This is a genomic window from Burkholderia sp. lig30, from assembly GCF_000687455.2.
Classification (GTDB): Bacteria; Pseudomonadota; Gammaproteobacteria; order Burkholderiales; family Burkholderiaceae; genus Burkholderia.
Window position 1 is genome coordinate 1 of the sequence record NZ_JGVW01000131.1, and the last position, 41,959, is coordinate 41,959.

Genomic DNA, 41,959 nt, shown 5'->3' on the forward strand with positions numbered 1-41,959 from the left:
CGCCGCGCGCGGCGTCGAGCAGCGTGCGTACCTCGTCGTCGCTCGTCTGATCGAAATTCTCGTAGAACTGACTGATACCGAAGAACGACAACGGGTGCAGGATCGCGACGAATGCGTCGGCGACGTCGTCGAACTTGCGCTGCACGCCGCACGGCGCAACCGGCGCCGCCGCGATCACGCGCGCCGGATGCTGCTCGCGCAACGCCTGCAGCGCGACGCGCATCGTCGCGCCGGTCGCGACGCCGTCGTCGATGACGATTGCCGTGCGACCCGCGACCGGCACCGGCGGCCACCCGCTCCGGTACAGCAACTCGCGGCGATGCAGCTCGGCGGTCTCGCGCTCGATCACCTCGGCAAGCTGCGCGTCCGTCACGCCCGTCGCCTGAATTACCGAGCGCTGCAGATACGTCGCGCCGCCGGTGGCGATCGCGCCCATCGCCAGCTCAGGCTCGAACGGCACGCCGAGCTTGCGCACCACCAGCACGTCGAGCGGCGCGCGCAGCGCCCGCGCGACCGGATACGCGACCGGCACGCCGCCACGCGGCAGCGCCAGCACGACAAGATCCGCCTGCCCCGCGTATCCCCGCAGCGCGGCGGCGAGCCGGCGGCCCGCGTCCGCGCGATCGACGAAACGATCCATGACGATCCGCCCTCCTTGCCGGCTGGCATCACCGGCGGCATCGGGAAAGCGCACGGCCGCGCTCACGCGCGAAACCGCTGCTCCTCGATCTGCTGCAGCTTGCCCACTTCCGCGACGCTGCCGAGCAGCGAGGCCAGGTAGTCGACGACGTCGTCGAGGGTGATGATGCCGGCCAGCCGCCCGGCGTCGTCGACGACCGGCACCCGGCGAATGCCGGAGCGCCGCATTTCCTCGAGCGCGACGCCGATCTCGTCGGTCTCGGACACGACGATCAGGCCGCGCGACATGATCTGCCCGGCCGTGGTCTGCTCCGGGTTCTCGCCTCGTGCCAGCACTTCGATGACGAGATCGCGATCGGTGACGAGGCCGATCGGCACCGCGTCGCCACCGCGATACTCGATCACGACGATATCGCCTACATGAGCATGGCGCATGCGATCCGCCAGTTCAAGCGCGCTGCATTCGACAGTGCAGGTCTCGACGGGGTGGGTGCTCAATCTTCCGACGTGCATGATTCGGCTCCTCTGCGGTGGACCCGGGCGGCGCGCATGCGCCGCCGCTCACGCCGCGGATACGGACGGGCAGGAAAGTGCCGGACGCCGCGCGGGCGTGTCGTGCGATCAGGTTAGGCGTCGCGGGACGCGGCCGGTTGACGTACGTCAACGCGCGACGCACGCAGCGCATGCACCGGCCATTCACCGACGAAACGGTTCGGCGGCCGGCGTGGGCGATGCGCCGGCCAGACGCCGTCAGAGCCGGCCGGCCTGGCGATACAGCCGCCAGAACGTCTGCGCGTAGGTTTGCGCCAGCTCGGGCGCACGCTGGAACACGTTGACCGTCTCGCCACGCGATTGCGCGCGCTCCGGCAACGCCGTCAGCGCGACGCTGTCGTCGACGATCGCAAAGCGCGGCACGGGCTCCGCATGGCGCGTGTCGATCGCGATGTCGACACCGCCGCTCGCCAGCGCGCCGACGCCGCTGTATTTGCCGCCGCCGGTCGCACGGTTCAGCACCACCCGCACTTCGACGCCTTGCGCGCTCGCCGCGCGCAGCGCGCCGGCCACGGCGGGCGGCAGCGATCGATACCCGGCAAGCAGCACCCGCCGGCGTGCCTGGCGGATCAGGTCGACCGTCGCGTCGACCGCGGCGTTGTCGCCGGAAAAATAGGCGCCGACCGACGCGCTGTCGGAAGGGATAGGCAAGGCGTGGGCGGTCGGCGCGCAGACGAGCGCGAGGCAAAGGCAAGCGGCGATTCTCATGGCGGCGCCATTGTAGCGATGCCGTCCTGCGTTGCAAGCGCGTGATTCCATCCCGCCATGGCGTTCTCCTGCCAGGCGCACCGGATGGTTCAGCGGCATTCCGGGCCGCACGGGCGCGCCGCTTCTTCGCCCGCCGCGCCAGCATGTTCATCCCTTCGACGAACGCCGAGAACGCCATCGCCGCGTAGATGTAGCCCTTCGGCACGTGCGAGCCGAAACCCTCGGCGACCAGCGTCATGCCGATCACGATGAGGAAGCTCAACGCCAGCATCACGACGCTCGGATTGCGGTCGATGAAACGCGCGAGCGGCTGCGCGGCGAACAGCATCGCGCTCACTGCGGCGATCACCGCGACGAACATGATCGGAACATGGTGGGTCATGCCGATCGCGGTCACGATGCTGTCGATCGAGAACACCAGGTCGAGCATCAGGATCTGGCCGACCGCCGCCCACATCGTCAGGCCGCCTGCGCCGGCCGGCGCAGCCGCTTCGTCGTCGTCGCGCGACACGTGATGGTGGATCTCGCGCGTCGCCTTCCAGACGAGGAACAGGCCGCCGGACAACAGGATCGCGTCGCGCCACGAGAACGCATGATCGAACAGCGTGAACACGGGCTCGGTCAGGCGCGCGACCCATGCGACGGTGCCGAGCAGCGCGAGCCGCATCACCAGCGCGAGACCGATGCCGAGCCGCTGCGCGCGGGCGCGCTGCGCTTCCGGCAGCTTGTTGCTGAGGATCGAGATGAAGATCAGGTTGTCGATGCCGAGCACGACTTCCATCACGACGAGCGTCAGGAGCGCCGCCCAGACGGCGGGGTCGGCGGCGAGTGCAAGCAGGTAGTCCATCAGGGGTCCGGAACGGGAATCGAAAGCGCGATGATCGCCCGGCACGGACTTCGAAAAAATCAGCGAAAATCTGACAGTCTGTTCGGTTTTTTCGAAGCATCGAAGCCATGCTCAACTTTCGCCATCTCTACTATTTCTGGGTCGTCGTGAAGGAAGGCGGCTTTGCGCGGGCCGCCGAGCGGCTCGGCATGGCCGTGCAGACGATCAGCGCGCAGGTGCGCGAGCTGGAAAAGACACTCGGGCACCAGTTGCTCAAGCCGGCCGGTCGCGGCGTCGCGATGACCGATGCGGGACAGGCGGCATTCGCGCGCGCAGAGGAAATCTTCGAGATCGGCCGGCTGATTCCCGACGAAGTGCGCGCTGCAGCGAGCCAGCCGACGGTGCGGCTTGCGGTCGGCCTGTCAGACGGCATCTCGAAGCTCGCCGCGCACGCAATCCTCGCGCCGGTGCTGGGCACCGCGTCGCTGCGCCTGCTGTGCCACGAAGGCGAGCACGAGGCCCTGCTCGCGGAGCTTGCGCTGCACCAGCTCGATCTCGTGCTGGCCGGCCAGGGCGCGCCGCACAACGCGAACCTGCGCGTGACGAGCGAGCGGCTCGTCGCGTCGCCGGTCGACTGGTATGGCCCCGCCGCGCTGGTCGGCCAGGCGGCGCGGCAGCATTTCCCGCACTGCCTCGCCGAGTTGCCGGTGCTGCTGCCCACCGCGCATTCCGCGCTGCGCGCGCGGCTCGACCGCTGGCTGGAAGCGCAACGCATCGTGCCCCGCATCGCAGGCGAATTCGAGGACAGCGCGCTGATGGCGGTATTCGCGGCGCGCGGCCTCGGCGTGTTTCCGCTGAGCGAGCTCGGCGCGAACGACGCAACGCTGCTGCGGGGACTGCGGCGGCTCGGACGCGCCGGCAACGTAACCGAGGAGATTCACGCAATCCGCTCGCGGCGCGGCGAGCATCATCCGTTGACGTCGCAGTTGCTGGCCGCGGCGCGCGGTCATGCGGGCGGCGACACGCCCGCATGACGCCGTGCAAGGCCCGGTAAGGCAGAGCAAGCCAGCGTAAGGCCGCGTAAATCCATGTAACGCCGCGTCAGGCGCCCGCGCCATCAAACGAAACTATAATAGCGCCCCGGCCATGCGCGATTGCCGCGCCCCCGCGACGGCGGCCGACGCCTGTCGCGCCGCGCGGCATCCGATCGGCCGCCGCATGCCGCGCGCTGTCCGGCGCGGCTGTCACGGGGTCGAGCCCTTTGAAAGACGCCATGCACAACCGATTTCGCCAGTTCTCCGTTCCGTGCGCGATCGCGATCGCGACCGTGCTGTCGGCGTGCTCGTCGACGCCGAAGCCGCTCTATCAGCAGGAGCAGTTCGACGCGGCGAGCAGTCCCTACGCTCACACGTTCCACTCGAAATCCGACGCGACCTGCGAAGGCGCGCGCCGCGCGCTGCTGAGCCAGGGCTACATCACGACTTCTGCGCGTCCCGATGCGATCGACGGCACCAAGAACTTCCAGCCGGACAACGATACCCACGTCGTGATCGAATTCCACGTCGTGTGCGCGGACGCCAATGGGGACGGCACGTCGAGCATCGCCTATGTCAGCGCGGTGCAGGACCGCTATGCACTGAAGAAGACCAGCACGTCGGCGAGCGTCGGCCTGAGCCTGTTCGGCTCGGTGTCGCTGCCGATCGGGTCGAGCGACGACGCGATGATCAAGATCGCGAGCGAGACGATCCCCGCCGGCGTGTTCTACGAACGCTTCTTCAATCTCGTCGATCATTTCCTGAAGGTCGATCCGGCGCGGCGCGACCGCGCGACCGTCAAGGCGGCGGAAAAGGAGCGCGTCGCGCCGCTGCCCGAGCCCGCGCCGACGCCGCAAGGCGAACCGATGAAGCTGATGACGCCTGCCGTGCCGACGCCCCCTGCGCCGCCGGTGGCGGCCGGGGTGGCACCGGCGCCCGCCACGCATGGCGCGGCAGCGGGGAGCGCCGCGTTGCCGGCAGCGGCTGCTCAGACGCCGGCCACCGCAGCAGCGGTGCATGCGGCGTCGTTGGCTCCGGCACCTGCAGTCGCGCCGAGCGTCGCGGCATCGACCGTCACGCCAGCATCGACGCCTGAAACGCCCGCCGCTGCGCCGGCAGCACACCCGGCAGCCTCCATCCCGGCTTCCGCGACCACCGCTACGCCGGGCGCGGCAACATCGTCCGCCACGCCGCTGTCGATATCCGGGCCGAACGCCACTGCGCCGGCCGCGCGTGCGGCAACCGCTCCCGCCCCGGTGCCCGCACCGGCTCCGTTGGCCGTGCCCGCGCCGGCAAAGACGTCCGTGGCTTCCGCGCCGGTCCCTTCCGACCTCGCCGCGCCGCCGGCCGCCTCCGCCCCGACAGGCGCAAGCGCCGCCGGCACGAACTGACCGGCCGTCAATCAACGGCGGGCTCCGCGTCCATATCGCCGGCATCGGGAACCTGCAGGATCGACCGCGCGATGTCCGGGTTGCGTGTGCCGAGCCATTCGTCGTACTCGTCGGGTCGGACGACGACGACCGTACGCTTCTCGTCGCCGGGCCGGTGCATCCGCGACATCACCGGATGCCCTTCGGCGCTGACGGTCAGCATCGCCATGCCGATCACCGTATCGCCGTCCCGGTTCGCGTATGCGCGCCAGATCCCCGCAACGCAAAACGGCCGCCAGCCCGCGAGACCGATGCGAAACCGGACGTGCCGGCCCGTTTCCCAATTCGGCTCGTAGATCCACCGTGCCGGAATGAGACATCGCTGGCCGTCGCGCCACGCGGCACCATACAGGCGCGACGCGCCGACCGTCTCCGCGCGCGCGTTGACCGTGGCGAGCAGCGCGGGCACAGGCCTGCCAGCGTCCCGCGCCTGTGCGCGTCGCGCGTCCTGCACGCGTTTCGGCCAGAAGCCGAACACCGCAACGACGCCGCGGCGGCCGGCCGGTTCTGCCGGTTCCGCCGTCACGATCGGCGCCGCACGGTCCGGATACACCTCCGGGTCCCACGGCGTGCGCCGCCACAGCTCGCCGAGATCGATCCTGAGTTCGCTCTGGCCCGGGTCTTCGCCCGGCGCGCGGTAGTTCGTGCACATGCCCGCTCCCGAGGAATCGAAACGTGCTGGTTCGCCAGCCGGAACCCTCTTCACACGGCGGCAGGCCGCTCATCCGGATCAGGAAATGCGATGCGGGTTCGCCTTCTTCAATTGAAGAACAGGTAGATCAGATTTCGCAAATAATCGGGTATCTCCGTGAGAATATGCTGAACGTCCATTCCCGAGCGATAAAGCAGCAACGTCAGCGGGCAGAGCCACAGCGCCGCAACCACGACTTCCCTCATTGTCTTTCCCCAGCGATTGGTCGAACTTCGACTGGCGGCAGTTCAGCGGTGACGAACGCAGCATGTTGCTCACCAGCATGGCCATTCGCATGGCCCATGGCTGCCGTCGCGGGTCCCCCGGGCGCCCTGCCGCCCTGATGCCATCTCTACCGCGATGCTCACCCTCCGCTGCATTGAACGACATCGGCTGGCGTCATGTGCCCCAATCCCGGTCCGCCGGATCGGCGCCGTCGTTCGACTTCCCCCGATCACCCGCCCGGCGCGCGAATCGTGATCGACGACGCGGCGGCAGGCGGCGATTCGTTGTGCTTTTTCTTTCACTTCGCTTAAGCCAAAGCACAACACATACCAGCGGAGCAAAACCGACGCCCGGCGCGAATCGCCGTCAATGGGCGCCTGGTTGCCCCCCGTTCGACTGCCAACGATGTTTCCGGATTGAAACAGCCGGACCGGCGCCTGGCGTGTGCGACGGAAAATGGCGCAGCACTGCAACATGCGCCGCACGACGCGTCGCGCCCCCGGCACGGCCATCGCGTGCGGCCCTGCCGCGCCGGGCGTGCCCGTCCGGCGGGTCACCGTCGGGCACGACACACCGGGGAACGTCATCGAGGCCGGCCCGATGTTCCAGATTTGAAATAAGACGATCGTCGATGGAGGCGGGAAACGACGCCACGGGCGCCTCGTCCCTGGGCATTTCCGCCTTCAAGCGCCTAGCGTTCGGCGCCGCCTGCACGCTGGCTGCGGTCATGCCGAACGTCTGGTCGTTCGGCGCTGCACTGGTGGCGCCGGGAGCCGTTGCACCGACCTTCACCCCCTCGACCAACAGCCTGGTCCAGCTGCGGACCGAGCCCTCTGTGCGCGGGCGCGTGATGGCCCTCTACACGGCCATCTTTCTGGATTGCACGCCGCTCGGCGCACCCTTCGTCGGATGGGTGGCCGACGCGTTCGGCCCGCGGTGTGCGCTCGGCGTCGGCGCGGGATCGGGCTTCGCCGCCGCAATCTTCGCGCTCGCCCATCACCGCCATCGCACTGCAAAAGCCCTGCTCCAGCGGTGATCGTCGGAGCAGGGCGACATTGCAATGGAATAAAACTCCAATATAATGGATTCATGAACGTAGATGCTCTCATTGCCAAACGCGTCCGCGACCTGCGCAAGGCTCGGGACCTCACGCTGGACGACCTGGCTGACGCGAGCGGGGTCAGCCGCTCGATGATTTCATTGATCGAGCGTCAGGAGACCAGTCCGACCGCTGTCGTGCTCAACAAGCTGGCCGACGCGCTGGGCGTCACATTGGCCGCGTTGTTTTCGACGGAGCCCCGAAGCGTGGCGGAACAGCCGCTCGCGCGCCGGTCCGAACAACAGGTCTGGAAGGACCCCGCCTCCGGTTACGTGCGCCGACACGTGTCGCCAAGCGGATTCGCGTCGCCGATCGAGCTGGTCGAGGTGATCTTCCCGCCTGGCGAAAGCGTCGCGTTCGAGAACGTGATGCGCAACATGGTGACGCATCAGCAGATCTGGGTGCTCGAAGGCGAAATGGACGTCACCGTGGGGGAAAAGACCTGGCAGCTCCAGACGGGTGACTGCCTTGCCATGGTGCTCGACCAGCGCATCGTCTTTCGTAACCCGGGTCTGGAGCCGGCGCGCTATGCCGTGGCGCTGACGACCCTTCCACCGACTTCAAGGAGAACCTGATGAGCGACCACACCATCGTGCAGTGCACCTTCGAACGCCATGCCGATGCGATCCTGGAGATCTTCAACGAGGCAATCCTGAATTCGACCGCGCTCTACGACTACAAGCCTCGCACGTCGCAGAACATGGTTGCCTGGTTCGACGCCAAGCGGGCCGGCGGCTTTCCGGTGATCGGAGTCGAGGACGGCGAAGGAACGCTGCTGGCCTTTGGAAGCTACGGCACGTTTCGGGCATGGCCGGCCTACAAGTACACGGTGGAACACTCCGTGTACGTGCACCAGGATCATCGGGGGCAAGGGCTTGGCCGCGTGGTGATGCAGGCGCTCATCGCGGCGGCCCGGCAGAACGACCTGCACGCGATGATGGGCGGAATCGACGCGACAAACGCCGGAAGCATCGCGTTGCATGAGCGGCTTGGTTTCAAGCACGTGGGCACGCTGCCCGAGGTCGGCTTCAAATTCGGTCGCTGGCTGGACCTGGCGTTCTATCAATTGCTGCTCGACACCCCCGCCCATCCGATCGACGGCTAGCGCGGCGAACCCTGATTCCGCGACGCCACGTGCGGCGCATCGCACCTGCGGCACCACGGCGCACTGATCTGACAGGAATCACCCGATGAACGCCTATCTCACCATCGCCATTCTGGCGGCAGCCGGTATCGCAGTCGTCATGCAGAACCTCTTGATGGTACGCATCACGGCGTCCGTGTCGACCGTGCTGGTCACGCTGGTGATCAACTCCGGCATGGGCCTGACGCTGCTCCTGGCCGCGCTCCTGCTGCGCAACGGCATCAACGGCGTGACGGAAGCCGTCAATGCCGTTCGCCCGTGGGCCATCCTGCCCGGTCTGCTCGGATCATTCTTCGTCTTTGCCGGGATCGTTGGCTATCAAAGGGTCGGAGCAGCGGCAACCATTGCCGTCCTGGTGGCCAGCCAGCTCATCGCCGGCATGCTCGTCGATGCATGGAAGGCCGGCGCGCTCGACGGATCGCGAATGAACGCGCATTCCTTGCTCGGCGCCGGGCTCCTCGTCGCGGGAGCCGTCCTTATCGCGCACAGGCGCATTTGAGCGCCAAAACGGAAAGGTCGGAAGGAATGCCGGGGTGCCGGGAACCGGAAGCCCCCTTGACAAGCCGTGCGCGCTGCGTATTGCATTGCACAACGCGACCCGGTATCATTCAGAATCCCACAAGCTGCGCACAATGCCGCGCGAGGCCTCCCGGCCTCGACTGTCCATGCGCCATTCCACGATTCCGTTCGCCCTCCCCTGCTGGCAGATCGACCTGCTGTCATGCCTGCGACGATCGTCGCCCCACCTGTCGAGGAGCATGTATTGGCAATTCCTGATCGGAACGATTCCGCATCCCGCGCAATCACAATCGCGTCAAAAACCGGCCGCCGCGCGCCGAAGGAAAAGGCTCAGACCCTTACACCGCCGGATACCGCATCGCCTGCACACCAGGACGAGGAGCGTCAACGCCAGATGCGCGCGTTGATCGCGCTCGGTCGCGAGCGCGGCTATCTCACCCACGCGGACATCAACGATCACCTGCCCGACAACTTTACGCAAACGGCGGCGATGGAGACCATCGTCAGCACGTTCGGCGACATGGGTGTCGCCGTGTACGAGCAGGCGCCGGACGCCGATACCCTCCTGCTGAACGACGCTTCGCAGGCCGTGGCCTCCGACGATCAGGCGGACGAGGAAGCGGAAGCTGCGCTGTCGACCGTCGATTCGGAATTCGGCCGCACGACGGATCCAGTCCGGATGTACATGCGTGAAATGGGCGCCAGCGAGCTGCTGACCCGCGCCGGCGAAATCGAGGTCGCGAAGCGCATCGAAGACGGTCTGCAGGACATGATTCAGGCGATCGCCGCGTGTCCGTCGATCGTGTCGACGATTCTTGCGGACGTGGACCGTATCGTGGCCGGCGAGCTCCGCATCGACGAACTCGTCGATGGCATCAGCGACGACGCGAACGAAAGCGACATGTCGCCGGCGTCCGACGAAGAAGATGCGGAAGCACCGGCCGCCGCCTCGGACGAGGACGACGTTGAAACCGACGCCGGGGATCTGGAGGAAGCGAATGCAGCCCGTCTCGAGCAGCTCACGAACGACAGCCTCGCGGTTTTCGCGCGCGTGCGGGCATTGTTCGAGCGGCTGCCGGATGGGCCGGTGACCGGACAGTCTCGTTCTGCCGCCGTCGTGCAGGTTCGCGCGGAGATCCAGCGCGAGCTGGCGCCGCTCCGTTTCACGGCCAAAACCATCGACCGCCTGTGCGCGATCGTGCGCGAACAGGTGACCGAGGTTCGCTCGATCGAGCGCAGCATCCTGCAGATCGCCGTCGATCGGTGCGGCATGCCGCGCGAGACGTTTGTCGAGTCGTTCCCGGGACACGAGACCGACCTTGAATGGACGAGCCGCATGGCGGCGACCTCGCAGCAGTTCGGCGCGGCGCTCGAGCGGCATCTGCCGGCCATTCAGGCCGGGCAGCAGAAGCTCATCGACATCGAGGCCAGGGTCGCGCTGCCGCTCCAGCAGCTCAAGCAGATCAACCGTCAGATGAGCGCTGCGGAATCGAAAATGCGGCAGGCCAAGCGGGAGATGATCGAGGCGAATCTTCGGCTCGTCATTTCAATCGCCAAGAAATACGTGAACCGCGGCATGCAGTTCCTCGACCTGATCCAGGAAGGCAATATCGGCCTGATGAAGGCAGTGGACAAATTCGAATACCGGCGCGGCTGGAAATTCTCGACGTACGCGACATGGTGGGTCCGCCAGGCGGTTTCGCGAGCGCTTGCCGATCAGGCGCGGACCATTCGTGTGCCGGTGCACATGATCGAGGCGATCAACAAGCTGAACCGGATTTCGCGTGAAATCCTGCAACAGACCGGCAAGGAAGCGCATCCGGCCGTGCTCGCGGAGCGCATGGAGATGTCCGAGGAAAAGGTGCGCAGCATCCTCAAGATTGCGCGGCAACCTGTTTCGCTCGAGACCCCGGTGGGCGACGATGCGGACGCGACGCTCGGCGACATGATCGAGGACGCCGCCGCGAGTTCACCGGCCGATGCAGCGATCCACGCGAACATGCGCGCAGCGATCGATGAGGCACTCGACGCGCTGTCGCCGCGCGAGGCCAAGGTCTTGCGGATGCGATACGGCCTCGATACGACCTCCGAGCACACGCTTGAAGAGGTGGGCAAGCAATTCGACGTGACCCGCGAGCGGATCCGCCAGATTGAAGGCAAGGCGATGCGCAAACTGATGCATCCCAATTGCTCGGACAAGCTGAAGCCCTTTCTCGAGCATTGAGCAGAACGGAGAATGGCGCCGCTTCGGCGCCATTCTCCCGATCCTCGGCGATTACGACTCGGCCCGCTCGCTGTCGTGGCCGAGTGCGTTCGCGGCGCGAATCTTACAGCGGCTTGATGCTCGCAGCCTGCTTGCCCTTCGGGCCCTGCTTGATTTCAAAGCTGACCTTCTGGCCTTCCTGAAGCGACTTGAAGCCGCTGCCCTGAACTTCGGAGAAGTGCGCAAACAGGTCTTCGCCGCCGTCATCCGGCGTGATGAACCCGAAACCCTTTGCATCGTTAAACCACTTGACGGTACCTGTTGCCATTTTCTGAATGTTCCCAAAAGACGAGTTATGAATGAACGACTGGCCTGTGCCAGACGTGCGGCTATCTTGTATCACAGGGGAATCGTCGCATGCAATCCAGATTTTCGGGTGGGTTCGACAACCTGTACCGTTACGCCGTGCGAGATCGGGCCTGTCGTTGAAGGGAAAACACGGGGACCGTCCGTTTTGCCGCGTATTGCACGGCACTGCGGACAAACCGATAGCCACGCACTTCGATCAGACCGACATCGTTAAAGAACGGCGCGAGACTGCCCGGCGCGCCGATGACCAGGTCCATCAGCAAGCCGCCCGGGTACTTTCACGGAGCGTGCCCGACAGCGGGAAGCCGCATGCCGAAAGAACGAAATTGCGGCAGATCGAGTGCCGCTGGCGGCACGTCGGGGGCGATCGCCGGGCGCGCCCGCCCAGCTTGCCTCAACGACGGCGAAATGGCGTGCTGCGTGCCGCGCCGGTGCTCCGCTCGTCCTTATGACGAAAATTGATCCGCCCTTTCGTCAGGTCGTAGACGGACAGCTCGAGGGTGACGCGATCGCCCGCGAGAATGCGAATGTGGTTCTTGCGCATGCGTCCGGACGCATAGGCACCAACGACGACGCCATTGTCAAGCGTGACGCGGTAACGGCTATCCGGAAGGACTTCGTCAACGATGCCGTCCAGTTCAATCAACTCTTCTTTCGCCATGCATAGCTCCTGTTCAATGGGTGGGATGGTGGCACCGACAACCCCCGCGAGGCAGTCACGGGCGCTGATCGGACATCTGCGCGGGCGGCATCGAAGCAATGACGCCAGCACGTCGGCAAGGTTGCCCCTCGATCGACCGTCGACCCTGTGCGCTGCGCGCGCTCCGTACGCGCAAATTGCCGTGCCGGTTCCTGCGAACCGCAAACGACGGGGCAAGCGACGTGGGCCGGTGCATGTGCTGCACGGCGCGACCGGGCGTAATGCCTGGGTCACGCTGGCGCATGAAAAAAGGCGTCAGCCCGACCCGAAAGGGGACCACATCGCGGTAATGCGACATGGTGGATTGGATGAATAGCAACGCTCTGGTGCCGCTTGGGCATCAGGGCGCATGAAAAGACTGCCGGATTCGCGGCGGCGAATGGGTGAACGCATTGCCTGCGTCGTCGCCGATGATGGAAGATGTTGCAGAGGCGCGTACCAAATCCGACCGTGGTTCTGTTGCCGCCTTCCGACAAGTGCACAGTATGCGCCCAATACGCGCATTTGACCAGCGAAGGTTCCTATGCCGGCGATCCGTCAGCCATCCCCCCGCAAATAGCGTGTATAGTCAGGCATCCCGTTGTGGAGAAAATTGTCGTGTCGACGCGACAACAGCGCATCTGCAACGGGGCGGACTTTAGCTCACTCACCGACAGCGACAACAATCGCCCCATACGTGCTCGCATGTGAGCCGGCCACGTCGCTCGAGGCAAACTCAAGGATTGATTTGACCACCATTACGCCGAAGGAAAATGAACCGCTTGACGTCGCGCTGCGACGCTTCCGTCGAGCCATCGAGAACACCGGCTTGCTGAAGGAACTGCGGGCACGGATGTCCTATGAGAAGCCGACTGCCGAACGCAAGCGCAAGAAAGCTGCTGCCGTTGCGCGGCAACGTCAGCGCATTCGACGGTCGAAGCTGCCGAAGAAAATGTATTGAGGCGGTTCGGCTTGCCCGTCGATGCAACCCGGGGCCACGGCGCGAAGTGGCTGCGCCCCGGGGCTGCGTCGGGCAATGGCATAAGTTGCCTGCAGCCTGCAGCAACTGCCCTCTCCAGGCTCGACGGAACCCGGCAACCGGGTTCGGGTCGAGTTCGCGACGGAAAAATCGGTTATGCGTCGGCGACCTTGATCACGATTTTGCCGAACGGGCCGCGCGCCAGATGTTCGAATGCTTGCACGGCCTCATCGAAACGATAAACGCGGTCGATGACCGGCTTGATCTCGTGCGCATCAAGGAACACGTTCATGCGCTCGAACGAACTGCGCGGCGCGACCGCGATGCCGCGGATCGTCGTCTGCCGAAAGATCACGGGCATGAGGTTCAGCGCGGTTGTCTGCCCGGCAAGAAAACCGACCTGCGCGATAACGCCTTGCACCTTCGTTGCGGCAACGGACTGATTGATACCGTTTCCGCCCGCGACATCGATCGTGATATCCGTACCCTTGCCATCCGTCAGCTCGAGTACCTTGCGCGCCCAATCCGCGTGTGTCTTGTAGTTGACGCCCTCCAGCTTATCGCTTGCGACCAGCGTCTTCACCTTGGCGAGGTTCTGATCCTTGCTCGACGTGACGATCACGCGCGCGCCGTGCGCGACGGCAATTTGCGCCGCGAAAATCGACACGCCGCCGGTCCCCTGCACGAGGACCGTCTGCCCCGGCTCGAGATGGCCGACGTCCATCAATGAATACCATGCAGTCAGCGCGGCGATTGGCAGCGTCGATGCTTCTTCGTCGCTCATCGATACGGGTGCCGGAACCGCACTCTCCTCGTGGATGGTCATGTATTCCGCAAGGCCGCCCGGAAGCGGCATGCCGAGGCAGTAGTCCGGTTCGTTGGGGCCGGGTGCGCCATCGATCCACCGCGAGTAGAGCGTCGAATTCACGCGGTCGCCGACCTTGAAACGCGTGACGCCGGCGCCGATGGCCATCACTGTGCCCGCCGCATCCGAGACGGGAATCAGCGGCTTCGGCACGAGATGCGGCTCATAGATGCCGTCGACGATCGCCTTGTCGCGAAAGTTCAGCGACACCGCGCCGACCTTCACCAGAAGCTCGCCCGGCTGCGGCACCGGCGTCATCACGTCGCCCGGTTGCAGGTTGTGCAGACCAAAATCCTTGAGAAGCCATGCTTTCATTTGAAACCTCACGTTCGCCGGATAGCGGATGCCATCACGATGAACAGTGTAATTTCGGCATTTTGGTTGAGTTAGGCGTTAAAATTCCAAACATTCGATCCCAAGATTCCAGAATCAACGATGGATGACCGTTTCGCCGGAATTCGCGAATTCGTGGCCACCGTCGATCACGGCAGCTTTACGGCGGCCGCGGAGACGCTCGGCATCACCGGGTCCGCGGTCGGAAAAAGCATTTCGCGGCTGGAGGCCCGGCTCGGCGTGCAACTGCTGCATCGGACGACGCGCCGCATCGATCGCACGACCGCGGGCGAAACGTTTCTGCAGACGTGCCGACGGATTCTCGAAGAACTCGATCAAACCGAATCCTTTCTCTCGACCGGGCACGAACAACCCATCGGCCGATTGCGCGTCGATCTCCCGACGACCTTCGGCCGCCGCCACATCGTCTCCGCGCTACTGAAGCTGACGCAGCGTTTTCCGCGCCTCGATCTCGCGATCACGTTGCAGGATCGCGCAGTGGATCTCGTCAGCGAGGGCGTTGATTTGGCTGTTCGCATCGGGCCGCTGGACGCGTATCCCGATCTGGTCGCACGCAAGCTCGGCGAGCAGCGGCTCGTGGTCTGCGCCGCGCCGGAGTATCTCGAGCGCAGGGGCGTTCCTGCGAGCCGCGAGGATCTGCTCGCGCACGATTGCCTCATCGGCTGGCGACGAAGCGTGCGTTCGGGCTGGCTGCTCGCGAACGCCGACGGTGGCGCGTCGTATTTCGACGTGCGCGTCCGGCACGAGTTGACCGATGGCGACGCGCTGCTGTGCGCCTGCACGTCGGGCTGCGGGCTTGCACAGCTCCCGGGTTGGCTCGCGAAAGACGGCTTGCGTACGGGCGCGCTGCGCGAGGTGCTGCCCGAACTGTCGACGACCATGCCGATTCACGTGATCTGGCAGAAGACACGCCATCTTCAGCCAAAGGTCAAGGTTGCCGTTGATGAGTTGGTCAAGGTTTCGAGGGCAGAGGTCGCTGTCTTTGGGCCATGAATGCGCCCGGTTCCAGTGTCTCCATGCCTGGCGATATGCGGTATCCATGCTTTACCGGCAGTGCGCGGCGTTCCACACGCGAATTCCCCCGACGTCTCTGCCCTCAACTTCCGTAACCGGCCGGCATCAGCCAGCCCCCTCATCGAAGCGCCGTCGGGCCTTTCAGCCGACGCTTGCCGTCGATGATGGCTTTTGCTTCGTCAATGGCAGCATCCAGCGCCCAGTCTTCGCGACGATAGCCCTCTTCCGCAAGGCACTGAACTGGAATCTGCATGGCAGGCTGAGCATCCGTGTCGTTCGGGATAAGCACGAAGCCTTGGAACCCGAATATCTGCATATCCGCGCCTCCGACGCCTTGTTTCGGAAGCGTTTGAACTGAATATTCAAAGCCGTTGTGCGTGTTCTCGGCGCGGGCCATGTTTGTCTCCAGCGTGGTCGTCTTTGGATCCTAGCACTAACAAACAGGGTGCGACTGCAGCGCGCGGCGGCATGCCATTTCGCGCGATCCGCGGACCACCTGTACAGGTGAATCGACCGTCAAGAGCGCAGACAACCATCGCATCCCCGGCCAAGAAGGCCGGCCGACAACTCTTGGTGCAACGGGACAGTCAAACCGGCTTGGTTTAGCTACGCCGCGACGACACTTTCCGAGTTCATCAGAACGCGGCTTCCGGATCCGGATCGATTTCGCGACGGAAAGGCTGGGAGAAACAACGGAATTTCGTGGTGCGGGGACCGGAATCTACAATTGCATTAAATCATGCACTGACATTCTCAAGGCGCACGTTTGCAGCACGCCCGCACATGCAGGTTGATCCCGGTACGGACACGTCCGTACCCTCCCGCTACACGTATTTGTCGCCGACTGTACTGCGGATCGGGTAAGTGTCGTAGACGATGATCATGCGTTCGATGCGTCCGTTGTCATCGAACTCGAACACATCGACACATTCGAACCGCACGCTGGAACCATCCGTCAGCCCCCAATCGTAGATGAAGTAACCCGTCGCGCGTCGAGCCCCCGTGGTGCTGACGCAGATGTCGATCGGCGTTATCTTGCTCTCGCCCGACGCGGCATCGACTTTCGCAAAAAACGGTGCGGGTTCCATCCAGCCGAGAAACGGCGAAAAGATCTGCGCCTCCGGCGCGAACAACGCGCAGATCGCGGCAACATCGCCGCGCTCAAGCGCCTGGAGGTAGGTGCGAATCTGCCGCGTGTATAGTGCTTCCGACGATGAGACCACCCTTCTCCTCCGATCATTCGTTGACGACTCGGCCTGTCCGAACGAACAGGCATCCGGTACCGGTACGATAGCGATGCACCGATGGCCAAACAATCGAAAAATCCTCCAGCCGGGTATGCACTGCATGCATATCCTCTTGCCGACCTCACGCGCCCGCAGCCCCCGCTGGCAGCGCTCCAGTCGTTCGTCGCGGCAGCGACGCTCGGCAGTTTAAGCAAGGCCGCGGATCATCTCTGCCGGACGCAAGGCGCAGTGAGCCGTCAGATTCAGCAACTGGAAGCGCACTATGGATGCGCACTCTTCGTGCGTCACGTGTCAGGCCTGACGCTGACGACAGAGGGTCACGCCCTGCTCGCCGTGGCGATCAACGTCCTCACCGAACTGGTTCAGCACACAAACGCTCACGCCGGCGCGTCGCCGGTTCTCACCCTCCGGTTACCGTCCACGTTCGCGATTCGATGGCTGCTCCCGCGGCTGCCAGACATCCATCGCGCGCTCGACGGGACGGAGCTCCGTATCCTGGCGGCATGGGATCATATGCGGATACGGCATAGCGCCGTTCGACGCAACACACGACCAGAGGGGTAAATGATGATCGATGGCCTGGTAAGCGGCCGGCTCTACGGCGAAGCCCAGATCCGGACAGGACAGAATGGAAAGCGGTTCGTAACATGCAAAGTGCGTGCGACTGCTGGCGACGGCGAAACGCTGTTCGTGAACGTAATCGCGTTCGACGAGGAGGTGCAGACCGCATTGCTCGCTCTCGGTGACGCAGATAGCGTATCGCTCTCAGGCGCACTCACGCCGAAGGTTTGGACGGACAAGAATGGCCTCGTGAAACCGGCGCTCGATATGGTTGCTCATGGGCTTCTGACGGCGTACCACATGCAGCGCAAGCGGCAGGCAGTTCATTCGCCCACGGCGGACGGACACACGGTGGCCGGCACGGACGACGACCTTTGAGAATCACATGAACTTCTACACGCTCAAGGAGGCCGGGTAATCCCCCCGATCGGGAGTACTGTCACGGGTGAACGGTTGCAGTAGCCTGAAACGAAAAAACCCCGCAGATCTATGTCTGGCGGGGCTTTCTTGTGAAACATTGAAGCCAACTGAGGCGTAGTTGGTGCCGGGGACCGGACTCGAACCGGCAAGCCAGTTAAGGCGGCGGATTTTCGTCACACTGCTTCTTTCGAAGCCGGCTCCGCCACGCGGTGCCGTTCGTGCGCTGGACTATGCCTTCGCCATCGCCCGCAAGCCGATCCTGCTGCCCGCGCGCCTTAGGCGCCCCCCGTCTAGTCTCTACACCTTCCTCGCATAGGCCGCACTGCGCCCGCGAGGCTTGGCTCGGCGTTGCCTCGATGCGCGCATCAGGGGTTTCACCGAATTTGAAGGGTTCTGCACCGGCCGTTTCCGGCCGGGCACTCAATCGTTTAAGTCCGCTATGTTTACCAATTTCATCACCCCGGCAAGGGCGGACGCGATTCTACCACTGCTCGTGCCCGGCATCGCGATTTGACCCCGCCGCACGCGGCAACGCCCTGTCGAACGTATCGGTAGCGCACCGCCCGATGTCGCTGCGCCGATCCTGGCGCACACTATACGCGGCGGCGCGATGGCCGCGCCGCCCGCGCAGGCAACGACGCCCGCCCGAAACCCGAACCGCCCGACCGACGCCGTTCCGCTCGACCCTGCCGGAGACTTCATCGTGACCCGTCGCCTGCCGTCCCCGTTGCGCGTGCTCGCCACGTCGCTCGCCACGTCGCTCGCCTGCGCCGCGCTGCTCCTCGGCGCGTCCGTCGCGCCTGCGGAAGAAACCGCGATCTGCTACAACTGCCCGCCCGAGTGGGCCGACTGGGCATCGCAGATCGCGGCAATCAAGCAAAAGACCGGCATTCGCGTGCCGTTCGACAACAAGAACTCGGGCCAGGCGATCGCGCAGCTGGTCGCCGAGCGGAAAAATCCGGTCGCGGACGTCGTCTATCTCGGCGTATCGTCGGCGTTCCAGGCGAAGTCCAACGGCGTGATCGCGCCGTACCGGCCCGCGCACTGGAACGACATCCCGGCGAACCTGAAGGATCCGCAAGGCTACTGGTTCGCGATCCATTCGGGCACGCTCGGCTTCTTCATCAACAAGGATGCGCTCGGCGGCAAGCCGGTGCCGCGCTCGTGGTCGGATCTCCTGAAACCGATGTATCACGGCATGGTCGGCTATCTCGATCCGTCGAGCGCGTTCGTCGGCTATGCGGGCGCGGTCGCCGTCAACCTGGCACTGGGCGGCAGCCTCGACGACTTCAAGCCGGCGCTCGGCTGGTTCCGCAAGCTGAAGGACAACGCACCGATCGTGCCGAAGCAGACCGCTTACACGCGCGTGCTGTCGGGCGAGATTCCGATCCTGCTCGACTACGACTTCGACGCCTATCGCGCGAAATACAACGACGACGCGAACGTCGAATTCGTGATTCCGGAGGAAGGCACGATCTCGGTGCCCTATGTGATGAGCCTCGTGAAAGGCGCGCCGCACGCCGCGAACGGCAGGAAGGTGCTTGATTTCGTGCTGTCCGACGCAGGCCAGAAGCTGTGGGCGAATGCCTATCTGCGCCCGGTGCGCGAGCAGGCGATGAGCGCCGACCTCGCCGCGAAATTCCTGCCGGCGAGCGATTACGCGCGCGCCAGGAGCGTCGATTTCGACAGGATGGCGGCAGGCCAGCAGGCGTTCGGCCGGCAATACCGGCAGATCATGCGGTAACCGCGAGGAACGCGCTGCGGCTCGCTCACAGCAGCGATCTTCACATCAGGCAACTGGGCCGGTTGGCGTACCGGCGCGGCCACGGCCGCGGCGCACGCTCAGGCGCCGCGCCTGCGCGCGGGATCGAACACGAAAGACAGCCCGACGCTGCCGAGAATCGCGAGCGTCGCGAGCACCGTCGCCTTCGTCACCGGCTCGCCGAGCAGCAGCGCGCCCAGCGCCACCGCGACGATCGGGTTCACGTACATGCAGCTGCTCGAGATGATCGGGCTGGTATGGCGGATCAGGTAGCCGTACGCGACGTACGCCGCCATCGTGCCGAACGCCATCAGGTACAGGAACGCGAGCACCGGCAGCACCGCGAGATGCTCGATGCGCTCGCCGAGCACCCACGCGGCGAGCGCCGACATGAGGCCGCCCAGCCCGATCTGCAGCGAGGTGGACAGGAACAGGTCGGACGGCAGCTTGAGGCGCGTCGCGAGATGCGCGCCGCCCGCCCAGAACAGCGCGCCGGCCAGCACGGTGATGCTGCCGAGCACCGAGCCCGCGGACGCGGGGCCGCCGGCATTCAGCACGACGATGCCGGCCATGCCGAGCCCGACTGCCGCCCACTCGCCCTTCGACACCGGCCGCCCGGCGACCGCGGCGATCACCGTCGCGAACAGCGGAACGGTCGCGACCATCACGGCGGCCGAGCCGCTTCCGACGCTGCGCATGCCGAACGCGATCATCCCGGACGACAGCGCGACGAGCATCGTGCCGACGATCGCCGCATTGCGGACCTCGAGCAGCGACGGCCGGGCGGGCCGCCGGCGCAGCCCGAAGATGAACAGGCCAACCCCGCCGAGCAGGTTGCGCAGGCCGGAGAGGAGCAGCGGCGGAAACGCGTCGAGCGCGACATGCAGCGCGAGATACGTCGAGCCCCAGACGACATAGATGAAGACCAGCGCGAGCGCGACCCGCCCGCCGCGGCTTTGCGGCAGCCGGACCGGATGGCGCGCGAGGAAATCGAGGAATCGGCGGAGCAGCGTCATCGTTCAGCCCGCCTGCCCGGCATAGCGCACGCGACGGTGAATGGCGCCGGGGAAAGCGGCAGGCATCCCGGATCGGGACAGGACGGCGGGCGCGAACATGCGGAGCCACATGACGGTGCGAACGGCGACGAAAATGAGCCGGAGCAAGCCGGCCGGTGGCGGACAAAAAAAGTGTGCGCGACCGGATCGGCTGCGCACACGTCGCATTATGCATTAAGGAATCGAAAGGAAATCGACGCGCTGGCTGAAAGGCTGTCGACTGATGTTTCGGCGCGACAGTCGGTCCGGGCACGCGTCCGGCCGGCGCACTCGGCGCGAATTCGCCGGCGGCCGCCGCATACGTGCCGTCCACCGTCCACCGCTCCCCCATCGTCAGCCGCCCACCGTCAGCCGGCGCCCCTGGCGCACGACCCTAGTCGATCAGCACGCAGTTGCGGCCGCCCCCCTTCGCACGATACAGCGCCCGGTCCGCGACCATGAACGCTTCGCGATAGCCGTTGTCGCGCGGGCTGTTCCGGTACGTGTGCGAGCCGCCGATGCTCAGCGTCACGCGGCCGAACGGCGAACCCCGATGCTCGATCGCGAGGCGCTCGACGCCCGCACGCACGCGTTCGAGCACCCGGTTCATCGCCGGGCGCTGCGTCTGGCCGACCAGCAGCGCGAATTCCTCGCCGCCGATGCGGCCGGCGACCATCCCGTGCAACTCGGCCTCGCGCTGCAACACGACGGAAACCGAGCGCAGGCACGCATCCCCGGCGTCGTGGCCGTAGTTGTCGTTGTATTGCTTGAACCAGTCGATGTCGATCATCGCGGCGCCGATGCCTTCGCCGTCCCGCGCGTCCTGCCAGCGGCGATGGATGCTCTCCAGCGTGTAGCGGCGGTTGAACAGCTGCGTCAACGGGTCGACCGCGGCCGCCGTACGCAGTTTCAGGTCGTTCTCGATCATCGCCCCCAGGCGGCAGAGCACAGTGCGCTGCGCGTCGTCGATCTTCCTGGGTTGCGGGTCCATCGCGCACAGCGCGCCGACGATCGCGCCGTCGGGCAGCCGGATCGGCACCGCCGCATAGAAACGCACGTGCGGCGGAAACTTGACCAGCGCGCATTCCTGAACGTCGCTTCGAAGCGCCGTGTCCTCCACGACGAAGATCCCGCCGTTCTGGATCACCCGCTCGCTGAGCGAATTGCGGCGCGGGATCGCGGGCAGGACGACACCCGCTTCGCCCCGGTAATGCTGATGATCGGAATCCAGCAGCATGACCGCGGTCATCGCCACGCCGGTTGCACACCTGAGAATTTCGGTCGCGTGGCGAAAGCACTCGCGCATTACCTGGTCGTCGTGCAGCAGCCATTCGGTGACGGATGGCGCGGCGTTGTGGGAGCCCGCGACATTGGAGGAATCCAGGTCTTGCGCGGCGGCGGGGTCGAAGGCGGATCGTTGAAGCACGGAGGTTTGGAGCAGTCGGTTCTCAGGCGATAACGGCGGCTGCCGGCGGAAGTTTAGAAACGCGACCGCAGCCGGCGGCTTGCTCGCCGCATTTCGTTCCGGCCCCGTGCTGGCCGGACAGGTCACGAGCCGCCGAACCAGTTGTATCCCTGGTCGACCCAATAGCCGCCCGGATAGCTGTTCGTCACGAAGATCTCCATGATGTGCTTCGGATTCTTGTAGCCGAGCTTGGTCGGCATCCGCAGCTTCATCGGAAAGCCGAACTCGGGCGGCAGCCGCCTGCCGTCGTATTCGAACGTCAGCAGCGTCTGCGGATGCAGCGCGGTCGGCATGTCGATGCTCTCGTAGTAATCGTCGGCACATTTGAAGCCGACGTACTTCGCGCCGGTGTCCGCACCGACGCGCGCGAGGAACGCGCCGAACGGCGTGCCGCCCCAGCGGCCGATCGCGCTCCAGCCTTCGACGCAGATGTGCCGCGTGATCTGCTCCGCATGCGGCAGCGCGTACAGCTCGTCGAGCGTCCACACTCGCTTGCCGGTCACGCGGCCGGACAGCGCGAGCCGGTAGGTCGACGCATCGACGTGCGGCACCTCGTCGATCCCGTAGTACGCGTTGAACGGAAACGGCCGCGTCAGCTCCGCCTCCGTGTAGGTCGGCGCGAGCCGGGACGGGCTGAACAGCCACGCCTGCACGCGGTCGTTCATCCGCGACACCTTCTCGAGAAACGCGTTGACCGACGCGTCGTCTTCCAGCGTGCAGCCGGACAGCATCACGAGGCCACCGAGCGTCAGGATGCGGCGGTTGAACAGCCGCCGCGACGGCATCGCCAGCTCGCGGCGCACGTCGATCGCGAGCGCCTGCCGGTCGAGCCGGTAACGCGCGACGCCGGGCGGGTCTTTCGGTTCGGACATGATCCCCTCCTTGGGCCGGGTTCGCTCCCGGAACGGGCGAGCCGGCCCTAGCGGCCGCGCAGCATCGCGAGCAGCGAGCGCGGCACCAGCAGCGCCATCGCGACATGCACGACGAAAAACGCGACGAGCAGCGCCATCGCCCAGAAATGCACGATGCGCGCGCGGTCGTAGCCGCCGAGCAGCGCGCGCAACAGCGGAAACTGCACTGACTTCCAGATCACGAGGCCGGACAGCACCAGCACGACGAGATCGGCGATCGCGGTCAGGTACGCGGCGCGCTGCACCGCGTTGTAGACGCTCAGATCGTCGTGGGACAGCCTGCCGCCCAGCGCCGCGCGCAGGTCGCGCCACACCGCCGCCGGCGTGACCGGAAAGAACTTGCGCGCGAAGCGGCCCGTCGCGGCCGCCATCGCCAGATAGAACAGGCCGTTGCCGGCCAGCAGCCACATCGCCGCGAAATGCCATTGCAGCGCGCCGCCCAGCCAGCCCCCCAGCGTGATGCCGTGCGCGAACGTCAACGACGGGTAGATCGGCGACGCGTCATAGATCCGCCAGCCGGACAGCGCCATCGTGACCGCCGCAAGCGCGTTGAGCCAGTGGCTCACGCGCACCCACAGCGGGTGGATCGTCCGCGCGGGCGGCGCGGCCGGCGCGCGCGCGGAATCGGGAACAACGTGCGACATGACTCACCTCCTCGAACGGCGCGGCGCGCCCGCCGATGCGCGGCGGACGCGGCACGCGCCTCCCCCCGACGCGTTCAGTACGGCGCCGGGCTCATCTTGTCTTCCTTGGCCGGCTTGCCCATCGTGTCGTGCGACATCGCGCCCTTCTTTTTCATCTCGTGCTTGCCCTTCTTCATCGCATCGTCCTTCTTCATGGCATCGTCCTTCGCCATCGCCTCGTGGCCCATCGCGTCCTTCGCCATCGGCGTCTCGTCTTTCGACATGGCGTTGCTCTGCGCGTACGCGCCCGTCGCGGCAAACGCGACAGCGGCGGCACAAACGGCGATCAGGGTGTTCTTCATGGCATCACTCCTTCATGGTGGATTCAAGGAGCCGAATAGACGGATGGCGTCACGCGAAATGACAGCCACCCAAGAAAATTCTAGTGAATGCCGGCCCACTCCGATGCCGCACATGCTCCGCGGCCCGTACGCCGCAAGCGGCCCGACACCGGCCGAACCGCCCGAGTCGCCTCCGCGCAGCCACCGTGCGCCGCGCGCGGCCGGCGGTTCAGGGCCCGTAACGATCTGTCCCCGGTTGAAACCGCCGCGAACCCGGTGTATCGTGTGCGCTTGCTAACGCGGGGGTCCTGCAATGCGCTCGATCAAACAACGAGCTTTGCGGGTGAGAAATACCCTTTGAACCTGATCTGGGTAATGCCAGCGCAGGGAAGCGTCCGGGTCTCGCCACCTTTTTTCAGACGAAACCCGCCGCCTCGCGAGTCTCATCTCCTGCTTAGCGTCCCACATTCGCTTTGCATGGGACCCGGGCGAGCGCCCACGCGCCCGCCCGGTCCGATACAGGAGATCGCATGAACGCCAATCCGAAGTTTCTGTCCGCCGACGCCCACGTCGACGCTGCCGCCATCGCGCCGCTGCCGAATTCGCGCAAGATCTACGTAACGGGCTCGCAGCCGGACATCCGCGTGCCGATGCGCGAAATCACGCAGGCCGACACCCCGACCGGCTTCGGCGGCGAGAAGAACCCGCCGATCTACGTCTACGACACGTCGGGTCCGTACACCGATCCGGACGCGAAGATCGACATCCGCGCGGGCCTGCCGGCACTGCGCCAGCGCTGGATCGAAGCGCGCGGCGACACCGAGGCGCTGACGGGCCTGACCAGCCAGTACGGCCGCGAGCGCGCCGCCGACGCGGCGACCGCGGAAATGCGCTTCCCGGGCCTGCACCGCAATCCGCGCCGCGCGCAGGCGGGCAAGAACGTCACGCAGATGCACTACGCGCGCCAGGGCATCATCACGCCGGAAATGGAATACATCGCGATCCGCGAGAACCAGCGCCGCGCCGAGTACATCGAGAGCCTGAAGGCCAGCGGCCCGAACGGCGCGAAGCTCGCCGCGATGATGGGCCGCCAGCATCCGGGCCAGGCGTTCGGCGCCGCCGCATTCGGCGCGGACCAGCTTGGCGAGATCACGCCGGAATTCGTCCGCGACGAAATCGCGCGCGGCCGCGCGATCATCCCGGCGAACATCAACCACCCGGAATCGGAGCCGATGATCATCGGCCGCAACTTCCTCGTGAAGATCAACGCGAACATCGGCAACTCGGCCGTCACGTCGTCGATCGGCGAGGAAGTCGACAAGATGACCTGGGCGATCCGCTGGGGCGGCGACACGGTGATGGACCTGTCGACCGGCAAGCACATCCACGAAACGCGCGAGTGGATCATCCGCAACAGCCCGGTGCCGATCGGCACGGTGCCGATCTACCAGGCGCTCGAGAAGGTCAACGGCAAGGCCGAGGACCTGACCTGGGAAATCTTCCGCGACACGCTGATCGAGCAGGCCGAGCAAGGCGTCGACTACTTCACGATCCACGCGGGCGTGCGCCTGCAGTACGTGCCGCTCACCGCGAACCGGATGACGGGCATCGTGTCGCGCGGCGGCTCGATCATGGCGAAGTGGTGTCTCGCGCATCACAAGGAAAGCTTCCTGTACGAGCATTTCGAAGAGATCTGCGAAATCATGAAGGCGTACGACGTGAGCTTCTCGCTCGGCGACGGCCTGCGCCCCGGCTCGATCTACGACGCGAACGACGAAGCGCAGCTCGGCGAACTGAAGACGCTCGGCGAGCTCACGCAGATCGCGTGGAAGCATGACGTGCAGGTGATGATCGAAGGCCCGGGCCACGTGCCGATGCAGCTGATCAAGGAAAACATGGATCTGCAGCTCGACTGGTGCAAGGAAGCGCCGTTCTATACGCTCGGGCCGCTGACGACGGACATCGCGCCGGGCTACGACCACATCACGTCGGGCATCGGCGCCGCGATGATCGGCTGGTTCGGCACCGCGATGCTCTGCTACGTGACGCCGAAGGAGCACCTCGGCCTGCCGAACAAGGACGACGTGAAGGAAGGCATCATCACCTACAAGCTCGCCGCGCACGCCGCCGACCTGGCGAAGGGCCACCCGGGCGCGCAGGTGCGCGACAACGCACTGTCGAAGGCACGCTTCGAGTTCCGCTGGGAAGACCAGTTCAACATCGGCCTCGATCCGGACAAGGCGCGCGAATTCCACGACGAGACGCTGCCGAAGGATTCGGCGAAGGTCGCCCACTTCTGCTCGATGTGCGGCCCGCACTTCTGCTCGATGAAGATCACCCAGGACGTGCGCGAGTTCGCCGCGCAGCAAGGCATGTCCGAAACCGACGCGCTGAAGAAGGGCATGGAGGTGAAGGCCGTCGAGTTCGTCAAGAGCGGCTCGGAAATCTATCACCGGCAATAAGCGCCGGATCGCGTCGCGATCCGCGAAGCCCGCTTTCGAGCGGGGAACCCCACGTTCTTCCGGACGTGGGGTTTTTTTCATTCTTCGCCCGTAAGCGCGCAGCGGGCGTTGAACGAGATCCACCGCCGTTGCCGTCGCCCAACCCGCGTTGCGGCGGGCGAAACAATTCATTACGAAAGCGCGAAGGCCCTAACAAGTCCTTACAGCAGCGGCACGGCGCCGCGCGTAGATTGCCCTTATGCGCGGCACCGATCGGACGCGCATGCTCCGTTCACGACATCAAGGACAACGACCATGAACACGATTCGTCGTATTGGGGTGTACGCAATGCTCGTCGCGACGATGGCCAGCCTGTCGGCATGCGACACGATGACCACGCGGCAGCGCGACACGGCGATCGGCGCGGGTGTCGGCGGCGTCGCCGGCGCGGCGATCGGCGGCAACGCCCTTTCTACCCTCGGCGGCGCGGCCGTCGGCGGCATCATCGGCAATCAGGTCGGCAAGAAGTAATCCCGACGCCCGCGCGCAGCGCGCGGGCTGACCACATGACGGCGCGTTCCCGTCCGCGAGGAGCGCCGTTTTTGCATGCCGGGGCGAGGCGGTTCTCGCGGCAGCGCCGGCGTGGCGCTCGTAGCACTTCTCATGGCAATGCCCGTAGCAGTCCCCGTAGCGATTCCCGTAGGGACGCCCGAAGCGGTGCCCGAAGCGGTGCCCGAAGCAATTCCTCGAAGCAATTCCCCAAAGCGGTTCCCGAAATGATCCGTTACCGTTTCACACAGCGTTTCATGAACGTGCAGCGTAAGCTGAAGCATCGGCGCATCGCCACCCTTGCCGGGGCATCATCATGACCAGGACGCTCGTCTCGGCCGCGCTCGCATGCGCGGCCCTCGCCGGCTGCTATTACCCGTACGGCTACTACCCGTACGGCTATTACCCGCCGCCCGTCGCGCAAACCGCGCCGGTATATGTCGAACCCGGCCCCGTCTACCCTGCCGGCCCGATCTATTATCCGGCGCCCGCCTACGCGCCGGCCTGGGGCTGGTGGGGGCCGGCGGTATCGCTCAATTTCGGCTTCGGCGGCCGCGGCGGCGGACGTCATCACTGACGGCGCGCGCGCATCCGCGCCGCCCGCTTCCCGACCGGCCCGGCACGCCGATTCCCGTTTCTTGCCGTTTCATCCGCTCGGGCAGCGCCGGCCGCACGGCGCGGTGTAAGATGCTCCGCATTCCTTACCCGGCCTGTCGGCCCACGCACGATGTCCGCCAGAAACCTCTGCCTGCTGATCGCGCTCGCGGCCCTTTGGGGCGCGTCGTTCCTGTTCATTCGCGTCGGCGTCGCCGAATTCGGCGTGGCGCCGCTGATGGCGCTGCGCGTCGGCATCGGCGGACTGTTTCTCGTCGGGCTTGCGCTCACCCGCTTCAAGCCCGCCGAGCTCGCCGCGCAGATGCGCCGCCGCGCGTGGCCGCTGCTCGTCGTCGGGCTGCTCAATTCCGGCGCGCCGTTCTGTCTGTTCGCGTTTGCCGAACTGACGCTGTCGGCCGGCGTGACGTCGGTCATCAACGCGACGACGCCGCTGTGGGGCGCGCTCGTCGCCTACCTGTGGCTCAGGGACAAACTGTCGCTGCCGCGCGCGCTCGGCCTCGTGATCGGCTTCGCCGGCGTGCTCACCCTGGTCTGGGACCAGGTCGCGAGCGCGCATGGCAATACGTCCGCCGGAACCACTGCGCTCGCATCGGCGGCCGCGCTCGGCGCGACGCTCCTGTACGGCATCGCCGCCAACTTCACGAAGCGCCACCTGAGCGGCGTCGATCCGCTGATCAATGCGACCGGCACCATGATCGGCTCGACGCTGTTGCTGCTGCCGTTCGCGATCGCGACGTGGCCCGCCGCGCCGGTGTCCGCCCACGCGTGGGGCGCCCTCCTCGCGCTCGGCATCGCCTGCACCGGGATCGCCTATTTCATCTACTTCTACCTGATCGCGCACGTCGGGCCGGCACGCGCGATCACCGTCACGTTCGTGATCCCGATCTTCGGGCTGCTGTGGGGCGCGCTGTTCCTGGGCGAGCACGTGTCAGTCGTGATGCTGGAGGGATGCGGGATCGTGCTGCTCGGCACCGCGCTCGCGACCGGCGCGATCAAGCGCATCCCTGGCCTGCGGTCGCGCGGCGGCGAGGCATGCTGACAGGCGCCCGGCCGCCTGCCCGCCCGTCTTGTCCGTCCGTCGCGCCGGCCGGCGCAGGCGGCGGCATGCGCCGCAACGGACTGTACGCGACGCGAGTCTGGAGTTAACCTGATACGCGAATCGCTCGGACACCGATACACTTCCAACACCTACCCACCGGAGCCGCCCAACATGGACGACGCTCTTCCCTGCCCGCCGGTGCAACCGATTGCGTCGGCGGCATGCAGCGAAGCCGTGCCACTGCGTGGCCCCGCCTCCATGCGCCGCTGACATGCCGCACGTCATCGACGACCTCGCGCTCGACACCCTGCTCCAGCACCTCACGCTGACGCCGAGCGGCTGGCTCGCGGACTATCACGGCGCGACGCTTCGCAGCGCGTTTCAGCCCGTGCTGTCGATCACGCACAAGCGCGTCGTCGGCTACGAAGCGCTGCTGCGCGCCACCAACGCGGCCGGCGTGCCGGTTTCGCCGAGCACCTTGTTCGATCGCGCGCGCGCGGCGGCCGACGTGTTGCTGCTCGACCGGCTCGCGCGCTGCCTGCATGCCGCCAACTTCGTCGCGCAAGGCATCGGCGACGGCTGGCTGTTCCTGAACGTGATGCCGCGCGTGCTCGATTCGGGCCTCGTCCAGCGGGAATTCATCGACGCGCTCTGCCTTCACTTCGGGCTGGCGCCCAACCGGATCGTCCTCGAGGTCGTCGAGCGCTCGTCGCGCAACGAAGCCCACCTCGCGCGCGCGATCGACATGATCCAGCATCGCGATTTCCTGATCGCGATCGACGATTTCGGCACCGGGTTCTCCAACTTCGACCGCGTGTGGCGCGTCAGGCCCGACATCGTCAAGCTCGACCGTTCGCTCGTCGAGCACGCGACGCGCTCCAGCGACGACCGCCGCATCATTCATCATCTGGTTTCGATGCTGCATCAGGCGGGCGCGATGGTGCTCGCCGAAGGCGTGGAGAACGACGACGCGCTGCAGACGCTGATGGAGGCGGACATCGATTTCGTCCAGGGCTTCCAGTTCGGCCAGCCGGACACGTCGATCGCCCGCGCGAGTGCGGCGGCGCCCGCGATGCTCGATGCCGCATGGAAGCGCTTCATCAGCCGGCGCCAGGCCTGCACGCACACCGCGCAGCCCGGCTTCGACGCGATCGAGCGCATGGTGCTGGCCGGCGCGGCCGCATTCGCCGCGACGGGCAACCTGCAGGAGGCCGCGCGGCGGGTGCTCGTCGTGCCGGCCGCGCGGCGCGTGTTCGTCACGAACGAGATCGGCGAGCAGTTCCTGCCGTCGATCGGCGCGCAGCCCCACGACCAGAACCCGGTCGCGACGCGGCTCTCCCCGCTGTTTCCGGAAACCCACAGCAACTGGTCGCGGCGACCCTACTTCCAGCGCGCACTCGCGGCGCCGGGGCGCGTCGCGCTGATGGGGCCGCACTTCTCGCTGACGGACGGCCGCGACTGCTACACGGCCGCCGTCGCGACGCTCACGCATGACCGCCTCATCGTGTTCTGCGTCGATTTCGTGCTCGACAGCGGCGAAACGATCATGCGCTGACCGCGCGACGCATCACTCCGCGACCTTCCCGCGCCCGGATTTCACCGTGCTGCGGCGGCTCTTCTGCTCCAGCCGCCGCTCCTTCGACGCACGCGTCGGCCGCGTCGCGATCCGCGCGCGCGGCGTGAAGGCAACGCCGCGAATCAGCGCGTCGAGCCGCGCGAGCGCAGCCTCGCGATTCTTCTCCTGCGTACGGTACTCCTGCGCCTTGATCACGATGACGCCTTCTCGCGTGATGCGCTGGTCCGACAGCGCGAGCAGCCGCGCCTGGATGAGCGGCGGCAACGACGACGCACGTATGTCGAAGCGCAGGTGAATCGCGCTCGACACCTTGTTGACGTTCTGTCCGCCGGCGCCTTGCGCGCGCACTGCGGTCCATTCGATCTCGGACGGATCGAGCGTGTAACGGATCATCATCGGGACACCTCGTCGCGCCGCCGGGCGAGCGCTTCGTCGATGCGTGCCGCGAGGCCCGAATCGCGCCGCGTGCGCGTCGCGATCGCCTGCGCGAGCACGCGCCGCGCGCCGATCACCTGCACGCGCGCACGCGCGCGCGTCACGGCCGTATAAACCAGTTCGCGCGTCAACACGCGCCCGAACGCGGCCGGCAGCACGAGCGCCGCCTCGTCGAACTCCGAGCCCTGCGACTTGTGGACGGTCAGCGCGAACGCCGTCTCGTGCGGCGGCAGCGCGGCAGTCGACACCGCGCGCGCGGTGCCGTCCGCCCGCTTGAACCACACCCGCAGCACGCCGTGCGCGTCGGGCAGCGCGATGCCGATGTCGCCGTTGAACAGGCCAAGCGCGTAATCGTTGCGCGTCACCATGATCGGCCGGCCCGCGAACCAGTGCGCGCCGACCGCGAGCGGCACGTGCGCAGCGCGGCGGACATGCGACGCGACGAGCGCATTGACATGCTCCGCGCCGCGCGCGCCGGTGCGCGTCGCGCACAGGATGCGGAAACGGTTGAGCGCGTCGAACAGCGGCAGCGGATCGGGCACGGCAGCGGCGAACGCGTGCCGCAGCGCGTCGAGATAGGAGGAGAAGCGCCGCGCGAGGCGCTCGACCGTCGGCGCGGCGAGGGTTTCGCCGATGTCTTCGTGGAGCGATGCGGCAGCCGCGTCGTCGGCTGGCAGCGCATCGAGCGCCGCTTGCACGGCGCCACGGCGGATCGCGAGCGAGAGCCGGCCGATCGGCGAATCGAGCCCGAAACGGTAGTTGCGTTCGAGCCAGACGACACAATCGGCGAGCGGTGCGCGTGCCGTGGCGGACGTGGTGGTGCTGGCGGCAGCGGCAGCCGCTGCGGCTTGCTCGGCTTGCTCGGCTTGCCCGGCTTGCCCTGCTTGCTCGATCTGCGCGGCCGCTCGACGCGCATCATCGGCGTCCAGCGGCGCAACGTCGGCGGCATCGAGCCACACCAGTTCGTCCGCCTCGATCCATGCGGACGGTGCGGCGTCTTCGCCTGGCGCGTCATGCGCCGACACACTGGCCCCGCTTTCGCCGCTCTCGTCGAAATCGAACAGCGACGCCTGCCGCGCATCCACACGCCGTGCGGCACGTTTCGGCACGGGCGGCAACGACTGCAGGAACGGCGTGGCGACAACCCCGGCGCCGGCCGCCGACGGCAGCGCCGCCGCGAACGCCGCCTCGTCGATGCCGAGCGCCTGCGCAATGCGCTCGCGCGCGGCGGCGCTGAACGACGGCCGCGCGCTCAACTCGGCGAACACCGCGCCCGCCTCGACTGCGGCAAGCTGATCCTTGTCGCCGAGCAGCACCAGCCGCGCGCCCGGCGCGAGCGCGTCGAGCAGATGCGCGGCCAGCGCGACGTCGATCATCGACGCTTCATCGACGACGATCAGGTCGTACGGCAACGGGTTGTCGCGGTGATGGCGGAACCCCGACGCGCCGCCGCCGCCCAGCAGGCGGTGCAGCGTGGACGACGTGTCCGGCAGGCGCGCCGCGAGTTCCGGCGGCAGCGCGCCGGCCCGCCCGAGCAGCGCTTCCTGCATGCGCTGCGCCGCCTTGCCGGTCGGTGCGGCCAGCGCGACGCGCAGGTCCGGATGCGCATCGAGCAGACAGGCCAGCACGCCGACCACGGTGGTCGTCTTGCCGGTGCCGGGGCCGCCGCTCACGATCGTCACCCGGCCCGTCAGCGCGACGATCGCGGCGACGCGCTGCCAGTCGACGTCCGCGGCAAGCGCGGGTGAAACGCCGCCGGCCGCCGGTTCGAAGTAACGCGCGAGCCGCTCGCGCAGGATGCCGGGGGCAAGCGCCTCGTTCGCGCCATCGCCGACGTCCGCTTGCGCGACCAGCGCGTCGGCCAGCCGGCGCTCGTAATCGAAGTAGCGCGCGAGATAGAGCCGGTCGCCACGATCGACGACGAGCGGCCGCTCGTCGCCGCGCGCGAGCGTGCCGAACGCGGCGACGCCGCTCGCGGCGAGCGCCGCGCGCACGTCGGCCAGCCGCTCGTCGTAGTGCTGCGCGAGCGCGCCGAGCGACACGCAGACATGGCCGGCCGCGGTCGCGCGGCTCGCCGCAAACGCGGCGCGCGCCGCCCAGCGCGCCGCCACGGCCGGCGCGCCCGCGTGACGCGCGAGCTCGCCGATCCGGCGCGCGAAGCCCTCCGCGAGGGCCAGGCCGAAATCCGCGGGCTCGGGCAGGCGCGCCGCGAGTCCGCCGCTGAACGCGAGGGTATCGTCGAGCACCTTCATGCGCGGCCTCCCGCCATCATCCGGTCGAGCGCGTCGACCAGTTCGCGCGACGGCCGCCGCGCATGCACGCCGGCCGGCTTGCCGTCGCTCCGCCAGCCCGGCCGCACGCCGCGCACGAACAGGTACAGGTAGCCCGCCATGTGCGTGTCGTAGTCGTAATCCGGCAGGCGGCCGCGCAGATAGCGGTGCAGCGCGACCGTGTAAAGCAGCGCCTGCAGGTGATACGCATGGTCGGCCATCGCCGCGTCGAGCGCATGCTGACCGTACGCGCCGGGGGTATGGCCGAGATGGTTCGATTTCCAGTCGACGGTCCAGAAGCGGCCGTCGTGCTCGACGATCATGTCGATGAATCCCTTGATGAAACCGGCGAGCGTACTCGCCTCGAGCGCGACGTCGGGATAGCCGTGCGCGACCAGCAGGCGGCGCAGCGCGGCCAGATCCAGCGACGGCGCGGGAAACAGGAAGCCCATTTCGTTGAGCCGCCTGACGGGATCGAGATCCGCGAGGCACATGCCCGGCACGAGTTCGGTGCGCACCACGTCGTCGACCAGTTGCGCCATCATCGCCGGCAACCGCTCGGCCAGCTCCGGCTCGGCCTCGACCGGGCGCTCGCGCAACGCGTCGCGCGCCGCCTTCGGCCATGACGACGCCCGCGTGAAGTCGCTCAGCTCGAACAGGCGGTGCAGGCACTCGCCCGCCGCCGCGCCGCGCGGAAACACGAGGATGTCGTCGTCGGGCGGCACCGCCGGCAGCCATTCCGGCACGGCGTCGCCGTCGGGCACGATCGCGGCCAGCGCGTCGTGGTCCGGCCGCAGCTCGTCGTCCGGCAACGGCGCGACGCCGGCCTCCTCGCGCGCCATCGACGCGGTCAGCGAGCTGAAGCTCGCGATCCGCCAGCTATCGCGCAACACGCGCGATGCACGGCGCGCCGACAGCGCGAGCGCCGCATCGTGCCCGGCCGCGAGCCGCTCCGGCCGGGCGGGCGCCGGCAGCGGCCCGACACTGACCGGGCCGCCTGCGAGTGCGCGCCACGCGTCGCCGAGCGCGGCCTCGTCGGGCGGCTCGTCGAGCCATGCGTCGAACGCGTGGCCGCCGCCGGCCACGAGCCAGTTCAGCACGCTGCGACGCGATTCGCGGGTCGAGCGCGACGACAGGTAGGCGCCCGCGACCAGATAGCAGCGATAGACCGCGCGCGTGAGCGCGACGTAGACGAGCCGCGCGCGCTCGGCCGCCTGCTCGCGCATCGCCTGACGCACCGCATGCGCGGCCGCCTCGTCATCGCAGCCGTAATGCAGCACCGCGTCGCCGGCTTCGTCGTGATACTCGTGCGCGTCCGGCAACCCGGACGCGGGCGGCTCGCGCAGGCTCCCGTCGTTGAGGAACGGGCAGAACACGATCGCGTATTCGAGCCCCTTCGACTTGTGAACGGTGACGATCTGCACGAGGTTGCGATCCGATTCGAGCCGCAGCTGCGCCTCCTCGCCGCCGCCGTCGACGCGCTGCGCGGCGAGCCAGCGCAAGGTCGGCGCGATGCCGGGCTGGGCGACCGCGCGCGCATGGGTCAGTTCGGCGAGATGGTTGACGTCCGTCACGCGGCGCTCCCCGTCCGGTCCGGCCATCAGCCGCTCGGCGACGCGCAGCTCGCGCGTGAACGTGCGCCACATCACCGCGAAGCCGCGTTCGCGCCACAGCAGCCGATACCGCGAGAAACGCTCGACCCAGCTCATCGCGTCGGCGTCGCCGGACGCCGCGCCGCCATCGCCCTGCTCCATCCGCCACAGCGCGTCGGCGTCGAGACCGAACCAGTCGGCGGCCAGCGCCGCGCGCAGCCGCCGCAAGTCGCCCGGCGAGTCGATCGCCGCGAGCACGCGCTCGAGCTGCTCGGCGTCGGCCGTCGAGAACACCGACGCCTGCGCCAGCTCGACGCTGCCGATGCCCCACGCCGCCAGCACGCGCTTCACGAGACTGCCTTGCCTGTGCGTCTGCACGAGCACCGCGATGTCGCCGGGCGACAGCGGCGTGGCGCCGAGCCGGACCCGCGCGTCGCGCGCGTCGCGCATCAGCCGCGCGATCTCGGCCGCGCAGGCCTGCGCGGCGTGCCGCTGCGCGTCGCGCTTGTGCCACACGTCGTCCCCGCCCGGCAGCGTCCAGATCCGGAAGTCGCCGGCCTGCGGGCCGGCATCGGTCTCGTCGTGAAGCGGCGCGCGCACGCGCGTGCCCGCGCGCACCGGGTGATAGTCGAGCCCGTCGAGCACGAACGCGTGCGGATTCGACAGGAACAGGCGGTTGCACGCGTCGACGATCGCCGGCGTCGAACGCTGGTTGACCGCAAGCGTATAGCGCGCGCTCGCACGCGCACGCGCCGCGAGATACGTGTGCAGGTCCGCCGCACGGAAGCTGTAGATCGCCTGCTTCGGATCGCCGACGAGAAACAGCGGCCCGTCCGGCGCGAAGATCCGGTCGAAGATCGCGAACTGCAGCGGATCGGTATCCTGGAACTCGTCGATCAGCGCGGCCGGATAGCGTGCGCGCAGCGTCTGCGCGAGCCACGGATGCGCGCGCAGCGCATCGTGCAGGTTCGCGAGCAGATCGTCGAACGACACGACGCGGCGTGCGCGCTTGCGCTCGGCCAGCGCGCGCGGCGCATCGTCGAGCCATTCGGCGACGAGCGCGAGCCAGCGCGCGCGCTGCGCCGCCTCGGCCGCCTCGACCGCGGCCTCGAGCGCGCCGGCGGCCTCGAAGAACGGATGTTCGGGCGTCGTGCCGCCCTTCTTGGTTGCCTTGACGAGCGCGGCGCGCGTGAGCTTGAGCGCGGCCCTCGGCAGCGCGGCCGCCACGGCCGGCTGCGCGAAGTGCGCGGTCCATGCGCCGGACGCTTCGGCGAGCGCCTCCGGCTTGTGCGAGCGCTGGTTCAGCGAAGGCTGCGCGGCGCGCAGCAGCGCGTCGATCGCGTCGCGCTCGTCCGCCCACCATCGGGCCGCCACCGCGAAGCAGTCGGCCGCGGCCGATTCCGCCGCGCTGTCCGGCCCGGCCAGGCCATCCCAGCGCAACGCCGCGAGCGGCTTCTTCAGGCGGCGCGCGAGCTGCATGTCGAGCGCATCCGGCCCCGCGCCGGATGCGACCAGCCATGCGGCGAAACCCGGCCAGCGTGCGGCCGTCGGCTCGACGCGCGTACGCCAGAAGTCGGCCGCCAGCTCGAAACGCAGCGACGCGTCGTCGGCTTCCATCTCGAACGCGAACGGCATCGCGGCCGCAAACGGCGCCTCCTGCAGCGCCCGCTGGCAGAACGCGTGAATCGTGTGGATCGCCGCCTGGTCGAACGCGCGCAGCGCCCGGCGGATGCGTTTCGCCGCCGTGTCCGGATCGAGCACGCCGTGCGCGCCCAGCGTCGTCTCGAGCAGGCGCGCGACGAACGGATCGCCGCCGTCGTCGCCGGTATCGAGCGCATGCGCGAGCTGCGCGAGCCGGCTGCGGATGCGCTCGTGCAATTCGGCGGTCGCCGCCTTCGTGAAGGTCACGACGAGAATCTGGTCCGCGCCGAGATCCTTCTCGAGCAGCAGGCGCACGTACAGCGCGCAGATGTTCCAGGTCTTGCCGGTGCCCGCCGACGCCTCGATCTGGTTGACGCCGTCGAGCGCGCAGCCGAACACATCGAGTTCGTGCGCCGCTTGCTGATTCGATGCGGTGCCGTTCATGCCGCCTCCCGCAGATGTTCGACGAGCGGCCCGAACACGAGCCGCGCGAGCGTGCCGAACGGCTCGTCGAGCGACGGGTTCGCGCCGCGCCAGGCGATCGCGAGCGCGGGATCATCCGCCTCGCTCGCGACCCGCTCGTTGATCCAGACGCCGGCCGCCTTCGCCTCGCTGTCGGCAACCCACGCCCACGCGCTGCGCGGGAAGAAGCGCAGCGGCATGCGCCGGCCCGCCCGGAACAGCGCGGCCAGCGGCGCGAGTTGCGCGAGCGGCGCCGCGACCGGCGTCAGCTCGAACGCGCCGCCGTTGCCGAACCACAGGGTGCGGTGCGGGCCGTCCGGCACCGCCGCGCAATAGACCAGGTGCGCGAGCCACGCGGACAGGTAATCGCGCGCGCCGGGCCGCGCATACCGGTAGATCACCTGCCCGGCGGCGGTCAGGCGGTTCAGCGTGCCGTGCAGCCGCAGCGGTGCGGCCACTGCGTCGCGCGCCAGCATCGCGTCGTCGTCGCCGAACAGCGCCTGCGCCTGCGCCGCGTCCGGCCAGACGGGCGCGACGTCAAACGCGAACGGCACGCGCGTCGCGCCGCCGTCGAGCGCGCGGCGCACGTTGCCGGCCAGTTGCGTCAGCGCGTCGAGCGCCTGGTCGCGCCAGACCTCGCCCGTCGCGCCGCCCGGCAGCTCCGGGCTCGCATCCGCGATACGCCGCGCGCGATCGCGCGTAGGCGCGTCGCCGGATTCGATCAACAGCGGCAGCACCCGCTCGGCGAGCGCGTCGCTGCCGGTGTAGTCGAGCGAGAAAGGCTCGGTGTCGAGCAGCTCCGCCTGTGCGTCGGCGAGCACGATGCCGAGACGCTCGCGCAGCAGCGCACGCGCCGGATGGCGCCAGAACCGCTCGAAGTCGCCGAACGCGACCGGCTCGGCCGGCTCGGCAGGCAGCGGCCGCGCGAAAAACGGCGCCGCATCGCGCCCGTCGGCGCGCGGCGCGTCGGCGGCCAGCAGCGTAGCAAGCGCCGCCCGCTCGGCGTCGTACGAAAACAGCGGGCCGTGCGGCTGGAAGTACGTGGCGGAGAACGCTTGCAGCGGGTGCTCGACGATGAACGAGCGGCGCGCGGCGTCGACCGCGTCCGGCGCGGCATCGGGGCCGGCGGCGACGAGCGCGAGGTGATCGAGCAGCTCGTCGACGAGCGCGGCGGGCGGCAACGGCGCGTTGTCGCGGATGCTACGCCCGGTATAGGCGATCATCAGCCGGTCGCGCGTGGCGAGCAGCAGGTCGAAGAACAGGTTGCGCTCGTCGTCGCGCCGCTGCCGGTCGCCGAGCTTCGGCAGCACGCCCATCAGGTCGAATTCGTCGGCACGCGCGAGGCTTGGCAGCACGCCGTCGTCCATCCCGAGCAGGCACACGATCCGGTACGGCAGGCCGCGCAGGCTGGTCAGCGACGAAAACGTCACGCCGCCCCACGGCACGCCGCCGCGCGCGGGATCGTCCAGCGCGGCGGCCAGCCCCGCGCGCACCACGGCCGCGGGCATGTCCAGGTCCGGCGCGCCCGCCGCCATCGCCTCGAGCATCGCGTCGAGCGCGTCGCGCACGCCGGCCAGCGCATCGGCATGCGCCGCACCGGAATCGAAGAAGCGCGCGAGCGTATCGGCGAACAGCTCGCTCCACGCGTGCGGCGTGCGCGGCTCGGCGACACGCCGGGCGAAGCCGTCGAGATCGTCGGTGAAGCGCGCGAGACGGCCGAGCAGTTCGGCCTCGCCGCCCTCGGCGCCGTCGATCGGCAGCCATGCGCCGATCGGCGCCGCGCCCTCGGGCATCGCGTAACCGAGAAACAGGCGCGTGAGCGCGTCGGCAAAGGTATGGCGCGGCGCCGGCGCGTCGACGTCGCTCCATGCCGCATCGTCTTGTGCGCCGGCGTGCATGGCCGCCGGCCCTTCGCCGCCCGGCGCGGGCGACAGCCCGCGGCGCGCGCCGGCCGCCGCGAGCCAGGTCTGCACCGTCTCGAGCGCGGCCGCATCGATGCCGTAGCGCGCGGCCACCGCGTCGACGCGCAGCCACTCGATCAGCGCCGGCGCGCCGACCTGGCGCTCGGGCAGCGCGAGCCAGTCGAGCAGCACGCGCGCGACCGGGTTCGCCTGCGACGGCGGCAGGCCGGTGATGCGGTACGGAATGCGCGCGCCCGGCGCGGACGTGCCGAACACGGCGTCGACGAGCGGCCCCGCCGCCGCCAGGTCGGGCACCGCGACCAGCACGTCGGACGGCTTCAGGCCGTCGTCTGCGTCGAACCACGCGAGCAGGCGGTCGTGCAGCACCTCGAGCTGGCGTGCGAGGCTGTGGCAGACGTGCACCTCGATGCCGTGCTCGGCGGGCGGCTCGCCCAGTTCGGACTCGTCCCGCAGGTCGAGGATCGCATTCTGGATGCGCGCGAGCCAGGTCGGCGCGCGGTGCTCGACGTAGCGCGACGCATCGCTCGACGCCGCGCGCTCGGTCAGCTCGTGCAGCATGTGCAATTGCGCCTGGGTCTGCCGGCCCCATTCGGCGAGGAGCGGGTGGCCGACTTCCTGGTAGTCGAGCTGCCCGGCCGCGTCGAGCGCCTCGGCGCGCGCGGCGGTGACGATGTCGAACCAGAACTCGCGGCATGGATTGAGCGCGTAGATCCGCACGTCGACCCAGCGCGACAGCTCGCGCAGCAGCGCGATGTGCAGCGGCGGCATCGTCGGCAGCGCGAACACGCAGACCGATTTCGGCCATTGCGCACGCGCCTGCGCGAGCGTGCCGGCGTCGAGGCGGCCCGCCTCGTCGAGAAACCGGTGCGCGGGCGGCATGCCGCTGTCGCTCAGCTCCGCGAGCAGCGCGCGCCACAGCGCAGCCTGCCAGCGCTCGTCGTCGTGCGCCGCGCCGGGCGCGTTGCCGTCCGTCAGGATCGATTCGCCGGCCTGCCAGGCGGCGAGCCATTCGGGACGATACGTGAGGTAGTGATCGAGGACGATCGCGACACGGTGCGCGAGCTCGTAGCGCATCGCGTCGTCGGACGCCGACAGATACGCGGCGAGCCGCGGCGACGCGCACCACGGCGCGTGCTCGAGCGGCGCGGCCAGCAGCCGGTAGCAGCGCCACACGAGCCGGTCCGGCGCGAACGGCGAGCGGGCCGGGACGTCCAGCACACGGCCGATCTGCGCCCACAGCCATTGCGCGAGATAGGTGAACCCGACGTTCGCGCACACGCCGTGACGCTCGGCGATGTCGAGTTCGAGACGGCGGCGCAGCGCGGCGCTCGGCACGATGATCTGCTGCGGCGCCCACGGGCCGCTGGCGGCGAGGTCGTCGAGCAGCGCGTCGGCCAGCGTTTCGTGACGATTCGAATAGAAGAGATGGAGCATGAAGCGGGCGTGAAAGCGTCGGGCGCGGCCGGCGCCGCGCGAACAGGAGCGCCAAGCATAGCAAAGCACCGCGCGGCGCGCCTCGCCGGCCGAATGGGCGAGGTCTTGCGCCGCCCGAAATACGATAGACTCGTCGCCAGACTTCGCGCCCGCGGGCGCCGCTTCGCTTCACCAGCCACTCTGCCCATCGATGCGCTATTCGGTCGAAATCAGGAAATTCCTCTACAGCCAGTATTTTTTCGGTGGCCTGCGTATCGCGGTCGGCGTGTCGCTGCCCACGGTGCTCTTCCTCGTCGTGTTTCACGATCGCGACCTCGGCTTCACGATCGCGACGGGCGCGCTCGGCGCGTGCGTGGTCGACATGCCCGGCCCGCTCAAGTACAAGCACAACGAAATGCTCGCGTGCAGCGTGATCGGCTTTCTTGCCGCGCTCGCCACGGGGCTCGCCACGCCGAACATGTTCGCGCTGTGGCTCACGATGGTGCCGCTCACGTTCGTGCTGTCGCTGATCGTCGTGTACGGCAACCGCTGGCCGCAGATCAGCTTCGCGACGCTGTTCATGATGGTGATGACGCTCGAGGAAAAGCTCACGCCGCTCGAGGCGCTGGTCAACGCGGCATGGATTCTCGCGGGCGGGCTCTGGTACACGTACTGGGCGACCGTCGTATCGCGCTGGCAGGCGCGCCGGATCGAGCAGCAGGCGCTGGCCGAGAGCCTCTTCGCGTGCGCCGACTACCTGCTCGCGCGCGCGGCGTTCTACGATCTCGACACCGATCTCGACGAGTGCTACCGCAACCTCGTCGCGAAGCAGATCACCGCGGTCGAGACGCAGGAGACCGCGCGCGACATCGTGCTGCGCAACCTGCCGAAGCTCCGGCGCGGCAAGCTCGACCCTGCCCGCACGACGATGTTCAACCTGTTCATCAACAGCGTCGACCTGCACGAGCTGTTCGTCGGCGCGCACACCGATTACCCGCTGGTCCGCAACACGTTCGGCGGCACGGACCTGATCATCTTCTACCGCGACCTGATCTGCAAGGCGGCCGCCGATCTCGAGGAGATCGGCCTGGCGGTGCTCGAGAACCGCACGCCGCATTCGCGCATCAGCGTGAAGGCCGAGTTGCGCGCGATCGAATACGAGATCGAGCTGATGCGCAACCGGAACTTCCCGGCCACCAACGCGGAAGCCTACGCGGCGGTGCTCGCGACGTTCCGGCGGATCTGGAGCGCGACGCGCCTGATCGAGCGGATGCGGCGCAACCTGTCCGGCAGCGGCAGCCCGCACACCGAACTGAAGATCGACAAGGCGCTCACGCGCTTCCTGCAGCGCCGCCGGATGTCGCCGCTGCTGATCTTCTCGAACCTGACCATGCGCTCGCCGAGCTTCCGCCATGCGCTGCGCGTGACGATCGCGGTCGCGGTAGGCTTCTGGCTCGGGCGGCTGCTGCCGCTCACCAATGCGTACTGGATCGTGATGACGAGCATCATCATCCTGAAGCCCGGCTATTCGCTGACCAAGCAGCGCAACACGCAGCGGATCGTCGGCACGCTGATCGGCTGCGCGGCGAGCCTCGCGCTGATCTTCACGATCAAGGATCCGCACCTGCTGTTCGTGATCATGTTCGCGTCGATGGTGATGAGCTACAGCCTGCTGCTGTTCAACTACACGGCGAGCGTCGTGTTTACGTCATCCTACGTGCTGTTGATGTTCCACCTGCTCGCGCCGGGCAGCATGCGCATCATCGGCGAGCGCGCGATCGACACCGTGATCGGCTGCATGATCGCGATCGCCGCGAGCCGGCTGTTCCCGTACTGGGAATACCGCCTGATGGGCAAGCTCGTCACCGACATGCTCAGCGCCACCCGCAAGTATTTCGAGGCGGCATGGCGCGCCGGCCGCGGCACGGTCGCGTCAGTTGCGCCCGTTGCGCCGGTCGCGCCAGCCGCCGCGGAGGCTGGCGACGGGGCCGGCGCGGCAGCGGCAGCAGTAGCGGCCCCGACCGCCACCGCCGCCGCCGAAGCGAGCGGCCTCGACAACGACTACCCGTACCGGCTCGCGCGCAAGAACGTGCATATCGCGTTCGCGAACCTGGGGCAGGCATTCCAGCGGATGATGATCGAGCCGAAGGCGCACCAGCGTTTCGTGCCGGAACTCAATGACCTGCTCGTGCAGACGCACGTGCTCGGCGCGCAGATCACGGCCGCCGCGCCGCTGATCCGCAGCGCGAGTCCGGCCTTGGAGGGTCTCGCCGATCCGCAGGCACGCCACGACGACGCGCTGCGGCGCGG

36 protein-coding genes, 3 pseudogenes and 1 riboswitch are annotated in these 41,959 nt (G+C 67.7%); of the genes and pseudogenes, 18 read left to right on the forward strand and 21 right to left on the reverse strand.

Annotated elements, in window-relative coordinates; genetic code table 11:
* The 4 genes and pseudogenes from LIG30_RS23405 to LIG30_RS25750 all read right to left on the reverse strand — a co-directional run.
* A partial coding sequence (locus tag LIG30_RS23405; RefSeq protein WP_038715963.1) for a phosphoribosyltransferase occupies window positions 1-640 on the reverse strand: 640 nt, incomplete at its 3' end.
* 62 nt (window positions 641-702) lie between these two features.
* Entirely contained in the window at window positions 703-1,152 is a 450-nt protein-coding gene (locus LIG30_RS23410) for a CBS domain-containing protein (protein WP_038715965.1), read from the reverse strand.
* Between the two features lie 237 nt (window positions 1,153-1,389).
* Window positions 1,390-1,899 carry a phospholipase D-like domain-containing protein gene (locus LIG30_RS23415; protein WP_038715966.1) on the reverse strand — a complete coding sequence of 170 codons (510 nt, stop codon included), beginning with the start codon at window positions 1,897-1,899 and terminating at the stop codon, window positions 1,390-1,392.
* 112 nt (window positions 1,900-2,011) lie between these two features.
* Window positions 2,012-2,746 (reverse strand): annotated as a pseudogene (locus LIG30_RS25750) (TerC family protein); the annotation flags it as partial.
* A gap of 107 nt (window positions 2,747-2,853) precedes the next feature.
* Between LIG30_RS25750 and LIG30_RS23425 the strand changes: the two are divergent.
* A complete protein-coding gene (locus LIG30_RS23425) occupies window positions 2,854-3,759 on the forward strand; it encodes a LysR family transcriptional regulator (RefSeq protein ID WP_038715973.1) in 906 nt (301 codons plus the stop codon).
* A 239-nt stretch (window positions 3,760-3,998) separates the two neighbouring features.
* A complete protein-coding gene (locus tag LIG30_RS23430) occupies window positions 3,999-5,150 on the forward strand; it encodes a DUF2242 domain-containing protein (RefSeq protein WP_038715975.1) in 1,152 nt (383 codons plus the stop codon).
* Between the two features lie 7 nt (window positions 5,151-5,157).
* On the opposite strand, the gene LIG30_RS23435 is transcribed toward LIG30_RS23430, so the two are convergent.
* Both LIG30_RS23435 and LIG30_RS27395 read right to left on the reverse strand, forming a co-directional pair.
* Entirely contained in the window at window positions 5,158-5,841 is a 684-nt protein-coding gene (locus LIG30_RS23435; RefSeq protein WP_038715977.1) for an SOS response-associated peptidase family protein, read from the reverse strand.
* Window positions 5,842-5,919: 78 nt separating this feature from the next.
* Window positions 5,920-6,165, reverse strand: coding sequence for a hypothetical protein (locus LIG30_RS27395; RefSeq protein ID WP_235510382.1), 246 nt, complete (start codon window positions 6,163-6,165; stop codon window positions 5,920-5,922).
* 571 nt (window positions 6,166-6,736) lie between these two features.
* On the opposite strand from LIG30_RS27395, the gene LIG30_RS27400 reads away from it, so the two are divergent.
* The 5 genes from LIG30_RS27400 to rpoD all read left to right on the forward strand — a co-directional run bounded on the left by LIG30_RS27400 (window position 6,737) and on the right by rpoD (window position 11,091).
* Window positions 6,737-7,141, forward strand: a complete 405-nt coding sequence (locus LIG30_RS27400) for an MFS transporter (protein WP_038715980.1) — start codon at window positions 6,737-6,739, stop codon at window positions 7,139-7,141.
* A 53-nt stretch (window positions 7,142-7,194) separates the two neighbouring features.
* Entirely contained in the window at window positions 7,195-7,779 is a 585-nt protein-coding gene (locus LIG30_RS23445; RefSeq protein ID WP_038715983.1) for a helix-turn-helix domain-containing protein, read from the forward strand.
* Window positions 7,779-8,309 (forward strand): GNAT family N-acetyltransferase, encoded by a 531-nt coding sequence (locus LIG30_RS23450; RefSeq protein ID WP_038715984.1) that lies wholly within the window; start codon window positions 7,779-7,781, stop codon window positions 8,307-8,309. The genes LIG30_RS23445 and LIG30_RS23450 overlap by 1 nt, the downstream gene beginning before the upstream one ends.
* Before the next feature lie 85 nt (window positions 8,310-8,394).
* Window positions 8,395-8,847 carry a DMT family transporter gene (locus LIG30_RS23455; RefSeq protein ID WP_038715986.1) on the forward strand — a complete coding sequence of 151 codons (453 nt, stop codon included), beginning with the start codon at window positions 8,395-8,397 and terminating at the stop codon, window positions 8,845-8,847.
* A 264-nt stretch (window positions 8,848-9,111) separates the two neighbouring features.
* Window positions 9,112-11,091, forward strand: a complete 1,980-nt coding sequence (gene rpoD, locus LIG30_RS23460; protein WP_038715988.1) for an RNA polymerase sigma factor RpoD — start codon at window positions 9,112-9,114, stop codon at window positions 11,089-11,091.
* Between the two features lie 103 nt (window positions 11,092-11,194).
* Here rpoD and LIG30_RS23465 read toward each other — a convergent pair whose 3' ends face one another.
* The 3 genes from LIG30_RS23465 to infA form a co-directional block, all read right to left on the reverse strand.
* Window positions 11,195-11,398, reverse strand: coding sequence for a cold-shock protein (locus LIG30_RS23465; protein ID WP_038715989.1), 204 nt, complete (start codon window positions 11,396-11,398; stop codon window positions 11,195-11,197).
* 130 nt (window positions 11,399-11,528) lie between these two features.
* Window positions 11,529-11,696: a hypothetical protein gene (locus LIG30_RS26885; protein ID WP_160326727.1), complete on the reverse strand. Its 168-nt coding sequence runs from the start codon at window positions 11,694-11,696 to the stop codon at window positions 11,529-11,531.
* Window positions 11,697-11,833: 137 nt separating this feature from the next.
* Window positions 11,834-12,100 carry a translation initiation factor IF-1 gene (gene infA / locus LIG30_RS23470; protein WP_038715990.1) on the reverse strand — a complete coding sequence of 89 codons (267 nt, stop codon included), beginning with the start codon at window positions 12,098-12,100 and terminating at the stop codon, window positions 11,834-11,836.
* 766 nt (window positions 12,101-12,866) lie between these two features.
* Between infA and rpsU the strand changes: the two genes are divergently transcribed.
* A complete protein-coding gene (gene rpsU, locus LIG30_RS23475) occupies window positions 12,867-13,079 on the forward strand; it encodes a 30S ribosomal protein S21 (RefSeq protein ID WP_038715991.1) in 213 nt (70 codons plus the stop codon).
* 172 nt (window positions 13,080-13,251) lie between these two features.
* Here rpsU and LIG30_RS23480 read toward each other — a convergent pair whose 3' ends face one another.
* Window positions 13,252-14,220: a zinc-dependent alcohol dehydrogenase family protein gene (locus tag LIG30_RS23480; protein WP_235510383.1), complete on the reverse strand. Its 969-nt coding sequence runs from the start codon at window positions 14,218-14,220 to the stop codon at window positions 13,252-13,254.
* Window positions 14,221-14,397: 177 nt separating this feature from the next.
* Between LIG30_RS23480 and LIG30_RS23485 the strand changes: the two genes are divergently transcribed.
* Window positions 14,398-15,309, forward strand: coding sequence for a LysR family transcriptional regulator (locus tag LIG30_RS23485; RefSeq protein ID WP_038715995.1), 912 nt, complete (start codon window positions 14,398-14,400; stop codon window positions 15,307-15,309).
* A 139-nt stretch (window positions 15,310-15,448) separates the two neighbouring features.
* Here the strand turns inward: LIG30_RS23485 and LIG30_RS23490 are convergent, their stop codons facing one another.
* A complete protein-coding gene (locus tag LIG30_RS23490; protein WP_038715996.1) occupies window positions 15,449-15,727 on the reverse strand; it encodes a hypothetical protein in 279 nt (92 codons plus the stop codon).
* A gap of 427 nt (window positions 15,728-16,154) precedes the next feature.
* A complete protein-coding gene (locus LIG30_RS23495; protein WP_038715997.1) occupies window positions 16,155-16,553 on the reverse strand; it encodes a nuclear transport factor 2 family protein in 399 nt (132 codons plus the stop codon).
* Between the two features lie 81 nt (window positions 16,554-16,634).
* Between LIG30_RS23495 and LIG30_RS23500 the strand changes: the two are divergent.
* The 3 genes and pseudogenes from LIG30_RS23500 to LIG30_RS23510 all read left to right on the forward strand — a co-directional run.
* Window positions 16,635-17,087 (forward strand): annotated as a pseudogene (locus LIG30_RS23500) (LysR family transcriptional regulator); the annotation flags it as partial.
* 57 nt (window positions 17,088-17,144) lie between these two features.
* A complete protein-coding gene (locus LIG30_RS23505; RefSeq protein WP_038716023.1) occupies window positions 17,145-17,516 on the forward strand; it encodes a single-stranded DNA-binding protein in 372 nt (123 codons plus the stop codon).
* 745 nt (window positions 17,517-18,261) lie between these two features.
* Entirely contained in the window at window positions 18,262-19,302 is a 1,041-nt protein-coding gene (locus LIG30_RS23510; RefSeq protein WP_235510384.1) for an ABC transporter substrate-binding protein, read from the forward strand.
* Window positions 19,303-19,403: 101 nt separating this feature from the next.
* On the opposite strand, the pseudogene LIG30_RS23515 reads toward LIG30_RS23510, so the two are convergent.
* The 5 genes and pseudogenes from LIG30_RS23515 to LIG30_RS23535 all read right to left on the reverse strand — a co-directional run.
* A pseudogene (locus LIG30_RS23515) lies at window positions 19,404-20,336 on the reverse strand (EamA family transporter); the annotation flags it as partial.
* A gap of 412 nt (window positions 20,337-20,748) precedes the next feature.
* Window positions 20,749-21,780, reverse strand: coding sequence for a sensor domain-containing diguanylate cyclase (locus LIG30_RS23520; protein ID WP_038715998.1), 1,032 nt, complete (start codon window positions 21,778-21,780; stop codon window positions 20,749-20,751).
* Between the two features lie 122 nt (window positions 21,781-21,902).
* On the reverse strand, window positions 21,903-22,691 hold the full coding sequence (locus LIG30_RS23525) for a molybdopterin-dependent oxidoreductase (RefSeq protein WP_038716001.1): 789 nt from the start codon (window positions 22,689-22,691) through the stop codon (window positions 21,903-21,905).
* Between the two features lie 47 nt (window positions 22,692-22,738).
* Entirely contained in the window at window positions 22,739-23,374 is a 636-nt protein-coding gene (locus LIG30_RS23530; RefSeq protein ID WP_038716004.1) for a cytochrome b/b6 domain-containing protein, read from the reverse strand.
* Between the two features lie 74 nt (window positions 23,375-23,448).
* Window positions 23,449-23,715 carry a pentapeptide MXKDX repeat protein gene (locus tag LIG30_RS23535; RefSeq protein ID WP_038716006.1) on the reverse strand — a complete coding sequence of 89 codons (267 nt, stop codon included), beginning with the start codon at window positions 23,713-23,715 and terminating at the stop codon, window positions 23,449-23,451.
* Between the two features lie 270 nt (window positions 23,716-23,985).
* Window positions 23,986-24,102, forward strand: a riboswitch (TPP riboswitch).
* Between the two features lie 122 nt (window positions 24,103-24,224).
* Here LIG30_RS23535 and thiC point away from each other — a divergent pair.
* The 5 genes from thiC to LIG30_RS23560 all read left to right on the forward strand — a co-directional run bounded on the left by thiC (window position 24,225) and on the right by LIG30_RS23560 (window position 29,893).
* Window positions 24,225-26,156, forward strand: coding sequence for a phosphomethylpyrimidine synthase ThiC (gene thiC, locus LIG30_RS23540; RefSeq protein ID WP_038716007.1), 1,932 nt, complete (start codon window positions 24,225-24,227; stop codon window positions 26,154-26,156).
* A 294-nt stretch (window positions 26,157-26,450) separates the two neighbouring features.
* On the forward strand, window positions 26,451-26,666 hold the full coding sequence (locus LIG30_RS23545) for a glycine zipper 2TM domain-containing protein (protein WP_038716008.1): 216 nt from the start codon (window positions 26,451-26,453) through the stop codon (window positions 26,664-26,666).
* Window positions 26,667-27,000: 334 nt separating this feature from the next.
* Window positions 27,001-27,261, forward strand: coding sequence for a hypothetical protein (locus tag LIG30_RS23550; RefSeq protein WP_038716009.1), 261 nt, complete (start codon window positions 27,001-27,003; stop codon window positions 27,259-27,261).
* Window positions 27,262-27,411: 150 nt separating this feature from the next.
* Window positions 27,412-28,338 (forward strand): DMT family transporter, encoded by a 927-nt coding sequence (locus tag LIG30_RS23555; RefSeq protein WP_038716010.1) that lies wholly within the window; start codon window positions 27,412-27,414, stop codon window positions 28,336-28,338.
* A gap of 271 nt (window positions 28,339-28,609) precedes the next feature.
* Complete coding sequence (locus tag LIG30_RS23560; protein WP_038716011.1) at window positions 28,610-29,893, forward strand: EAL domain-containing protein; 1,284 nt, start codon at window positions 28,610-28,612, stop codon at window positions 29,891-29,893.
* A 12-nt stretch (window positions 29,894-29,905) separates the two neighbouring features.
* On the opposite strand, the gene arfB is transcribed toward LIG30_RS23560, so the two are convergent.
* Genes arfB through recC form a run of 4 tightly spaced genes read right to left on the reverse strand, consistent with a single transcriptional unit; the run spans window position 29,906 to window position 39,670 of the window.
* Window positions 29,906-30,310, reverse strand: a complete 405-nt coding sequence (gene arfB / locus LIG30_RS23565; protein ID WP_038716013.1) for an alternative ribosome rescue aminoacyl-tRNA hydrolase ArfB — start codon at window positions 30,308-30,310, stop codon at window positions 29,906-29,908.
* Complete coding sequence (locus LIG30_RS23570; RefSeq protein ID WP_038716014.1) at window positions 30,307-32,601, reverse strand: AAA family ATPase; 2,295 nt, start codon at window positions 32,599-32,601, stop codon at window positions 30,307-30,309. The genes arfB and LIG30_RS23570 overlap by 4 nt, the downstream gene beginning before the upstream one ends.
* On the reverse strand, window positions 32,598-36,296 hold the full coding sequence (recB, locus tag LIG30_RS23575; RefSeq protein ID WP_038716015.1) for an exodeoxyribonuclease V subunit beta: 3,699 nt from the start codon (window positions 36,294-36,296) through the stop codon (window positions 32,598-32,600). The genes LIG30_RS23570 and recB overlap by 4 nt, the downstream gene beginning before the upstream one ends.
* On the reverse strand, window positions 36,293-39,670 hold the full coding sequence (gene recC / locus LIG30_RS23580) for an exodeoxyribonuclease V subunit gamma (protein WP_038716017.1): 3,378 nt from the start codon (window positions 39,668-39,670) through the stop codon (window positions 36,293-36,295). The genes recB and recC overlap by 4 nt, the downstream gene beginning before the upstream one ends.
* Window positions 39,671-39,860: 190 nt before the next feature.
* Here recC and LIG30_RS23585 point away from each other — a divergent pair.
* A partial coding sequence (locus LIG30_RS23585) for an FUSC family protein (RefSeq protein ID WP_038716019.1) occupies window positions 39,861-41,959 on the forward strand: 2,099 nt, incomplete at its 3' end.

Bases quoted from the DNA above. Each gene is read 5' to 3' on its own strand.
- LIG30_RS23410 (WP_038715965.1), bottom strand. From the start codon at position 1,152: ATGCACGTCGGAAGATTGAGCACCCACCCCGTCGAGACCTGCACTGTC.
- LIG30_RS23415 (WP_038715966.1), bottom strand. From the start codon at position 1,899: ATGAGAATCGCCGCTTGCCTTTGCCTCGCGCTCGTCTGCGCGCCGACC.
- LIG30_RS23425 (WP_038715973.1), top strand. From the start codon at position 2,854: ATGCTCAACTTTCGCCATCTCTACTATTTCTGGGTCGTCGTGAAGGAA.
- LIG30_RS23430 (WP_038715975.1), top strand. From the start codon at position 3,999: ATGCACAACCGATTTCGCCAGTTCTCCGTTCCGTGCGCGATCGCGATC.
- LIG30_RS23435 (WP_038715977.1), bottom strand. From the start codon at position 5,841: ATGTGCACGAACTACCGCGCGCCGGGCGAAGACCCGGGCCAGAGCGAA.
- LIG30_RS27395 (WP_235510382.1), bottom strand. From the start codon at position 6,165: ATGCTGGTGAGCAACATGCTGCGTTCGTCACCGCTGAACTGCCGCCAG.
- LIG30_RS27400 (WP_038715980.1), top strand. From the start codon at position 6,737: ATGGAGGCGGGAAACGACGCCACGGGCGCCTCGTCCCTGGGCATTTCC.
- LIG30_RS23445 (WP_038715983.1), top strand. From the start codon at position 7,195: ATGAACGTAGATGCTCTCATTGCCAAACGCGTCCGCGACCTGCGCAAG.
- LIG30_RS23450 (WP_038715984.1), top strand. From the start codon at position 7,779: ATGAGCGACCACACCATCGTGCAGTGCACCTTCGAACGCCATGCCGAT.
- LIG30_RS23455 (WP_038715986.1), top strand. From the start codon at position 8,395: ATGAACGCCTATCTCACCATCGCCATTCTGGCGGCAGCCGGTATCGCA.
- LIG30_RS23465 (WP_038715989.1), bottom strand. From the start codon at position 11,398: ATGGCAACAGGTACCGTCAAGTGGTTTAACGATGCAAAGGGTTTCGGG.
- LIG30_RS26885 (WP_160326727.1), bottom strand. From the start codon at position 11,696: ATGGACCTGGTCATCGGCGCGCCGGGCAGTCTCGCGCCGTTCTTTAAC.
- infA (WP_038715990.1), bottom strand. From the start codon at position 12,100: ATGGCGAAAGAAGAGTTGATTGAACTGGACGGCATCGTTGACGAAGTC.
- LIG30_RS23480 (WP_235510383.1), bottom strand. From the start codon at position 14,220: ATGACGCCGGTGCCGCAGCCGGGCGAGCTTCTGGTGAAGGTCGGCGCG.
- LIG30_RS23485 (WP_038715995.1), top strand. From the start codon at position 14,398: ATGGATGACCGTTTCGCCGGAATTCGCGAATTCGTGGCCACCGTCGAT.
- LIG30_RS23490 (WP_038715996.1), bottom strand. From the start codon at position 15,727: ATGGCCCGCGCCGAGAACACGCACAACGGCTTTGAATATTCAGTTCAA.
- LIG30_RS23505 (WP_038716023.1), top strand. From the start codon at position 17,145: ATGATCGATGGCCTGGTAAGCGGCCGGCTCTACGGCGAAGCCCAGATC.
- LIG30_RS23525 (WP_038716001.1), bottom strand. From the start codon at position 22,691: ATGTCCGAACCGAAAGACCCGCCCGGCGTCGCGCGTTACCGGCTCGAC.
- LIG30_RS23530 (WP_038716004.1), bottom strand. From the start codon at position 23,374: ATGTCGCACGTTGTTCCCGATTCCGCGCGCGCGCCGGCCGCGCCGCCC.
- LIG30_RS23535 (WP_038716006.1), bottom strand. From the start codon at position 23,715: ATGAAGAACACCCTGATCGCCGTTTGTGCCGCCGCTGTCGCGTTTGCC.
- thiC (WP_038716007.1), top strand. From the start codon at position 24,225: ATGAACGCCAATCCGAAGTTTCTGTCCGCCGACGCCCACGTCGACGCT.
- LIG30_RS23545 (WP_038716008.1), top strand. From the start codon at position 26,451: ATGAACACGATTCGTCGTATTGGGGTGTACGCAATGCTCGTCGCGACG.
- LIG30_RS23550 (WP_038716009.1), top strand. From the start codon at position 27,001: ATGACCAGGACGCTCGTCTCGGCCGCGCTCGCATGCGCGGCCCTCGCC.
- LIG30_RS23555 (WP_038716010.1), top strand. From the start codon at position 27,412: ATGTCCGCCAGAAACCTCTGCCTGCTGATCGCGCTCGCGGCCCTTTGG.
- LIG30_RS23560 (WP_038716011.1), top strand. From the start codon at position 28,610: ATGCCGCACGTCATCGACGACCTCGCGCTCGACACCCTGCTCCAGCAC.
- arfB (WP_038716013.1), bottom strand. From the start codon at position 30,310: ATGATGATCCGTTACACGCTCGATCCGTCCGAGATCGAATGGACCGCA.
- LIG30_RS23570 (WP_038716014.1), bottom strand. From the start codon at position 32,601: ATGAAGGTGCTCGACGATACCCTCGCGTTCAGCGGCGGACTCGCGGCG.
- recB (WP_038716015.1), bottom strand. From the start codon at position 36,296: ATGAACGGCACCGCATCGAATCAGCAAGCGGCGCACGAACTCGATGTG.
- recC (WP_038716017.1), bottom strand. From the start codon at position 39,670: ATGCTCCATCTCTTCTATTCGAATCGTCACGAAACGCTGGCCGACGCG.